This window comes from Microbacterium sp. MMO-56 (assembly GCF_037146215.1).
In the GTDB taxonomy this organism is placed as follows: Bacteria; Actinomycetota; Actinomycetes; order Actinomycetales; family Microbacteriaceae; genus Microbacterium.
This window is the reverse complement of sequence record NZ_JBBCVW010000007.1, coordinates 113562-169545: the sequence shown is the minus strand read 5'-3', so window position 1 is coordinate 169545 and position 55984 is coordinate 113562. Positions and strand designations below refer to the sequence as shown.

The 55984-nt window shown below is 72.2% G+C and carries 55 protein-coding genes and 1 tRNA gene (2 of these 56 only partly in view); 23 read left to right on the top strand and 33 right to left on the bottom strand.

From position 1 onward, the window contains the following. The 5 genes from WFI00_RS08765 to WFI00_RS08745 form a co-directional block, all read right to left on the bottom strand. Positions 1-674 carry the beginning of a DNA polymerase Y family protein gene (locus WFI00_RS08765; RefSeq protein ID WP_336631633.1) on the bottom strand. 946 nt of this gene lie to the left of the window's left edge, so 674 of the gene's 1620 nt are visible here — the first part of the coding sequence; its start codon is at positions 672-674; the stop codon falls past the left edge of the window. Between the two features lie 2 nt (positions 675-676). Then, the gene (locus WFI00_RS08760) at positions 677-1387 is read right to left on the bottom strand and encodes a hypothetical protein (RefSeq protein WP_336631634.1); all 711 of its coding nucleotides are present in this window, start codon (positions 1385-1387) and stop codon (positions 677-679) included. A gap of 178 nt (positions 1388-1565) precedes the next feature. Then, positions 1566-2063, bottom strand: a complete 498-nt coding sequence (locus WFI00_RS08755; protein WP_336631635.1) for an HNH endonuclease — start codon at positions 2061-2063, stop codon at positions 1566-1568. A 361-nt stretch (positions 2064-2424) separates the two neighbouring features. After that, a complete protein-coding gene (locus tag WFI00_RS08750) occupies positions 2425-3315 on the bottom strand; it encodes a M23 family metallopeptidase (protein WP_336631636.1) in 891 nt (296 codons plus the stop codon). 258 nt (positions 3316-3573) lie between these two features. Continuing rightward, positions 3574-4281: a metal-dependent transcriptional regulator gene (locus tag WFI00_RS08745; RefSeq protein WP_336631637.1), complete on the bottom strand. Its 708-nt coding sequence runs from the start codon at positions 4279-4281 to the stop codon at positions 3574-3576. 128 nt (positions 4282-4409) lie between these two features. On the opposite strand from WFI00_RS08745, the gene serC reads away from it, so the two are divergent. Next, complete coding sequence (gene serC, locus WFI00_RS08740) at positions 4410-5528, top strand: phosphoserine transaminase (protein WP_336631638.1); 1119 nt, start codon at positions 4410-4412, stop codon at positions 5526-5528. Positions 5529-5601: 73 nt separating this feature from the next. On the opposite strand, the gene WFI00_RS08735 is transcribed toward serC, so the two are convergent. Both WFI00_RS08735 and WFI00_RS08730 read right to left on the bottom strand, forming a co-directional pair. Next, a complete protein-coding gene (locus tag WFI00_RS08735; protein WP_336631639.1) occupies positions 5602-6312 on the bottom strand; it encodes a DUF3027 domain-containing protein in 711 nt (236 codons plus the stop codon). Further along, positions 6296-6676 (bottom strand): cold-shock protein, encoded by a 381-nt coding sequence (locus tag WFI00_RS08730; protein ID WP_336631640.1) that lies wholly within the window; start codon positions 6674-6676, stop codon positions 6296-6298. Before WFI00_RS08730 ends, WFI00_RS08735 begins: the two co-directional genes overlap by 17 nt. Positions 6677-6872: 196 nt before the next feature. Here WFI00_RS08730 and WFI00_RS08725 point away from each other — a divergent pair, with 196 nt between their 5' ends. From WFI00_RS08725 to WFI00_RS08715, 3 genes are all read left to right on the top strand, one after another. Then, positions 6873-7163, top strand: a complete 291-nt coding sequence (locus tag WFI00_RS08725) for a multidrug ABC transporter ATPase (RefSeq protein WP_336631641.1) — start codon at positions 6873-6875, stop codon at positions 7161-7163. Positions 7164-7165: 2 nt separating this feature from the next. Further along, positions 7166-8959, top strand: a complete 1794-nt coding sequence (locus tag WFI00_RS08720) for a helicase-associated domain-containing protein (RefSeq protein WP_336631642.1) — start codon at positions 7166-7168, stop codon at positions 8957-8959. A gap of 76 nt (positions 8960-9035) precedes the next feature. Beyond that, a complete protein-coding gene (locus WFI00_RS08715) occupies positions 9036-10688 on the top strand; it encodes a DNA repair helicase XPB (RefSeq protein WP_336631643.1) in 1653 nt (550 codons plus the stop codon). A 515-nt stretch (positions 10689-11203) separates the two neighbouring features. Here WFI00_RS08715 and WFI00_RS08710 read toward each other — a convergent pair. Next, positions 11204-12244, bottom strand: coding sequence for a CPBP family intramembrane glutamic endopeptidase (locus tag WFI00_RS08710; RefSeq protein WP_336631644.1), 1041 nt, complete (start codon positions 12242-12244; stop codon positions 11204-11206). A 127-nt stretch (positions 12245-12371) separates the two neighbouring features. Here WFI00_RS08710 and WFI00_RS08705 point away from each other — a divergent pair, with 127 nt between their 5' ends. From WFI00_RS08705 to WFI00_RS08695, 3 genes are all read left to right on the top strand, one after another. Continuing rightward, positions 12372-13064, top strand: a complete 693-nt coding sequence (locus WFI00_RS08705) for a response regulator transcription factor (RefSeq protein WP_336631645.1) — start codon at positions 12372-12374, stop codon at positions 13062-13064. A 7-nt stretch (positions 13065-13071) separates the two neighbouring features. Further along, positions 13072-14784, top strand: a complete 1713-nt coding sequence (locus tag WFI00_RS08700; protein ID WP_336631646.1) for a sensor histidine kinase — start codon at positions 13072-13074, stop codon at positions 14782-14784. Between the two features lie 119 nt (positions 14785-14903). Continuing rightward, positions 14904-15191, top strand: a complete 288-nt coding sequence (locus WFI00_RS08695; RefSeq protein ID WP_336631647.1) for a WXG100 family type VII secretion target — start codon at positions 14904-14906, stop codon at positions 15189-15191. Between the two features lie 132 nt (positions 15192-15323). On the opposite strand, the gene groL is transcribed toward WFI00_RS08695, so the two are convergent. From groL to WFI00_RS08675, 4 genes are all read right to left on the bottom strand, one after another. Further along, a complete protein-coding gene (gene groL, locus WFI00_RS08690) occupies positions 15324-16943 on the bottom strand; it encodes a chaperonin GroEL (RefSeq protein WP_336631648.1) in 1620 nt (539 codons plus the stop codon). Between the two features lie 147 nt (positions 16944-17090). Beyond that, positions 17091-17303 (bottom strand): cold-shock protein, encoded by a 213-nt coding sequence (locus tag WFI00_RS08685; RefSeq protein ID WP_336631649.1) that lies wholly within the window; start codon positions 17301-17303, stop codon positions 17091-17093. A gap of 135 nt (positions 17304-17438) precedes the next feature. Further along, complete coding sequence (locus WFI00_RS08680; protein WP_336631650.1) at positions 17439-18035, bottom strand: LytR C-terminal domain-containing protein; 597 nt, start codon at positions 18033-18035, stop codon at positions 17439-17441. Between the two features lie 9 nt (positions 18036-18044). Then, positions 18045-18317 (bottom strand): DUF3263 domain-containing protein, encoded by a 273-nt coding sequence (locus WFI00_RS08675; protein WP_336631651.1) that lies wholly within the window; start codon positions 18315-18317, stop codon positions 18045-18047. 157 nt (positions 18318-18474) lie between these two features. Here WFI00_RS08675 and msrB point away from each other — a divergent pair, with 157 nt between their 5' ends. Next, positions 18475-18876 (top strand): peptide-methionine (R)-S-oxide reductase MsrB, encoded by a 402-nt coding sequence (gene msrB, locus WFI00_RS08670; protein WP_336631652.1) that lies wholly within the window; start codon positions 18475-18477, stop codon positions 18874-18876. Beyond that, the gene (locus WFI00_RS08665; RefSeq protein ID WP_336631653.1) at positions 18873-19517 is read left to right on the top strand and encodes a nitroreductase family protein; all 645 of its coding nucleotides are present in this window, start codon (positions 18873-18875) and stop codon (positions 19515-19517) included. Before msrB ends, WFI00_RS08665 begins: the two co-directional genes overlap by 4 nt. Before the next feature lie 3 nt (positions 19518-19520). Here the strand turns inward: WFI00_RS08665 and WFI00_RS08660 are convergent, their stop codons facing one another. The 4 genes from WFI00_RS08660 to WFI00_RS08645 form a co-directional block, all read right to left on the bottom strand. Then, a complete protein-coding gene (locus WFI00_RS08660; RefSeq protein ID WP_336631783.1) occupies positions 19521-20450 on the bottom strand; it encodes a DMT family transporter in 930 nt (309 codons plus the stop codon). 257 nt (positions 20451-20707) lie between these two features. After that, complete coding sequence (locus WFI00_RS08655; protein WP_336631654.1) at positions 20708-21592, bottom strand: SDR family oxidoreductase; 885 nt, start codon at positions 21590-21592, stop codon at positions 20708-20710. A 5-nt stretch (positions 21593-21597) separates the two neighbouring features. Beyond that, on the bottom strand, positions 21598-22149 hold the full coding sequence (locus WFI00_RS08650; protein WP_336631655.1) for a Dps family protein: 552 nt from the start codon (positions 22147-22149) through the stop codon (positions 21598-21600). 84 nt (positions 22150-22233) lie between these two features. Then, positions 22234-22875 carry a hypothetical protein gene (locus WFI00_RS08645; RefSeq protein WP_336631656.1) on the bottom strand — a complete coding sequence of 214 codons (642 nt, stop codon included), beginning with the start codon at positions 22873-22875 and terminating at the stop codon, positions 22234-22236. 100 nt (positions 22876-22975) lie between these two features. Between WFI00_RS08645 and WFI00_RS08640 the strand changes: the two genes are divergently transcribed. Then, positions 22976-23048 (top strand) — tRNA-Thr (locus WFI00_RS08640). 4 nt (positions 23049-23052) lie between these two features. Here the strand turns inward: WFI00_RS08640 and WFI00_RS08635 are convergent. Next, entirely contained in the window at positions 23053-24825 is a 1773-nt protein-coding gene (locus WFI00_RS08635) for a 2-isopropylmalate synthase (protein WP_336631657.1), read from the bottom strand. Positions 24826-25001: 176 nt separating this feature from the next. On the opposite strand from WFI00_RS08635, the gene WFI00_RS08630 reads away from it, so the two are divergent. Then, positions 25002-25670: a FadR/GntR family transcriptional regulator gene (locus WFI00_RS08630; RefSeq protein ID WP_336631658.1), complete on the top strand. Its 669-nt coding sequence runs from the start codon at positions 25002-25004 to the stop codon at positions 25668-25670. Between the two features lie 43 nt (positions 25671-25713). On the opposite strand, the gene WFI00_RS08625 is transcribed toward WFI00_RS08630, so the two are convergent. Beyond that, entirely contained in the window at positions 25714-26796 is a 1083-nt protein-coding gene (locus WFI00_RS08625) for a DsbA family protein (RefSeq protein WP_336631659.1), read from the bottom strand. 296 nt (positions 26797-27092) lie between these two features. Between WFI00_RS08625 and WFI00_RS08620 the strand changes: the two genes are divergently transcribed. Then, a complete protein-coding gene (locus WFI00_RS08620; RefSeq protein WP_336631660.1) occupies positions 27093-28193 on the top strand; it encodes an ABC transporter ATP-binding protein in 1101 nt (366 codons plus the stop codon). A gap of 83 nt (positions 28194-28276) precedes the next feature. Beyond that, positions 28277-29581 (top strand): DUF4032 domain-containing protein, encoded by a 1305-nt coding sequence (locus WFI00_RS08615; RefSeq protein WP_336631661.1) that lies wholly within the window; start codon positions 28277-28279, stop codon positions 29579-29581. A 45-nt stretch (positions 29582-29626) separates the two neighbouring features. Here the strand turns inward: WFI00_RS08615 and WFI00_RS08610 are convergent, their stop codons facing one another. From WFI00_RS08610 to cysS, 3 genes are all read right to left on the bottom strand, one after another. Further along, positions 29627-30265, bottom strand: a complete 639-nt coding sequence (locus tag WFI00_RS08610; protein WP_336631662.1) for an NAD(P)-dependent oxidoreductase — start codon at positions 30263-30265, stop codon at positions 29627-29629. Positions 30266-30353: 88 nt separating this feature from the next. Then, positions 30354-31346: a 23S rRNA (guanosine(2251)-2'-O)-methyltransferase RlmB gene (gene rlmB, locus WFI00_RS08605; protein ID WP_336631663.1), complete on the bottom strand. Its 993-nt coding sequence runs from the start codon at positions 31344-31346 to the stop codon at positions 30354-30356. Then, a complete protein-coding gene (gene cysS, locus WFI00_RS08600; protein ID WP_336631664.1) occupies positions 31339-32739 on the bottom strand; it encodes a cysteine--tRNA ligase in 1401 nt (466 codons plus the stop codon). Before cysS ends, rlmB begins: the two co-directional genes overlap by 8 nt. Positions 32740-32821: 82 nt before the next feature. Here cysS and WFI00_RS08595 point away from each other — a divergent pair, with 82 nt between their 5' ends. Together WFI00_RS08595 and WFI00_RS08590 are read left to right on the top strand one after the other, a co-directional pair. Next, positions 32822-33745 (top strand): DMT family transporter, encoded by a 924-nt coding sequence (locus tag WFI00_RS08595; RefSeq protein ID WP_336631665.1) that lies wholly within the window; start codon positions 32822-32824, stop codon positions 33743-33745. Between the two features lie 53 nt (positions 33746-33798). Next, a complete protein-coding gene (locus WFI00_RS08590; RefSeq protein WP_336631666.1) occupies positions 33799-34260 on the top strand; it encodes a GNAT family N-acetyltransferase in 462 nt (153 codons plus the stop codon). A 21-nt stretch (positions 34261-34281) separates the two neighbouring features. On the opposite strand, the gene ispD is transcribed toward WFI00_RS08590, so the two are convergent. Then, entirely contained in the window at positions 34282-35475 is a 1194-nt protein-coding gene (ispD, locus tag WFI00_RS08585; protein ID WP_336631667.1) for a 2-C-methyl-D-erythritol 4-phosphate cytidylyltransferase, read from the bottom strand. 61 nt (positions 35476-35536) lie between these two features. Beyond that, positions 35537-36019, bottom strand: a complete 483-nt coding sequence (locus WFI00_RS08580; protein ID WP_336625283.1) for a CarD family transcriptional regulator — start codon at positions 36017-36019, stop codon at positions 35537-35539. Positions 36020-36200: 181 nt separating this feature from the next. Between WFI00_RS08580 and WFI00_RS08575 the strand changes: the two genes are divergently transcribed. Further along, complete coding sequence (locus tag WFI00_RS08575) at positions 36201-36668, top strand: DNA modification methylase (protein WP_336631668.1); 468 nt, start codon at positions 36201-36203, stop codon at positions 36666-36668. Between the two features lie 68 nt (positions 36669-36736). Here the strand turns inward: WFI00_RS08575 and WFI00_RS08570 are convergent, their stop codons facing one another. Both WFI00_RS08570 and WFI00_RS08565 read right to left on the bottom strand, forming a co-directional pair. Then, entirely contained in the window at positions 36737-37420 is a 684-nt protein-coding gene (locus WFI00_RS08570) for a response regulator transcription factor (protein ID WP_336631669.1), read from the bottom strand. Continuing rightward, positions 37417-38628 carry a sensor histidine kinase gene (locus WFI00_RS08565; protein ID WP_336631670.1) on the bottom strand — a complete coding sequence of 404 codons (1212 nt, stop codon included), beginning with the start codon at positions 38626-38628 and terminating at the stop codon, positions 37417-37419. The genes WFI00_RS08570 and WFI00_RS08565 overlap by 4 nt, the downstream gene beginning before the upstream one ends. Before the next feature lie 193 nt (positions 38629-38821). Here WFI00_RS08565 and phoU point away from each other — a divergent pair, with 193 nt between their 5' ends. Next, positions 38822-39541 (top strand): phosphate signaling complex protein PhoU, encoded by a 720-nt coding sequence (gene phoU / locus WFI00_RS08560; protein ID WP_336631671.1) that lies wholly within the window; start codon positions 38822-38824, stop codon positions 39539-39541. A 58-nt stretch (positions 39542-39599) separates the two neighbouring features. On the opposite strand, the gene WFI00_RS08555 is transcribed toward phoU, so the two are convergent. Continuing rightward, entirely contained in the window at positions 39600-40349 is a 750-nt protein-coding gene (locus WFI00_RS08555) for a phosphoglyceromutase (protein WP_336631672.1), read from the bottom strand. A gap of 40 nt (positions 40350-40389) precedes the next feature. Between WFI00_RS08555 and WFI00_RS08550 the strand changes: the two genes are divergently transcribed. Further along, the gene (locus tag WFI00_RS08550; RefSeq protein WP_336631673.1) at positions 40390-41283 is read left to right on the top strand and encodes a class I SAM-dependent methyltransferase; all 894 of its coding nucleotides are present in this window, start codon (positions 40390-40392) and stop codon (positions 41281-41283) included. A 9-nt stretch (positions 41284-41292) separates the two neighbouring features. Here the strand turns inward: WFI00_RS08550 and WFI00_RS08545 are convergent, their stop codons facing one another. From WFI00_RS08545 to WFI00_RS08530, 4 genes are all read right to left on the bottom strand, one after another. Next, on the bottom strand, positions 41293-42402 hold the full coding sequence (locus WFI00_RS08545) for an FUSC family protein (protein WP_336631674.1): 1110 nt from the start codon (positions 42400-42402) through the stop codon (positions 41293-41295). Between the two features lie 11 nt (positions 42403-42413). Next, complete coding sequence (ygfZ, locus tag WFI00_RS08540) at positions 42414-43505, bottom strand: CAF17-like 4Fe-4S cluster assembly/insertion protein YgfZ (RefSeq protein ID WP_336631675.1); 1092 nt, start codon at positions 43503-43505, stop codon at positions 42414-42416. Between the two features lie 8 nt (positions 43506-43513). After that, the gene (locus WFI00_RS08535; RefSeq protein ID WP_336631676.1) at positions 43514-44119 is read right to left on the bottom strand and encodes an FABP family protein; all 606 of its coding nucleotides are present in this window, start codon (positions 44117-44119) and stop codon (positions 43514-43516) included. A 185-nt stretch (positions 44120-44304) separates the two neighbouring features. After that, entirely contained in the window at positions 44305-44595 is a 291-nt protein-coding gene (locus WFI00_RS08530) for a hypothetical protein (RefSeq protein ID WP_336631677.1), read from the bottom strand. A gap of 110 nt (positions 44596-44705) precedes the next feature. On the opposite strand from WFI00_RS08530, the gene WFI00_RS08525 reads away from it, so the two are divergent. The 4 genes from WFI00_RS08525 to WFI00_RS08510 are packed head-to-tail and all read left to right on the top strand — an operon-like array spanning position 44706 to position 49266. Beyond that, positions 44706-45404, top strand: a complete 699-nt coding sequence (locus WFI00_RS08525) for a response regulator transcription factor (protein WP_336631678.1) — start codon at positions 44706-44708, stop codon at positions 45402-45404. A 51-nt stretch (positions 45405-45455) separates the two neighbouring features. Beyond that, entirely contained in the window at positions 45456-47627 is a 2172-nt protein-coding gene (locus WFI00_RS08520) for an RNA degradosome polyphosphate kinase (protein ID WP_336631679.1), read from the top strand. Beyond that, a complete protein-coding gene (locus WFI00_RS08515; protein WP_336631680.1) occupies positions 47624-48562 on the top strand; it encodes an NUDIX hydrolase in 939 nt (312 codons plus the stop codon). The genes WFI00_RS08520 and WFI00_RS08515 overlap by 4 nt, the downstream gene beginning before the upstream one ends. A 2-nt stretch (positions 48563-48564) precedes the next feature. Beyond that, positions 48565-49266, top strand: a complete 702-nt coding sequence (locus WFI00_RS08510) for a chemotaxis protein CheY (RefSeq protein WP_336631681.1) — start codon at positions 48565-48567, stop codon at positions 49264-49266. On the opposite strand, the gene WFI00_RS08505 is transcribed toward WFI00_RS08510, so the two are convergent. From WFI00_RS08505 to WFI00_RS08495, 3 genes are read right to left on the bottom strand one after another with little or no spacing between them, the layout of a single operon-like run. Further along, positions 49205-50503: a M1 family metallopeptidase gene (locus WFI00_RS08505; RefSeq protein WP_336631682.1), complete on the bottom strand. Its 1299-nt coding sequence runs from the start codon at positions 50501-50503 to the stop codon at positions 49205-49207. The two genes, WFI00_RS08510 and WFI00_RS08505, sit on opposite strands and share 62 nt — an antisense overlap. After that, positions 50500-54477 (bottom strand): Pls/PosA family non-ribosomal peptide synthetase, encoded by a 3978-nt coding sequence (locus WFI00_RS08500; RefSeq protein WP_336631683.1) that lies wholly within the window; start codon positions 54475-54477, stop codon positions 50500-50502. The genes WFI00_RS08505 and WFI00_RS08500 overlap by 4 nt, the downstream gene beginning before the upstream one ends. A 1-nt stretch (position 54478) precedes the next feature. Next, positions 54479-55099, bottom strand: coding sequence for a hypothetical protein (locus WFI00_RS08495; protein WP_336631684.1), 621 nt, complete (start codon positions 55097-55099; stop codon positions 54479-54481). Between the two features lie 194 nt (positions 55100-55293). On the opposite strand from WFI00_RS08495, the gene WFI00_RS08490 reads away from it, so the two are divergent. Beyond that, positions 55294-55984, top strand: partial view of a phosphate ABC transporter substrate-binding protein PstS gene (locus WFI00_RS08490; protein WP_336631685.1) — the 5' portion only. 431 nt of this gene lie beyond the right edge of the window; the window shows 691 of its 1122 coding nt (coding positions 1-691); the start codon lies at positions 55294-55296; the stop codon falls past the right edge of the window.

Here is a 55984-nt window from a genome sequence, read left to right as displayed (position 1 = left end):
AAGCGCTCCGTCAGCCGGTCGACGCCGAGCTCGGCGACCTCGCCCAGTCGTTGGACCCCGAGCCGGGCGAACAGGCCCGAGATCCCCGGGGTCTCGCCGTCCAGCACCGCGACCGACAGCGGTGCCAGGAAAGACGCCGCGGACCCCTCGGGGACGATGCGCACCGGGTCGGCGGCGGTCGTCCCGACGCGCGCCGCCTGCTCCGCGGTGAACGCTCCGTCGCCGACGCCCACCCGCACGTCGTCCACGCCGAGCGCCGCCACGACCCCGGAGAGCACGGTGGCCGCGGCCGCCTCCCCGCCGTAGTAGCGCGCCGGGCCCTTGGCCTGCAGGGCGCACAGCCCCGGGTGGATCAGCTGCACTCCGGGGGCCGTCTCTTCGACGGCCGCGATCAGAGGGGCGAACGCCCGGTGGTCGCGCACCGGGTCGTCCGCCACCACGACGAGGTGCGGACAGCGCGCCTGGGCGTCCCGGCGGCGCTGGCCGCGCCGGACCCCCTCGGCCCGGGCGGCCGGGGAGCAGGCGACGACCGCGCCCTTCGCGAAGACGGCGATCGCCTCGGCGGGGTCGAGCGGGTCATCGCCGTCGCGCGCGAGCGCCACGATGGGCCAGTCCGGCACCCACAGGACGAGGCTCCGAGGCGGCGCGTCGGACGCCGAGGGTCGGGGATCCATGCTCACACCGCCCGGGCCAGGGGAACCGGGCCGCCCGCGGGGATGCGGCGGGGCGAGGCATCCGCGACGGAGCCGCCGGCATCGGGCAGCAGCACCCGTGCGGTCCGCGGCGACGGGAAGCGACGACTGGTCACGGTGACGGTGAGCTCGCGCTCCGCGAGGAGGCCCCATCCGTCGCCGAGGCCCGTCCAGGACGGATCGCCGACGTCGATCATGGCCTCGGTCTGCGGCCAGGTGCCCTGCACGAGCAGCACCGTGTCGCGCTCGCGCATGCGGGCGGCGAGCCGGGCGATGTCGCCGTCCTTGGCGCGGGCGGGCGGGCGCACCGCCACGACGGGCAGCACGTCGGCGATGGTGGAGGTCACGGCGAGCCAGCGCTCCCCCGGATCGGGCACCAGGACCAGCCGCGACAGGTCGACCCCGGCGGCGCGGGCGGCCTCGGCGCCCAGGTGCGGCATACCGACGGCGGCGCACCACGAGCCCTCTTGCGAGGGGCGGGCGAACAGGGAGAACAGGAGCGACGACGATCGCCCGAGCGCGTACGCGGCCCCCGGGCGCAGGCCGCCGCCGGGCAGGAGCGCGGCGAGGGCGGGCGGAACGGGCAGCACGGGTGCATCGACGCGACGCCCCTGCATCTGCGCGAGCTGCGCGCGCAGGGAGCTCACGGTGCCTGCGACATCCGCAACGGCGACGTTCCCCACGATCGACCTCACTTCAACAGATTAGGACTTTCGTTCTAATGTCTCAATCCGTTGAGATCGAAGATAACCTCGCCCTCCGACACGCACCCCGACCCGCGAGACCGCCCGGATGTCACGCTTCACGCCCGAAAAGCGCGCGTTCGTGCGGTCTCGCACCCGAGGCGTCACGCCCCGGGACGTCAGCGGCGGGTCAGGCGGCGAGGGAGAGGTAGGGCTCCCAGGCGGGGTCGGAGCGCTCCGTGCCGCGCACGGTCCACTGGGTGCCCCGCGGAGGCTGCGGCACCCACCGCAGCTCCCAGTTCATCTCCTGCGGCGTGCGGTCGCCCTTCACGTTGTTACAGCGCAGGCACGCGGCGACGAGGTTCTCCCACGAATCCGCCCCGCCGCGCGAGCGCGGCAGCACGTGGTCGATCGTGGTCGCCCCCTTGCCGCAGTAGGCGCAGCGGTGCCCGTCCCGGCGCAGCACCCCCCGACGGGTGACCGGCACCCGACGGCCACCGGGGACCCGCACATAGCGGGTCAGCACGATGACGGCCGGACGATCGACCTGACCGCGGACGCCCCAGACGGGGCTCTCATCGATCCGTTCGATGACGGTGGCCTTCTCGTTCATGACGAGCACGAGCGCTCGCTTGAACGACACGACGGCCAGGGGTTCGTATCCGGCATTGAGTACCAGGGTGCGCATGCGATTGTCCTCTCGAACGGCCGTGACGGCTTCAGCGGCCTCTTCGGTGCGACATCGCAGGGGTCGAGCAGGATCCGGGCACGAAAAAAGGCGCTGTCATGAAGACAGCGCCTTGATCTCACCGCGGACACCGCGGCAGTCGTGCACCCGATGCCGAAGGACGTAGCGACCGGAGGTGTTCCGGCAGAGGGCATCCATGGTGCGGATGCGGTCTCCTGCTGTGTCCATCGACTCCCCCTCGGCTTCTGCGAGCGTCGGGTTCAGAGTAATACAGCAGGGAGAAGCCGAGGCGAAAACCCGGTGAACGGATGCCGCGTGTCGCCGGGCCCACAGCGGGCGGGCACCGGCGACGCGAGACGCGTCAGCGGACGTTCGCCGCCAGGAAGTCCTCGGCGTAGATCCACGAGCCGTTGACGTAGATCTCCAGGTGCAGGTGCGTGCCGAAAGCCCGACCGGTGTCGCTGACCTGGCCGATGAGCTGGCCGGCCCGGACGGTCTCGCCCACGGTCACGCGGCGCGAGCCGTAGAGCATGTGCGCGTACAGGGAGGTGACGCTCTGGCCGCCGATGTTGTGCGCGATCTTGATGTAGACGCCCCAGCCCGGGCCGTCCTCGTCGGAGGAGACGACGACGCCGTCGGCGATCGCATAGATCGGGGTGCCCCGGCCGACCATGTAGTCGGTGCCCTTGTGGCCGGCGTACGGCTCTCCGAAGTGGTCGAAGTACGGGAGCGGACGGACCACGGACCCGGCGGGGGCGATCGCGTCGGCGAGCGAGCCCGAGTAGGACGACCCGGACCCGGAGCTCGAGGCGGCGGCGGCGATGCGGGCGGCCGCGGCGGCCTTCGCGGCCTCCTCGTCCTTCTTGGCCTGGATCTCCTCCGGCGTCGTCGCCGAGTAGGAGCCGCGCGCGAGGGCCGCGGGGCTCGCCTCCGAGGCGACGACCAGCGACTGTGCGTTGTCGGCCGCCACCTGCTGCATCGTGGTCACCGCAGCCTCGGCGGGCACGGTGCCGGCGGCGGTGACCGCCGCGGGCACGGCCACGGTCGCGACCAGACCGGCCACGGCGGCGACGGTGAGGAAGCTGCGCATCGGGTGCGGCTTGCCGGCGGCGCGGCGCTGAGCGCGCGTCTGACGGGTGGGGGCCATCGCCGCGGAGCGGGGCGTCACGAGGCGTCGTGCACGGCTCCGCAGAGCGATCTTCGTCGGCTCGGACTCGGGTGTCTCGGGCGACGGGTCGAACGTTTCAGCCAATTGTCCTCCGGCGCCTCCGCGCAGGTCCCCTCGGGAGGGAGATGCACTGGCTCGTCGGCACTCGGTGTCGGGCACAGATGTACGGGCTTCACCACGCGAACGACGAACCGGTGAGGCAATCCGAGCGGCGGTCCGTGGCGGGCTTCTCGCCACTGGGACTTTTCGAGGCTACCGGAAGGTAACGAATATGTCACGCACAGCTCGACGCACCCAGGCGTCTCTCACCGGACGTCCAGGAACGGGATGCCGCACGCGGCGTCAGACGCGCGGCGCCGCGTCCACGAGGAAGATGTGCGAGGCGACCTCGACGGGCAGCTCGAGCCCCTCGTCGGCGCCGTCCATCTGCACCAGGACGTAGCCCTCGTTGAACCGGAAGTCGCCGGCGGCGCCGGGGACGACGCCCGCGTCGCGCAGCTGCGTCAGCAGCTCCGGGTCGACCTGGACCGGCTCGGCGAGGCGGCGCACGGTCGCCGTCAGCGGTCCGCCCGTCTCGTTCAGCTGTCGGACGAGCCCGACGACGCCGTCGTCGAACGTGTGCGCGGGGGCATCCCCCAGCTGGTCGAGCCCCGGGATCGGGTTGCCGTAGGGCGACTCGGTCGGATGCCCGAGCAGCTCGATCAGACGGCGCTCGACGAGCTCGCTCATGACGTGCTCCCAGCGGCAGGCCTCGTCGTGCACGTACGCCCAGTCGAGGCCGATGACATCGCTCAGCAGACGCTCGGCGAGACGGTGCTTGCGCATGACGTCGACCGCCTTCTGCCGCCCGGCCTCGGTCAAAGCCAGCGACCGGTCATCCGTCACGACGACCAGACCGTCGCGCTCCATCCGTCCGACCGTCTGCGACACCGTCGGACCGGAGTGGCCGAGGCGCTCGGAGATGCGCGCGCGCAGGGGCACGATGCCCTCTTCCTCGAGTTCGAGGACGGTGCGCAGGTACATCTCGGTGGTGTCGATCAGATCGGTCATGTCAGCCTCGGTGCGCCGGTGGGGGATGAGCGTCCAGCCTATCCGTTCGAGCCCCCTCGAGACGCGCCCGCGGGGTTTGACCCGGCCCCGGCACGGGACGCGCCGCCCCGCCGCCCTAGAATCAGGGCATGGCCCACGTGACCCTTCCCCGCGAGATCCTGCCCACCGACGGCCGTTTCGGCTGTGGACCGTCGAAGGTCCGTCCCGAGCAGCTGTCGGCGCTCGCCGGCCCCGGCTCGGTGCTGATGGGCACCTCGCACCGGCAGGCCCCGATCAAGAACCTGGTCGGACAGGTCCGCATGGGCCTCAGCGACCTGCTGCGCCTGCCTGACGGCTACGAGATCATCACCGGCAACGGCGGCGCGTCGGCGTTCTGGGACGCCGCCGCCTTCGGTCTGATCGAGCGTCGCGCGCAGAACCTCGTGTTCGGCGAGTTCGGCGGCAAGTTCGCGGCCGCGGCCGCCGCCCCCTGGCTCGAGGCGCCCGATGTGCGCACGTCCGCTCCGGGCACGAGCACCGTCGCCGAGGTCGTCGAGGGCGTGGACGTCTACGCATGGCCCCACAACGAGACCTCGACCGGCGTCGCGGCACCGGTCACCCGCGTCCGCGGCGACGAGGGCGCCCTGACCGTCATCGACGCGACGAGCGCCGCGGGCGGCATCAACCTGCGCATCTCCGAGGCGGACGTCTACTACTTCTCGCCGCAGAAGAACCTCGGCTCCGACGGCGGTCTGTGGTTCGCCGCGGTCTCCCCCGCCGCGATCGAGCGGATCGAGCGGATCGCCGCCTCGGACCGCTACATCCCGGAGTTCCTGAGCCTGAAGAACGCGCTGGACAACTCGCGCCTCAACCAGACCCTGAACACCCCGGCGGTCGCGACGTTGTTCCTCCTCGACAAGCAGCTCGAGTGGATCAACCGGCACGGCGGACTCGGGTGGGCGTCCTCCCGCACGGCGGAGTCCTCCTCCGTGCTCTACGACTGGGCCGAGTCCGTGCCGTACGCGACGCCGTTCGTCGCCGACCCGGCCGACCGCTCGCCGGTCGTCGTCACGATCGACTTCGACGAGACGGTGGATGCCGCGGCCGTCGCCGCCAGCCTGCGCTCGAACGACATCGTCGACACCGAGCCGTACCGCAAGCTCGGCCGCAACCAGCTGCGCGTCGCGACGTTCGTGTCGATCGACCCCGACGACGTGCGTCAGCTCGTCAAGTGCATCGAGTACACGATCGACCACCAGCGCGGCTGATCACCCGCCGGATCGGGAGCGCCGGCCGTGCCGGGCGCTCCCGATCCAGGGCGTCGATCCGGGACGTCGGGGGTCAGTCCTCGGCGTTGCGGTCGGAGGCGTCTGCTGCGACGTCGCCGTCCGAACCGCGCTCGGGTGCGTCGTTGAGATCGTCGTCGTCGAGGCCCTCGTCGTCCTCGTCTTCGTCGTCGTCAGCGTCGTCGTCGTCAGCGTCGAGGTCGTCGCTCTCGTCCTCGAGACCCTCGGGAGCGTCGTCCTCGTCCTCGTCGTCCGCCGACTCGTCGAGCACGTCGATGTCGACGCCGTCGACGTCGCCCGCATGCAGGATCGGCGATCCGTCCTCGTCGAAGTCCGCCGCATCCAGATCGTCGAGGTCGTCGATCTCGTCCCGGTCATCCTCGTCCGCGTCGTCGAGATCCTCGCCGTCCTCGTCCAAGGCGTCGGCCTCGTCGGCCGCGAGGGCGGCCTGCGCCGCCTGATAGTCGGCCAGACGCACCGCCCACGGCACCCACTCGGGGGCCAGCAGAGCGCCCTCGCCCGGCAGCAGTTCGGCCTCGAGCACGGTCGGTTCGGCGCCCTCGACGGCGGCGAGGCTCACCGTCCAGAACCAGCCCGGGTAGCCCTCCATCGTCGTGGCGAAGCGTAGCGAGACGACGCCGTCGTCCTCGAGCGTGTAGCCGGCGGGTGCGCCGACCGTGGCGGCCGGCGTGATCTCGTGCAGCGCCGCGAGGGCGAGGTCGTGGGCCTCGAGCAGACGCGCGTCGGCGTCAGGCGTCGAGGTCATCGGCCACCTTGCGCAGGATCGCCGCGACCTTGGAGGCCTGGCCACCGTTCGGGTAGTGGCCGCGACGGAGGTCGCCGCCCACCTTGTCGAGGAGCTTCACGACGTCCTCGACGATGATCGCCATGTCGTCCGGCTTCGGGCGGTTGCGCTTGGCGAGACTGACGGGAGCGTCGAGCACCCGCACGGCGAGCGCCTGCAGCCCGCGCTTGCCGTCGGCGACGCCGAACTCCAGACGCGTCCCGGTCTTCACGACCGTCCCCGCCGGAAGGGCCGTGGCGTGCAGGAAGACGTCCTGGCCGTCATCGGTGGTGATGAAGCCGAAACCCTTCTCGTCGTCGTAGAACCTGACCTTGCCGGTGGGCATCTGAACCTCGCTGATCGTGCCCGCGGGCGGGCGCCATGAAAGAAGGGCCGGATGGCCCGATACCAGCCTACGCCACGCCCCGCCGGGACCATCGGGCGCCACGCCTGGCCGCGGTGTCCGCCGTCCGACGGACGAGGCACATCCCCCGCCCGCCGTCGTCGGCACGTCTGCCGTCCGACGCAGTAGGCTGTCACCGATGTCGCCCACCACTCCTCGCACCCCGGATCGATCCGCCGACCTTCCGGTGCGCCGCATCGACCGGATCCTGGCGTTCATGTCCCTGGGTCTGCTCGTCCTGTCGGTGCTGTGCTTCGTGGCGATCATGATCGGCTCGGCCACGGGGATGAAGCACGACGACTTCGCGGCGGGAGTCTGGCCCGCGGTGGGGACAACGGTGTACATCGCACCGATCGTGGCGTTCCTGCTGCTCGTGACGGTCCTCATCATGACCTTCGTCCGGAAGGCGCAGGCCGGCAAGCGCCGCTGACCGTGGCCGCCTCGGACGCCCGCACGCTCGCGCACCGGCTCGCCGCCCGCGACGACGCGGAGCTGGCCGCCCTCTTCGCCGCGCGACGCATCCCGCCGTCCGCCCGCTGGGACGACGCGTTCGACGCTGCCGAGGACCTGCTCGACCCGGCGTCCGTCGCACGCGCACTGGTCGACCTGACCGCCCGCGAGGCGGAGACGCTCGCCGCGGCCGTCGACGCGGGCGCCGCGCCCGAGGGCTCCGAGCGCGATGCCCTCGTCGCGCTCGGACTGCTCGACGACGACGGACGCCCGTGGGAGGCGACCGCCGAGGCGCTGCGCGCCGCCGTGGAGGCCGCGGCGCAGGGCACCGCGGTCGAGGCTGCGGCGCACGGCACCGCGCAGTCCTCCACCGATGGGCTGCCCGACGCCGAGAACACCCTCGCCGCCGTCGACGGCTCGGCTCCCGGCGACCGGGACGCGGTCGAGGCGGAGCGCGCGTTCACGGCATCCGCCTCGCTCGCCGACATCCTGCAGGCCGCCCTCGTCGCACCCCTGGGCAGGATCGGCGCCGGCACGCTCGGCGCGGTCGACCGGCGGCGGCTCGTGGAGGGCGGGGCTGTTCCGGATGCCGATGCCGCCGAGGACCTCGTCGAGATCGCCGGAGTCGCGGGGCTCCTCGCCGCCGAGGAGCGCGCGTGGCTCGTCACCGAGAGCGGCATCGCCTGGCTGGGGACGAGCACCCGGGAGCGGTGGGTCGGCGTCGCCCGCCGCCTCATCGACACGCTGCCGCGCGCCCTGCGGGGCCCGTCGGGCGGATGGATCCCGCTCCGCGACTGGCCGACGGCGCATCCCTTCGATCCCGCCTGGCCCGCGCGCGCCGCGCGGATCGCGGAGCTCCTGCGCCGGTGGGCGATCCTGGACGCCGCGGGCGGCACCCCCTCATGGACTCTCGACGCGCAGACCGGCGGCGAGATCGACGCGGATGCCCTCGCCCGCCACCTGCCGCCGGAGGTCGACAAGGTCTTCCTGCAGAACGATCTCACCGCGATCGCCCCCGGTTCGCTCGCCCCGCACCTGGACATGCGGCTGCGCGGCATGGCGCGGCGGGAGTCGCGGGCGCAGGCCTCGTCGTACCGGTTCACCGCCGAGTCGCTGGCCGACGCGCTCACCGCGGGCGAGACGGCGGAGTCCCTGGGCGCGTTCCTCGCCGAGGTGTCGCTCACCGGCGTGCCCCAGCCCCTCGCGTACGAGATCGAGCGCACCGCGGCACGCCACGGCGCGCTGCGCGTCGGCCCCGACGGAGCGGGCCTCACGCGCATCACGAGCGAGGACGAGGCGCTCCTGCGCACGATCGCGGTCGACCAGGCGCTGCGGCCGCTCGGACTCGTGCCGGAGGGGGGCGCGCTGGTCACCCGGTCGAGCCCCGACACGGCGTTCTGGATGATCGCGGACGCCCGGTATCCGATCGTCGCCGTCGACGCCGACGGGAGACGTCGCGCCCTGGCCCGCCACCGCCTCGCCCGGGGCACCTCCTCGGACGCGCCGCCCACCGAGGTCTACGCAGAGCTCCTCTCGCGAGTGCGCGCGGGGCAGACCGGCGACGCCGACGCGGCGTGGCTCGAACGGGAGCTGGAGCAGGCCGTCAAGGCCCGCGCGACGATCGTGGTCGCCGTGCGGCTGCCCGACGGCGTGGAACGCGAGTTCACGATCGAGGCGACGGGCCTCGGCGGCGGACGGCTGCGGGGGCGCGATCGCCACGTCGACGTGGAGCGTACCCTCCCGGTCGCGAGCATCACGCGCGTGACCGCGCCCTGACCCGTCGTCACCCGGGACGGTCGCACCCGGCGCCCGCGGCGCCCCGCGCACCGTCCCACCGGTAGACTGGATCGCTATGGCTGACGGTCCCCTCACCGGTCCCCTGATCGTGCAGAGCGATCGGACGGTGCTGCTCGAAGTGGCGCATCCCGACGCCGAGAGCGCCCGGCACGAGCTGGCGGTCTTCGCCGAACTCGAGCGCGCCCCCGAGCACATCCACACCTATCGGATCACGCGCCTCGGCCTGTGGAACGCCCGCGCGGCGGGTCATACCGCCGACGACATGCTCTCGACGCTCGACCGGTGGTCGCGCTTCCCCGTGCCGGCATCCGTCTCGATCGACATCCGCGAGACGGTGAACCGCTACGGGCGGCTCGTCATCGAGCGCGACGAGGAGGGCACGCTGATCCTCCGGGCCACCGACACGGCCGTGCTCGCCGAGGTCGCCAAGAACAAGCGCATCCAGCCGCTGCTGACCGGGCATCCCTCGCCCGGCGTCTTCACGGTGGATGCCTGGGCGCGCGGCCACATCAAGCAGGAGCTCCTCAAGGTCGGCTGGCCCGCCGAGGACCACGCCGGCTACACCCCCGGCACTCCGCACGAGATCGAGCTCGCGGAGGACGGCTGGACGCTCCGGCCGTACCAGCGCAAGGCCGTCGACACCTTCAGCGAGGGCGGCTCGGGGGTCGTCGTGCTCCCCTGCGGCGCGGGGAAGACCCTCGTCGGCGCCGCGGCGATGGCCGACACGAAGACGACGACGCTCATCCTCGTGACGAACACCGTGAGCGCCCGGCAGTGGCGCGACGAGCTGCTCAAGCGCACCTCGCTCACGCCGGAGGAGATCGGCGAGTACTCCGGCCAGGCCAAGGAGGTCAAGCCGGTCACGATCGCGACGTACCAGATCCTGACCGCGAAGCGGAAGGGCGAGTACGCGCACCTGGCGCTGCTGGATGCCCTCGACTGGGGCCTCGTCGTGTACGACGAGGTGCACCTGCTGCCCGCGCCGGTCTTCAAGCTCACCGCCGACCTGCAGGCGCGCCGCCGGCTCGGGCTCACCGCGACCCTCGTGCGCGAGGACGGTCGCGAGGGCGACGTCTTCAGCCTCATCGGGCCCAAGCGCTTCGACGCGCCGTGGAAGGAGATCGAGGCGCAGGGCTTCATCTCCCCCGCCGTCTGCTACGAGGTCCGCATCGACCTGCCGCCGGATGACCGCATGGAGTACGCCGCCGCGGCCGACGACGAGCGGTACCGCCTCGCCGCCACCGCGCACGCGAAGATCGACGTCGTCCGCGGGCTCGTCGCCCGGCATGCCGGCGAGCAGATCCTCGTCATCGGCCAGTACCTCGACCAGATCGACGTGATCGCCGAGGCACTGGACGCCCCGCAGATCACCGGGGCGACCCCCGTCGACGAGCGCGAGGAGCTCTACGGCGCGTTCCGCGAGGGCCGCATCCCCGTGCTCGTGGTCTCGAAGGTCGCCAACTTCTCGATCGACCTGCCCGAGGCATCCGTCGCGATCCAGGTGTCCGGATCGTTCGGTTCGCGCCAGGAGGAGGCCCAGCGCCTCGGACGCCTCCTGCGCCCGAAGACGAGCGGCCACACGGCGAGCTTCTACACCCTGATCGCCCGCGACACGGTCGATCAGGACTTCGCGCAGAACCGCCAGCGGTTCCTCGCCGAGCAGGGCTACAGCTACACGATCCTCGACGCCGACGGCATCGCCGCCTGACCCGCCGCCGGTGGCCTCACCGTCGGCGGTCGCCCGCCCCGGCGAGACCCCGCCCGCGCGTCACCGTCGCGTCGAGACCCACCCCGCACGTCGAAACCCACGGCGACGCCGGCGGTCTCGACGCGCACACGCGGTCTCGCCACAACCCGACGCGCACACGCGGTCTCGCCACCCCGGCGCACCCGCCGCGTACCCGCCGCGTACCGCGCACCCCGTCGAGACCCACCCCACACGTCGAAACCCGCCCCACGCGTCGAAACCCACGCCGACGCCGGCGGTCTCGACGCGCACACGCGGTCTCGCCACAACCCGACGCGCACACGCGGTCTCGCCACAACCCGACGCGCACACGCGGTCTCGCCACCCCGGCCGCCCGCCGCGTACCGTCGCGCCCGCCGAGGCCGACGTCACCCCGTCGAGACCCACCCCGCGCGTCGAAACCCACGCCGACGCCGGCGGTCTCGATGCGCACACGCGGTCTCGCCACCACCCGACGCGCGGACGCGGTCTCGCCGTCAGCCGACCGCCGGAGCCGGCGCCGGGGCGGGGGGCCAGACCGGCGGGGGCAGCGGGACGGGCGCGGGCGGCGGGGTGAGGATCAGGGTGCGGGGCAGCGGGCGACGCCGCATCAGCCACTCGACGAGGGCGGTGTACCCGCCGATCAGCAGGAACGACCAGACGAAGCTCACCCAGTCCGTCGAGCTCGCGACCGGGTTCGCCCCCGTGACGATCCCGAGCAGGAACGCGCTCAGGTTGTTGACCACGTGCAGCGCGATCGCGGCTTCCAGGCCCCCGGTGCGCCAGGTCAGCCACCCGGCGGCGACGGCGAACAGGCCCACGCCGAGCTGCCCCATCAGGTCGTACATGTGCCCGAGCACGAACAGCGGCACGGGGAGGAGGATCGCCCAGGCGGGATGCCGCAGCCACCGCCCGATGGCCTGCATGAGGTATCCGCGGAAGACGTACTCCTCCGCCGCGGACTGCACCGGCACCAGCAGCAGGACCAGCACGAGAGAGACCGCCCAGAGCGGATCCGGGCCGGCGGCGGGCGCTCCCCCGTCCTGCGGGATGAGCATCGATACGGCGCTGAGCACGATCGACAGCCCGGCCGCGGCGGCGCCGCAGCGCAGCATCCACCCCCACCGCAGGCGCCCGGCGGCGGAGGATGCGAGACCGAGGCGGGGCCCGTTGACGATGCGCGAGGCCAGGAGGTAGCACGGCAGCATGACCGCCACGGTGCCCAGCAGCAGCGTGAGCATGATCGGGTCCGAGGGGTCGATGACCATGTCCTCGCCGAACTCCATCAGCCGCTGCGTGACCGTGTCGCCGCCGAGCGCCGAGGCGACGATGACCACGATGATCACGGCCACCAGGATCACGGTGTAGAAGGCGACGCCGAGAGCGCCCACCGCCAGCGGCGTCCACCATCCGCGCCGGCGCCGGGCGAACAGCAGCCGGTGGAAGGCGAGGCCGCCCGAGGTGGCGTCGGGGGGCAGCGCGGCCGCGCGCGGCGGCACCGGGAGCGGTGTCGGAGGAAGCGGTGCGGGATGCGTCATGCCTCCATCTTGACCGATCGGTGCGGCGGACCCGGCCGCCGTGCCGCCGGATCGGATGCTCCGGCGCACCGACCTCGCCGCCGCGGATATCCAGCCAACGGATCGATTCGGGTGCCAGTATGGGGGTATGACGGCACCGCGCATCCTCGTAGTGGACGATGAACCCAACATCCGCGACCTGCTGGTGACGAGCCTGCGCTTCGCCGGCTACCAGGTCCGCGCCGTCGCCAACGGCGCCCAGACGATCTCCGCGGTGCTCGAGGAAGAGCCCGATCTGATCATCCTCGACGTGATGCTGCCGGACATGAACGGCTTCAGCGTCACCAAGCGACTCCGGGGCGCGGGCTACACGGCTCCGATCCTGTTCCTCACCGCGAAGGACGAGACCGAAGACAAGATCGAGGGCCTCAACGCCGGCGGCGACGACTACGTGACCAAGCCCTTCTCCCTCGACGAGATCGTCGCGCGACTGCAGGCGATCCTCCGCCGCACGATGCAGGCTGACGAGGAGTCCACGATCCGCGCGGGAGAGCTCACGATGGATCAGGACACGCACGACGTGCTCGTCGGCGACGTCTCCATCGACCTCTCGCCCACCGAGTTCAAGCTCCTGCGCTACCTGATGCTCAACCCGAACCGGGTGCTCAGCAAGGCGCAGATCCTCGACCACGTGTGGGAGTACGACTTCAACGGCGACGCCGGCATCGTCGAGAGCTACATCTCCTACCTGCGTCGCAAGATCGATCCGTACTCGTCCGAGCCGCTGATCCAGACCAAGCGCGGCTTCGGCTACATGCTGAAGGCCGGCAAGACCACCTGAGCCCGCCATGCCAGCCGTCCGGGCCGCGCACGCGAAGAAGAACGACCGCATCACGGCGTGGTGGCGCGGGCTGAGCCTGCGCACCAAGGTGACCGGCGTCACCGTCGCGGTCCTCGCCGTCGGGCTCGTCGCCGCGGGGTTCGGCACCGGGGTGTTCCTCCGCAACGCGCAGGTCACCGCGCTCGACCAGTCGCTGCAGCAGATGGTCACCACCGACATGACGAGCCTGCTCATGGACGTCGACGTCGAGGACGACCGGCTCATCCTCACCCCGAGCGAGAAGAACCCGCCGACGCAGTTCCTCGTCGCCGTGTACGCCCCCGACGGCACGCTCGTCGGCTCGGCGAGCAGCATCTCCGGCGCGCAGCCGGACTTCCCCGCGACGCACTCGCTCGAAGAGACCGTCATGACCGGCATCGAGCCGTTCGGGCTGACCTCCGCCGACGGCACGCGCACCTTCCACGCGAGCGTGGACATCCTCGCCCTGCCGGGACTGCGCGACAACTACACGCAGCTCGTCGCGGTGCCGCTGTCGGGGGTGAACCAGACGGTCGCCAACTACGTCGGCATCTACTCGTTCCTGGCCCTACTCACGATCATCGCGGGCGCCCTGGCCACCCGGTGGCTGGTCACGCTCGCCTTCCGCAGCCTCGGGCAGGTCGAGCAGACGGCGATGTCGATCGCGGCCGGTGACTTCAGCCAGCGGATGGACGACATCTCGCCGCGCACCGAGGTCGGCCGGCTGACGACGGCCATCAACGCCATGCTCGACCGCATCGACCAGGCGCTCGGGCAGCGCGACGCGACCGTGCAGCAGATGCGGCGCTTCATCGGCGACGCGAGCCACGAGCTGCGCACTCCCCTCGTGACCGTGCGCGGCTATGCCGAGCTCTACCGCATGGGCGCCATCTCCGGTGACGAGCAGACCGCGCAGTCGATGGAGCGGATCGAGAAGGAGGCCATCCGCATGGGCGGCCTGGTCGAAGACCTGCTCGCCCTCGCCCGGCTCGACGAGCGGCGCGACATCGTCGTCGCCGCCGTGGACCTGCGCCCCATCGCCCGCGACGCCGCGCTCGACGCGCGGGCGGCGTCACCCGAGCGGGACGTGACGGTGCGGGATGCCACGCCGACGCCGACCGCGTCGCTGCCGCTGCCCGGATCGACCGCGGCCACCGCCACGGTCGCCCGGCGCGGCGGGATCGCCCGTTCGCTGCTGCGACGCCGGCCCAAGACCGGCGAGGCGACCGCCGAGGCCGATGCGACACCCGCACCCGTCGAGCGGACGATCGCCCCGGTCGTCCTGGGCGACGACAACCGCATCCGGCAGGTCGTCGCGAATCTTCTGGGCAATGCGCGCCGCTACTCCCCCGCGGGGTCCCCCATCGAGCTGGCGACCGGCGTCGACGAGGTGGCCGGTATGGGATGGATCGCCGTGATCGACCACGGCGAGGGCATCCCCGAGCAGCTGCGCGAGAAGATCTTCCAGCGATTCTGGCGTGCGGACACCTCTCGTACACGCGAGACGGGCGGGTCGGGACTCGGGCTGTCGATCGTGGCGTCCGTCGTGGACGCCCTGCACGGGTCCATCGAGGTCACCGAGACGCCGGGCGGCGGCGCGACCTTCCGGGTGTCGTTCCCCCTCGCGCAGGAGCGGGATGCCGCGGAGCACCTGCTCATCGAGACGCAGCCGCTGCGGCGGATCCCCTCCGCCGAGCTCTGAGCGCCGGCCCCTCCCCACACGCCCGATCCGGCGCTCCTTCCCCGGAACGGGGTCACGGGCCCCGGGCGACACGGCCCCGGCCCGTACCGTGGCGGCATCCGATCCGAAGGGAGCCCGCCATGGCCCAGTTCTCCGTCGACTCCGACCAGGTGATGAGCGCCACCGCGTCCATCCGCGCCACCGCCGACCGTCTGCAGGGCGAGACCGCCGCGATGATGGGGCAGCTCACCCAGCTGCAGGGATCGTGGACCGGCTCCGCCGCCGTCGCCTTCCAGTCCGTCGTCGATCGATGGCGCGGAGCGCAGCGCGAGCTGGAGGCGGCCCTCGGCGACATCGGCACGGCGCTCGCCCACGTCGGCACCCAGTACGCCCAGACCGAGATCGCCGCCGCCGGACTGTTCCGCTGAGACGCGGAAGGGTCGGCCCCGCACCGGCTGCGCCGCATGCAAAAGGACCCCTCCCGGAGGAGGGGCCGCATGCAGAAGGGCCCCTCCCGGAGGAGGGGCCCTTCTGTCAGAGGTTTCCGGGTCGGGATCGACTCAGAAGTCCATGCCACCGGTCGGGTCGCCGGCCGGAGCCGCGACCTTCTCCGGCTTGTCGGCGACGACGGCCTCGGTGGTGAGGAACAGGCCCGCGATCGACGCGGCGTTCTGCAGCGCCGAACGGGTGACCTTGGCCGGGTCGATGATGCCGGCGGCGAACATGTCGACGTACTCGCCGGTGGCCGCGTTCAGGCCCTGACCGACGGGGAGCTCCGACACCTTGTTCGCCACGACGCCCGGCTCGAGACCGGCGTTGAGGGCGATCTGCTTCAGGGGCGCCTCGATGGCGACCTTGACGATGTTCGCACCCGTGGCCTCGTCACCGACGAGCTCGAGCTTCTCGAACGCGTTCTTGCCGGCCTGGATGAGCGCGACGCCACCACCGGGGACGATGCCCTCCTCGACGGCGGCCTTCGCGTTGCGCACGGCGTCCTCGATGCGGTGCTTGCGCTCCTTCAGCTCGACCTCGGTGGCCGCGCCCGCCTTGATGACGGCGACGCCGCCGGCGAGCTTGGCGAGACGCTCCTGCAGCTTCTCGCGGTCGTAGTCGCTGTCGGTGTTCTCGATCTCGCGCTTGATCTGGGTCACGCGACCCTCGATCTGCGCGGAGTCGCCCGCACCCTCGACGATCGTGGTCTCGTCCTTGGTGACGATGACCTTGCGCGCCTTGCCCAGGAGGTCCGTGGTGGCGTTCTCGAGCTTGAGACCGACCTCCTCGGTGATGACCTGGCCGCCGGTGAGGATCGCGATGTCCTGCAGCTGCGCCTTGCGGCGGTCGCCGAAGCCGGGAGCCTTGACGGCGACCGACTTGAAGATGCCGCGGATCTTGTTGAGCACGAGCGTCGCGAGAGCCTCGCCCTCGACGTCCTCGGCGATGATGACGAGCTCCTTGCCCTCCTGGATCACCTTGTCGACGATCGGCAGCAGGTCCTTGATGTTGGAGATCTTCTGGTTCGCGATGAGGATGTACGGGTCCTCGAAGACGGCCTCCTGGCGCTCCGGGTCCGTGACGAAGTAGGGGTTGATGTAGCCCTTGTCGAAGCGCATGCCCTCGGTGAGCTCGAGCTCGGTGCCGAAGGTGTTGGACTCCTCGACGGTGACCACGCCCTCCTTGCCGACCTTGTCGATCGCCTCAGCGATGAGCTCGCCGATCTCGGGGTCGGCGGCGGAGATGGATGCCGTGGCGGCGATCTCCTCCTTGGTCTCGACCTCCTTGGCCGACGCGAGCAGCTCGTCGGAGAGAGCCTTGACGGCCTTCTCGATGCCCTTCTTCAGGGAGATGGGGTCGGCGCCGGCCGCGACGTTGCGCAGGCCCTCGCGGACGAGCGCCTGAGCGAGGACCGTGGCGGTCGTCGTGCCGTCACCGGCGACGTCGTCCGTCTTCTTGGCGACCTCCTTGACGAGCTCCGCACCGATCTTCTCGTACGGGTCGTCGAGCTCGATCTCCTTGGCGATGGAGACACCGTCGTTCGTGATCGTGGGGGCGCCCCACTTCTTCTCGAGCACGACGTTGCGGCCACGCGGGCCGAGCGTCACCTTGACGGCGTCGGCGAGGATGTTCAGGCCGCGCTCGAGGCCGCGGCGGGCCTCCTCGTCGAAAGCGATGATCTTTGCCATAAGTGTGTCGTCCCTCCCGGACGTGAGGATGAGTCTTTAGCACTCGCCATGATGGAGTGCTAACTCATTCTGGCACTCGGGCATGACGAGTGCAAGCCGCCGCGGCGGGCGCGTCGCACCGCGCGGACGGCGGGAGGGAGGACCGACTCAGGCGACGACTCGGACGGCCTCGGCCTGCGGGCCCTTCTGCCCGGCGCCGACGGTGAACTCGACCGCCTGGCCCTCCTCGAGCACGCGGAAGCCGCTCATGTCGATGTTCGAGTAGTGCACGAAGACGTCGTCACCGCCGTCGACGGTGATGAAGCCGAAGCCCTTCTCTGCGTTGAACCATTTGACGGTGCCACGGGTCGTTCCGGCCATGCGAATCTCCTGATGTTGCGGTGGGACCTGGCCATGCTAACCACGGCGGATGCCGCGGATTCGCCGATCCCTGCACTGTTGACACGCGTGCATCGAAGTGTTCACACGCACGAAACAACCGCCCGCGAGAGGGGGTCAGGGGGTCGCACCGGGACTCGCGCCGTCCGTCCTGTCGAGGCCGACGACGATCACGAGCTGACGCGTCGTGCTCTCGTCCTCATCGGTCGTGGACGGATCGTCGCTCGGCTGGTAGCTCGTGTCCAGCCGCACCTGCGCACCGCCGATGGCGTCCGCCAGGCCGCGGGCCGCCGGCTCGTCCTCCGCCCGCGCGTAGTAGACGGTCGTCGTGGGGAAGTCCTCGGATCCTGCGTCGCCGTCGAGCACGGAGTCGGGCGACCATCCCGCGGCGATCACGGTGTCGCGGACGCTTCCGGCCAGGCCCCGCTGCGGCGTCGCGTTGAGGACGATCACCGAGAAGGTGGTGTCGAGGACCGGCTCGACGGTCGGCGCGACCGACACGGTCGGCTCGGGCGACGAGAACAGCGTGATGCGGCCGGTCGCGACCATCGATCCGAAGATGCCGAGCGTCACGAGGACGATCGTGGCGATCGCCGACCAGAGCAGGATGACACCGCCGCGGATGCGCGGATTCTCGGCACGGTGGGCGCCGACACGCCCGCTGTCGGCGGGGAGGTCGTCGAAACGATCCTTCGGCGGGGGGGTCTTGGGCACCACAGAATGCTACCGGGCCGCGCCCGAGCGCACCTCAGCGGCCATTCCCGCACGCACCGCGCGCTCGGCGAGCCGGCCCTCGCGCAGACGACGGAGGCGGTGGACGAGCAGCGCGTCGTAGGCGGCCGCATCCGGAGCGTCGATGACGCGTTCGAGCAGCTGGTAGTAGCGCGCCGGGGCCATCGAGAGCTCGCCGCGGATGGCCTCCTCCTTCGCGGCGCCGTGCCCGTTCCACCGGGACTCGAAGTCCAGGAGCACACGGTCACGGTCGGAGAGGGGCACGCGGCCAGGCTACGCGCGCACCTCCCTGCGCGCCCGGCGCCGCGCGGGGAGCGCGCCCGATTGCTCGGGCATCTGTCAGCGGGGAGCGGAACAGCGCGACCCGGCATCCGGTTGAATAGGACGGACGGAGCGATCCGCCACGACGGAAAGGCCGAGAATGACGTACAACGTGCACAAGAGCGACGAGCAGTGGCGCGAGGAGCTGAGCCCCGAGCAGTACGCGGTCCTGCGACAGGCGGGCACCGAGCGCGCGTGGACCGGGGAGCTCCTCGACGAGCACCGGGCCGGCCTGTACACCTGCGCCGCGTGTGGGGCGGAGCTGTTCCGCTCCGGGACCAAGTTCGACTCGCACTGCGGGTGGCCGAGCTTCTACGAGTCCGTGCGCCCCGAGGCCGTCGAGCTGATCGAGGACCGCAGCCACGGCATGGAGCGCACCGAGGTGCGCTGCGCGAACTGCGGCTCGCACCTGGGACATGTCTTCCCCGACGGGTTCGGCACGCCGACGGGCGACCGCTACTGCATGAACTCCCTGTCGCTGTCCTTCTCCCCCGAGTCATGACCGACGACGCCACGGTGCTCCCCGCCCTGGAGGCCGTCCGCTCGCGGCGGTCCTGGTCGAAGGTCACGGATGCCGCGCCGAGCCACGCCGAACTGCTCACGCTGGTCTCTGCGGCGGGTCGTGTCGCCGATCACTCGTCGCTGCGCCCCTGGCGGATCATCGAGCTGCGCGGCGACGATCGCCGCACGCTGGGCGCCGCCATCGCCGCGGCGGAGAAGGACGACAAGCCCTCCACCAAGCCGCTGCGCGCTCCCCTGCTGCTCGCCGTCGTGGCCAGCTATCGCAAGAGCGACAAGGTGCCCCGGTGGGAGCAGGAGGCGGTCGCGTCCGGCGTCGCGCACGTTCTGAGCCTGCTCCTGGACGAGGCGGGCTGGGGCGTCCTGTGGCGCACCGGTCACTACACGCGCAGCAAGGCGGTCGCGAAGGCCCACGGGCTCGGCGCGGACGAGGAGCTGCTGGGCTGGCTCTACGTCGGCGGCAAGCCGGAGCGCTCGCGGCCGGGTCGACGCAAGCCCGTGGACGCCCGCGCGCACCTCGGCCGGATGCCCGGTGCGAGCACCGCGCCCGACGAGATCACCGCCTGGCGCGGCTCGAAGGACGCGAAGAAGAAGAAGAAGAAGAAAAAGAAGTCGAAGAAGTAGGGCCTAGCGTCGCCGCGCCCGCCACGGGGCCGCGGCGACGACGACACCCGCACCGGCGACGACGATCATCAGGAGCTGGAGCTGCCACCCCGATCCTGCGTCGGGTGGCCAGAGCATGTCGAGCACGAACGCCGTGACCAGCTGCCCCGTGACCGCCCCGAGCCCCAGCAGCAGGACACCGGTGTGCACGACGAGAGCGGCCGAGATCGCGATGTAGACCACGCCGATCACGCCGCCGAGATACAGCCACGGCTCCGCGGGCGGCGCGGCGGGGGCGCCGGCCAGGGCGACCTCGACGACGGCCGCGACCGCCAGGATCGCCGTACCGCCGACGAAGTTCACCAGCGTCGCCGTCAGGGGCGTCCCCACCCGCTGGCGCAGACGCCCGTTCGTCGCCTGCTGCCAGGCGATGCCGATGCCGGCGAGCACGGGCAGCACGAGCATCCACCACGGAACGCGCTCCAGCACGCCGCCCTGGAGCGAGATCGCGACCGCACCGAGGGCGAACGCCCCACCGACGACGCGCGGCATCGTGACGGCGACGACGCCGGCGGGTCCGTAGCCGATCCGGTCGAGGACGAGCCCCGACAGGGTCTGCCCCGCGACGACGCCGACCGTGAACAGCGAGACGCCGATCACCGCCACCGCGAGACCCTGCGTGGCGACCGTCAGCGCGCCGGCCGCTCCGCCGGCGAGCATCCACCAGGGGATGCTCCTCTGCCGCACGCCGTCGCGCAGCTGCGCGAGGCCCCGACGCCCGGAGGGCATCACGACGGAGAGCACCGCCAGGACGATCATGCCGGAGCCGAACGAGACGACCGCGGCGACGAATCCGTCCTCGAGCCGGAGACCCAGCTGACCGTTGACCCGGGCCTGCGCCGCCGTGAGCACGCCGACACTGACGGCTCCCCCGATCGCCAGCCACGCGGGCATACGCGGGTGCTCCTTCACGGAGAGTTAGCCTAGACCGTGCCGCCGGCAGGGCTGACGCGGACCACCTCCGTTCAGTCGTAGCCGAGGATGCAGATGGCCTCGGTGACGGCTTCGGGTTCGATCGGGGCGGTGGGGTGCGGGTCCTCCATGGCACCGAGGCTACGCGACCCCCGCCGCGGCGGGCGCACGCATCGCCGGGCAAAAGACGGCGCGGTGCCCGGGCCGTCGCGGATCAGCGGAACCCGGGCACCGACGGATCAGCGGAACCCCTTCCCTCCGGTCACGGGGAGCACGGCGCCGGTGACGTACGTCGCCTCGTCCGAGGCGAGGTAGACGTAGGCGGGGGCCAGCTCGGCCGGCTGTCCGGCGCGGCCGAGCGGGGTGTCCTGGCCGAAGGTCGCGAGCCGCTCGGCATCCCAGCCCGTCGCGGGGATGAGAGGAGTCCAGATCGGTCCGGGGGCGACGGCGTTGACACGGATGCCCCGCGGCCCGAGATCCTCGGCGAGCGCCGTCACGAACGCGACCTGCGCCGCCTTCGTCATCGCGTAGTCGATGAGGCCCGGCGAGGGCTCGGCCGCCTGGATGGACGAGGTCACGATGATGCTCGCCCCGGCGTTCAGCCGCGGGATGGCGGCCCGCGCCGTGAAGATCATCCCGTAGAGGTTGGTGCGGAAGACGCGATCGAGCTCCTCCGTCTCGAGGTTCTCCACTCCGTCGCGGTCCTTCTGGTACGCGGCGTTCAGGACGAGGATGTCCAGGCCGCCGATCCCCTCGACGGTGCGGGCGACGATCGAGGTCGCGAAGTCCTCGTCGCGGACGTCGCCCGGGAGGGACAGGGCGGTGCGCCCGGCGGCGCGGACCAGCGCGAGCGTGTCGTCCGCGTCGGCCTGCTCCTCGGGGAGGTGGGCGATCGCGACGTCCGCACCCTCTCGGGCGAACGCGATCGCCACGGCGCGGCCGATGCCGGAGTCGCCGCCGGTGATCAGCGCGTGCCGACCGGAGAGGCGGCCGGAGCCGACGTACGACGATTCGCCGTGGTCCGGCGTCGGCGTGGTCCGGTCGGTGTGGCCGGGCTGACTCTGCTCCTGGTCGGGGAAGCCTTCGTCGGGGTGGAGAGTCGTGGGGTCGACGGCGTCGCTCATCGCGCTCACACCTTCTTCGCGACGCGGTTCTCGGCGCTGATCATCCAGGCGAACTGCTCCAGTCGCTCCAGGATCTCGTGCAGGATGTCGGCGCTCGTCGGGTCCTCCTCGTCGACCTCGTCGTGCACGTCCCGGCACGTCGAGACCGTGTCCTCGAGGCGCACCGTGATGAGGTCGATGACCTCGGTCGTGGAGACCTCCCCCTGGGGGAACTCGGGGAGGGTCGTCGTCTCGGCCACGGTGTCGCTGCGACCGTCCGGCAGGGCGTGCAGCGCGCGCATGCGCTCGGCGACGGTGTCGCTGAACTCGCGCGCCGCATCGATCACCTCGTCGAGCTGGAGGTGGGTGTCGCGGAAGTTCGTACCGATGACGTTCCAGTGGGCCTGCTTGCCCTGGGAGGCCAGTTCGATGAGGTCGACGAGGACCCGCTGGAGGTTGTCGCTGAGCGTCTGCGAGGCGGTGAAGCCGCTCTCGGCGTTCTGCTCCTGGGTGAGCTGCGCACCGCGGGCGGGCTTGCGCTTGTTCTTGGCGGGGGTTGTCTTCTGGGTGGTGGCCATGCTCCGACGCTACGAGCGGACGCACAGGCCCTCGCGGGGATTGCGCGCCCTCCGACCGCGTGCTACGCGGACCCGCCGGGCCGCTCAGTCGAGGGTTGCACTCACCGCCTCCGCCGCGAGCGTCGCCGACGACGCGGCGTCGACGAGGGTCCCGTCGACGATCGCCCACACGGGCCCGTCGAACCCGTACGCGAGGTAGGCGCGATCCTCCCCCTCCTTCGGCGTGGTGTAGACGGTCACATCGCCGCTGCGAGAGCGTTCGAACTCGGGTGACGCGTCCAGCGCCGAGGTCAGCGTGTCACGGGCCTGCGCGTCGATCACGGCGACCGAGAGCATCACGGACATCGGCGAGGACGCGATCCCCCAGGCGCACGTGCGCGTGCGGCCGGACCCGTCGTAGGTCGCCCCGGCGACGGGCCCCGGAAGCGAATCGGTGGTGCGGGTGCGGTCCTCGCCGAAGCCCTCGAGACGAGCGTCGCCGGTCACCGTGCGCATCCGGTCGACGCTCACGAGCGCGCCGCACTCCGGGATGGCCGTGATCTCGTCGAGCGGAGCGGACGGGCTCGCCGACGGGGACGGGGGTGTCCGCGTCGGGTCTACGGAGGGTTCGACCGCGCTCGAGGTCGGGACCGGGGCCTGCGGCGAGGGCGAGGGCGCGCATCCACTCGTCACGGCCGTGACGACGAGAGCGACGAGGGCGAGGGCGGGAACGAGTGGCCGGGACATGCCCACGACCCTAGGCGGTGCGCCCGCCGATGTCGCCGGTGCGCGCTGCATCGCCGCCCGACGAGCATCTAGACTCTGTGGTGGCTCGGTTGCGGGCCCGGCCGGCTTGGCGCAATTGGTAGCGCACCTGTCTTGTAAACAGGGGGTTGCAGGTTCGAGTCCTGTAGCCGGCACTCCTCAGCGGCCGTCGGCGCGGTCGATCGCACGCACGACGGCCTCGAATGTGGCGGTGAGAACGGATCTGTCGCGTCCGGCCGCCCAGCCGGTCTCGCCGCCTCTGCGGTACTCGAGGAGGGTGAGCGCCTCTGCTCCGGAGCCCGCACGGACGGAGGTCTGGTGCAGGGAGAGGATCTCGACGTCGATCCCGAGGCGGGCGACCGCCGCGACGAACGCCTCCACGGGACCGACCCCGCGGTGTTGGGAGGTGTGCTCGGTGCCGCCCCGGCGGACGGTCAGGTGCGTGCGGTCTCCGGCGTCCGTGGTGCGATAGTCGACCAGCTCGACCTCACCCCGCGCGGCATCGAGATAGGTGCGCTCGAAGATATCCCAGAGATCGCTCGCGGTGACCTCCTCGCCGGTCGCGTCGGTGTGCTGCTGCACATGGCGGGAGAGGTCGATCTGGGCCCGTCGGGGCAGTTCGATGCCGTACTCGGTCTGCAGCAGGTAGGCGATGCCGCCCTTCCCCGACTGCGAGTTGACGCGGATGACGGCGTCGTAGTCGCGGCCGATGTCCGCCGGGTCGATGGGCAGATACGGCACGCGCCACTCGATCTCCTGCTCCGGGAGACCCTGGGATGCCGCCCGGGCCCGGTGTTCGGCGAAGCCCTTGTTGATCGCGTCCTGATGCGTGCCGCTGAAGGCGGTGTGGACGAGATCGCCGACGTAGGGGTGGCGCGGGTGCACCTCGATGCGGTTGCAGTACTCGACCGTGCGGCGGATCTCGTCGATGTCGGAGAAGTCGATCATGGGGTCGATGCCCTGAGCGTGCAGGTTCAGGGCGAGGGTGGCGATGTCGACGTTGCCGGTGCGCTCGCCGTTGCCGAAGATGCACCCTTCGACGCGCTGCGCTCCGGCGAGCAGGGCCAGTTCCGCGCAGGCGATCCCGGTGCCGCGGTCGTTGTGCGGGTGCACGGAGAGGATCACCGCGTCTCTGCGCGCGAGACTCCGGTGCATGTGCTCGATCTGATCGGCGTACACGTTGGGCGTGGCGATCTCGACGGTCGCCGGGAGGTTGAGGATCACCGGCCGCTCCGGCGTCGCCTCCCACGCCGCGGTCATCGCGTCGCAGATGTCGATGACGTAGTCGGGTTCGGTGAGGGTGAACACTTCCGGACTGAACTCGAACCGCACGTTCGGCAGATCCCCCGCGAGCGCCATGACGTCGCGGCCGCCGGCGAGGATCAGCGCCCGGAGCTCGTCTCGATCCTTCCCGAGGACGACATCGCGCCAGACCGGCGCGGTCGCGGTGTAGAGGTGGATCACGACCGGGTTCCGGATGCCGCGGATCGACTCCACCGTGCGCTCGATCAGATCCCTCCGCGCGGGGGTGAAGACGACGATCGTGACATCGTCGGGTGCGATGCCGGTCTCGGCGATGAGCCGCACGAAGTCGAAGTCCGTGCGCGACGCGGACGGGTAGCCGACCTCGATCTCCTTGTAGCCCATCCGCACCATGAGATCGAAGAAACGGCGCTTGCGGGCCGGATCCATGGGCTCGGCGAGCGCCTGGTTGCCGTCACGCAGATCCACCGGCACCCACAGCGGCGCGTCGACGAGTCGACGCGTGGGCCATACCCGTTCCACGAGCGGCACCTCGACGCGGGAGTACACGTCGCGGTAGCGGTGGAAGGGCATCTGCGAATGCCGCTGTCGGTTCCAGGCGGGTGCCGTCTCGGGCGTCGGGCCGGCAGGCGTCTGAATTCGCGAAAAGCGGGCAGTGGTCGTGTTCATGTCGTCGGCTCTTCTTCCGGGTGGTGCGAGGGCAGCGGACCGGCGCACATCTCGGCTCCACGACGGGGAGCCGGTCCGGCTATACCCCGTCGTGGCGGAGAAGAAGAGCGAGCGAGAACGAGATCACGGGTAGACTGTACCAGACTCCTCAGACAAGTAGACGAATAGGAGACGGCATGACACAGGCGAGGCGAGCACCGCTCGCGGATCAGGCCGCGGAGATCCTCCTCGACCGAGTCCGTTCCGGCGAGTGGGAGCTGGGCGAGAAGCTGCCCGGGGAGACTACCCTCGCCCCCCAGCTCGGCGTCGGGCGCTCCACCGTCCGCGAGGCCATCCGGCAGCTCGCGGGCCGTGGGGTCCTGACCACCCGCCAGGGCTCAGGGGTGTTCGTCGCCGCTCTCGACGCCCCGGAGGAGTGGGACGCGATCCTCACCCGCTCCGGCATCGTCGCCGTCATCGAGGCACGCATCGCGATCGAGAGCGAAGCCGCCGCTCTCGCGGCCGAACGACGCACGCCCGCGGACCTCCGCGCCATCAGACGCGCGCTCGCGCTACGCGAGCAGCACCGGACCGAGCTCGACAGCCATGTCGACACGGACACCGCGTTCCACCGCGCCATCGTCGTCGCCGCACACAACCCGATCCTGCTCGAGCTCTTCGACACCTTCACGCCCCGGCTGAGGGCGGCCATGATCGATATGCTCCGCCTCCGCGGCGACCACGGCGCCAACCCTGATCACGTCAGCCACGAGGCGCTCGCGGGCGCCGTCGCCGACCGCGATGCCGCGGCCGCACGCGCCCTCAGCCGCGCCCACCTGTCCTCGCTCGCCGCCGCGCTCGTCTGACGGACGACCGAGGAGCACCGCGGGGCCGGGCGGCCCGGACGACTCAGGGCGTGGTCGTCGGAGCCGGCGTCTGCGTCGGGGACGCGGTCGGAGTCGGCGACGGGGTGGCGTTCTTCGAGGACTTGCCGCTCGCCGTGGTCAGGACGAACTGCGAGAACTCGGCGGGGTCGTCCATCGCCCCCATGTAGGCCTGACCGTTGACGGTGACCATCGAGTTGCTGGTGAGCGCCAGACCGGGCGATCCCTCGATGCCCGACACCGCGCGCTCGGTGGCCGCCTTGACCCACGAGGCGTAGCGCTCGGACTCGATGCAGTCGCGCAGCAGGCCCGGGTCGCCGCCGTTGGCCTGGGCGATGTCGGCGAGGTCCTTGTCGGAGAAGCCGTCGGAGTCGACGGACGGCTGGCGCGTGAGCAGGTCGTCGTTGAACGTGAAGAACGACTCGGGGGCGTACGACGCGACGCACGCGGCCGCGCTCGCCGCGCGCAGGGAGTACTTGGTGCCGTTGGACTTCGCCGTCAGCATCGCCACGGGGTGGTAGGTGAGCGTCGCCGCTCCGTCCGCGACCCACGACGAGAGGTTGTCGGCGTTCGCGAGCTGCCACTGACGCGCCGCCGGCGATAGGTAGTCGACGTAGACGTGGATGTCCACCGGCGTGGAGGTCGTCGCGGTCGGCGAGGGGGCGGGAGCCGTCTGATCGCCCTCGGGGCTCGCCGCGGCGGTGGCGTCGTCGGGCGAGGTGAGGGCGGCGGCGGCCGAGGAGATGGAGGACACGACGAAGCCGTCGCGATCGGTGCCGTCGGGCGAGAGCTGTGGCTTGCTCGCGGCGCCGCCGACGGTCCAGGCGACGACGGTCCCCACCGCGGCGACGACGGCGACGACACCGAAGGTGATCGCCGAGCGACGGATGAGTCGCCGACGCGACTGCTGGACGCGCACCTGCTGGGCCTTCTCCCGCACGGCGTCGCGACGCCCGAGCGGAGCGGCCTCGTCGACGCTCGAGTCCGCGCCGTCGACCCGCTGCACGACACCGGTGTCGCCGGCGGTCTCGGACGCCTCGGCGGACGGCGCCGACGAGGGCGTGGAGTCGTCGTCGGCCGGCGCGTTCGGGATGTCGTCGCGGGACATGGGACCTCTCGGAAGAAACGATGCGTGGCGTCGCGCCGTGGGCGGCGCGGTGCGGGGCCGCCCCGGGAACGGCGACCCCCACGATGGTAGATCGCGAGCCTGGGAAATGCCCAGACGCGCGGGCCCTTCACGACCGCGTCCGGACGCGGCGCGTCCGCCCGGGTCGGTGCATCGGGCACGGGCTGTTCGTGCGATACTGAGAGGTGCACCCGATGACGGGTGCGCGGGCCAAGCCCCCGCTCATTCCATCACTACGGATCGTCCGGCACGTACCTGCCGGTGAAGGAGAAGAAAACATGGCGACTGTCACTTTCGACAACGCAACCCGCCTCTACCCGGGCGGCACCCGCCCGGCCGTCGACAAGCTCAACCTCGAGGTGGGCGACGGAGAGTTCCTGGTCCTCGTCGGACCCTCCGGCTGTGGCAAGTCCACGTCGCTGCGCATGCTGGCCGGCCTCGAAGAGGTCAACTCGGGCCGCATCCTCATCGGCGACCGCGACGTCACGGACATCCCGCCGAAGGACCGCGACATCGCGATGGTCTTCCAGAACTACGCGCTGTACCCGCACATGACGGTCGCCGAGAACATGGGCTTCGCCCTGAAGATCGCCGGCGTGGGCAAGGAGGAGCGCGCACAGCGCGTCCTCGAGGCCGCCAAGCTCCTCGACCTCGAGGACTACCTGACCCGCAAGCCGAAGGCGCTCTCCGGTGGTCAGCGTCAGCGTGTCGCGATGGGCCGCGCGATCGTCCGCAAGCCGCAGGTCTTCCTCATGGACGAGCCGCTGTCGAACCTCGACGCCAAGCTCCGCGTCCAGACCCGCACCCAGATCGCGTCGCTGCAGCGCAACCTCGGCGTCACGACCGTGTACGTCACGCACGACCAGACCGAGGCCCTCACGATGGGCGACCGCATCGCGGTGCTCAAGGACGGCCTGCTGCAGCAGGTGGGAACGCCCCGCGACCTGTACGAGAAGCCGAACAACGTGTTCGTGGCCGGCTTCATCGGCTCGCCCGCGATGAACCTGTTCCCCGTCGACCTCGCCAGCGCGGGCGGCATCCAGTTCGGCACCGCCGTCGTCGACGCCGACATCGACCGCCCCACGAGCGGCACACAGGTCACCGCCGGCGTGCGCCCCGAGGACATCGTGGTCAACCCCGCCGACGGCCAGGGCCTGTCGGTGACGGTCGACCTCGTCGAGGAGCTCGGCGCGGACGGCTACCTCTACGGGCACACCGAGATCGCGGGCAAGCGCACCGACATCGTCGCGCGCGTCGACGGCCGCAACCACCCGAACGCCGGCGAGACCGTCGTCCTCGCCCCCGTGCCGCACCACGTGCACGCGTTCGACCTCGAGTCGGGCGAGCGCCTCACCAAGAAGGCGATCGCCTCGGCCTGATCGATCCTGACGCGGCGCGGGTGGCTCACACGAGCCCCCCGCGCCGCGTCGCATCCGACCCGCACGAAAGCAGAGCGTCCGAGGTGGACACCCTCAGCATCACCGCCAGCAGCATCGACGCGGGTCTGCTCGCCCTCCCCTGGTCGACGCCGCTCGACGAATGGAAGAGCGACCACATCGTGTCGCTGCCGAAGGGTCTCTCACGTCATCTCGTGAGGTTCGCGAACCTCTCCGGACGCGTCATCGCCGTCAAGGAGACCACGGCCGAGATGGCGCGGCGCGAGTACGACATGCTGGGCATGCTCGCCCGGCTCGACGTACCGTGCGTCGAACGGGTCGCCGTCATCGACGGGCGACGCACCGCGCGGGGCGAGGCCCTCCCCGCCGCGCTGGTGACCGCGCACCTGAAGTTCTCGCTGCCCTACCGGGCCCTCTTCACGCAGACCCTGCGCCCCGACACGGCCGGACGTCTCGTCGACGCCCTCGCCGCCCTCCTCGTGCGCCTGCACACGGTCGGCTTCTTCTGGGGCGACGTGTCGCTGTCGAACACGCTGTTCCGCCGGGACGCCGGCGCCTTCGCCGCCTACCTCGTGGACGCGGAGACCGGAGAGCTGCACGAGACAGGACTGACCCGCGGGCAGCGCGAGCACGACCTCGACGTCGCGCGCACCAACATCGCCGGAGAGATCATGGATCTGGAAGCGGGCGGCCGGCTCGAGGGCGGGGTCGACGCCGTCGCGATCGCGGACGGCATCGTCTCGTCCTACCACGCGCTGTGGGCCGCGCTGACGGATCTCGAGACGTTCGCGGCGAACGAGGCGTGGCACATCACCGAGCGCGTGCAGCGCCTCAACGATCTCGGGTTCGACATCGGCGAGATGACCATCGAGCAGGCCGCCGACGGCACCCGCGTCGCGATCCAGCCGAAGGTCGTGGATGCCGGACACCACCAGCGACGCCTGCTGCGGCTCACCGGACTCGACGTCGAGGAGAACCAGGCCCGGCGCCTGCTCAACGACATGGACGAGTTCCGCGCCCGCGTCTCGCGGCTGGGCTCGGACGAGGACATGGTCGCCCACGAATGGCTCACCCGCGTGTTCGAGCCGGTCGTCAAGGCGATCCCGTGGGACCTGCGCAGCAAGCTCGAGCCCGCCGAGGTCTTCCATCAGGTGCTCGAGCACCGGTGGTACATGTCGCAGGAGCGCGGACAGTCCGTGCCGATAGCCGAGGTCCTGTCGTCCTACGTCGACACGGTGCTGCGCCACCGCAGGGATGAGGCGACCCTGATGGGCCCGCCCACCGAGACGCTCTCGATCCCGGTCATCACCGCCGCGATCGGCACGCTGGACGACGATGACGAAGACGTCGACTGGCGCGACCTCGTCTGAGGCCGCGCCGGTCGGCGTCGGTCGATGCGGGATGCGCTCCGGCGGTCAGTAGCCGACGGTGAAGCGACCCCGCGAGTGCTTCGGCTGCTCGATCTCGTCGACGACGGCGATCGCGAAGTCCTCGCCGGAGATGTTCGACTGACCGTCCGCGTCCGTGACGAGCACGTCGCCGCCGTCGCGGTACGCGCCCGTGCGCGTGCCCGGGTTGAACGCGCCGAAGCCGCCGGCGGGGTGGATGAAGAACCAGTCGCGGTCGCCCTGCTCGCTCTGCAGGTCCTCGAGGACGCCGATCATCTCGAGCGCCTCGGCCTTGAACTCCTCCGGGAACCCGGCGTCGATCAGCCGCGGCCCGCCGGGTGCGACGAGGCTGCCGCCGGCGCCGCCGACGACGCCCAGACGCACGCTGTCCGGGAGGACCGAGGCGAGCGCCTCGAGGTTCGGACGCACGAGCCCCTCCATCTCGCCGCGGGGGGCGACGGCGCTCACGACGACGTCGGCGCCCGCGAGCTGCTCGACGAGGCCGGGGACGTCCAGGAGCGTGCCCTCGATGTACGTCGCCCCGGCGACGCGCTCGGCGGGCACGGAGCGGGCGATCGACAGCACGGTGTGCCCGCGGTCGACCGCTTCCGAGACGATGTGGCGGCCGGCGTAACCGGTGCCGCCGAGGACTGCGATGATGGCCATGAATGGTCCTTCCGTCAGGAGTGTCGCAGGGGGAAGCGACGACCCGTGCAGAAGTATTCCCGCACGGAGATATGAGTCCGCCGAGGGCTCACTCGGAGGCGGCTCGGATCGTCGAGACCTGGTAGAGCGCCACGGATGCGGCGATCCCCGCATTGAGGGACTCGGTGGCCGAGGAGATCGGGATCGACACGATCTGGTCGCACGTCTCGGTGACGAGGCGCGACAGGCCCTTCCCCTCCGAACCGACGACGATGACGACGGGCCGGTCGGCGAGCTCGAGGTCGGGCAGGGCGACGTCTCCCCCGCCGTCCAGACCCAGGACGAACACGCCCTGCTTCTTGAACTCCTTGAGGGTCGTCGTCAGGTTCGGCGCCATGGCGACGGGGACGCGTGCCGCAGCGCCGGCGCTGGTCTTCCAGGCGGCCGAGTTGACCCCCGCCGACCGGCGCTGCGGGATGATGAGGCCCTGGCCGCCGAACGCCGCCGTGGAGCGGAGGATCGCGCCGAGGTTGCGCGGATCCGTCACGCCGTCGAGGGCCACCAGCAGCGGCGTCCGGCCCGTCTCGACGATCTCCTCCAGGAGATCCTGCGGGTGGGCGTACTCGTACGGGGGCACCTTCAGCGCGACGCCCTGGTGCACGCCGTCGAAGCCGGCCATCCGGTCGAGCTCGGGCCGCGTGACCTCCATGACCGGGATGCCCCGATGCGTGGCGATCGAGAGCATCTCCTTGACGCGGTCGTCCATCTCGACGCGCTGGGCGATGTAGAACGCCGTCGCGGGGATCTTGGCACGCAGCGCCTCGAGCACCGAGTTGCGGCCCGTGACGTTCTCGGTGTCGTCTCCGGCCTTCGCCTTGGGGGCACGCGCGGGTGCCGGGCGCTGCCCGGGCCGCCCCTTGCCGCCGGCCGCCGCGTAGCGCTCTGCGGCCGCCTTGCGCTTGCCGGCGACGTGCCAGCTGCGGTCCTCCGCCTTCGGGGTGGGGCCCTTGCCCTCGAGCGACTTGCGGCCGTGGCCGCCCGTCCCCTTGGTGGGTCCCTTCTTCTTGCCCTTGCCCGCTGAGGGGTTGCCCGGCTTAGCCACGGTTCACACTCCAATGGGTCCCGTCGGGACCGTCTTCGAGGACGATGCCGGCCGCCGCGATCGCGTCGCGGATGCGGTCGGCTGCCGCCCAGTCCTTGTCGCCGCGCGCCCGTGCGCGCTGCGTGATCATCTCCTGCACCAGGGCATCCAGCACCGGCGCGGCCTCGCCGTCGGCGACCTGCCACTGCGGGTCGCGCGGGTTGAGCCCGAGGATGCCCGTCATCCGGCCGACCTCGACGAGGGCCCGCGCCGCGCCCTCCCGGTCGCCGTCGTCCAGGGCGGCGTTTCCCGCCCGCACCGTCTCGTGCACGACGGCGAGCGCCTGCGGCACGCCGAGGTCGTCGTCCAGCGCCGCCGCGAACGGGGCCGGCAGGTCCGCCGCCACGAGCGGGGTGGCGGTGCCGAGCGCGCGGGCGGCGCGCTGCTGGAACGTCCGGATCCGCTCCACGGCGGACTCGGCCTCCGCGAAGGTCGTGGGCGAGATCTCGAGCGACGATCGGTAGTGGGCGGCGGCGAGCGCGTACCGCACGACGAGCGGATCGACCTCGGCGAGCACATCGTGGGCGAGCAGGAAGTTCCCGAGCGACTTGGACATCTTCTGATCGCCCACCGTGACGAGGCCGTTGTGCACCCAGTACCGCGCGAACCGGTCCCCCGCGGCGGTCGACTGCGCCAGCTCGTTCTCGTGATGCGGGAAGCGCAGGTCGAGACCGCCGCCGTGGATGTCGAACTCCGCGCCGAGGTAGCGCCGGCTCATCGCCGAGCACTCGATGTGCCAGCCCGGGCGTCCGGGGCCCCACGGCGACTCCCAGGAGGCGTCGGCCGGCTCGTCGGGCTTGGCCGCCTTCCAGAGCGCGAAGTCGTGCGGATCGCGCTTGCCCCGCTCGAGGGCGCCGTCGCCGGCCTCCATGGCGTCGACGCTCTGGTGCGTCAGAGCCCCGTACGACGGCCACGACCGCACGTCGAAGTAGACGTCGCCGCCGGACGCGTAGGCGTGGCCCGCGGCGATGAGTCGAGCGATGAGCTCCTGCATCTGCGGGATCGACGCCGTCGCGCGGGGCTCGTACGTGGGGGGCAGGATGCCGATCGCGGCATACGCGGCGGAGAACTCCGCCTCGACACGGTACGCGAGCGCCCACCACGGCTCGCTCGGGGTCGCGTTCGCGAGGACCTTGTCGTCGATGTCCGTGACGTTGCGGATGAACGTGACGCACCCGAAGCGACGCTGCAGCCATCGCCTCATCAGATCGAAGGCGAGTGCGGCCCGCAGGTGGTGGATGCCCGGGCCCGACTGCACCGTCGGTCCGCAGACGTACATCGTGACGTTGGCGGGGTCCATCGGCGTGAACTCGCGCAGCGCCTGCGCCTGGGTGTCGTAGAACCGGACCGTCACCCACCCAGCCTACCGGCGACGCCGCCCTCCGACGGGGCGGTGCGCGATCACACGTGCGACGGATGTGCGGTAGAAGAGAGGGGTGCTGCACGTGATCGCGATCCTCGCCGCGGCGGTGCTGTTCGGCACGACGGGCACCTCGCAGGCGCTCGGCCCCGACGGCACCACACCGCTGTCGGTGGGCGCGTTGCGCATGGTCATCGGCGGTACGGGCCTCGCGGTGCTGGCCTTCGCCCTCGCCCGCGCTCAGGCCCGGCGCCGGCCCGGTCTCATCCGGCCCCGCGCGGGCGTCCGGCCGGTGCTGCTGATGATCCTGACCGGCGTGTGCCTGGCGGTGTATCAGCCGCTGTTCTTCCTCGGCACGGCGCGCAACGGCGTCGCGGTGAGCACGGTCATCGCACTCGGGTCCGCACCCGTCCTGGCCGGGCTGCTGGAGTGGGCGCTCACGCGGCGTCTGCCCTCCGGCGCATGGATGGGGGCGACGGCGCTCGCGACGACGGGCGTCCTGCTCCTCGGGATCGGCGGCGGAGGCGCGGGCGGCACCGATCCGGTCGGGGTCCTGGGCGCCGTCGGCGCCGGCGCCTCCTTCGCCGTGATCGCGAACGCACAACGCCGCCTCCTCGACGGCGGGTGGGATGCGTTCACGATCGTGGGGGCGATGGGGGCGAGCTCCGCCGTGGTCAGCGCCCTGGCCCTCCCGTTCGTCGACGTCACCTGGCTGCTCGCTCCTCGCGGCCTCACAATGGCGCTGTGGCTGGGGCTCGGAACCATCTCGGTGGCGTACGTCCTGTTCACCTGGGGGCTGCAGGGCGTCTCGGCGGCCACGGCGGCCACGCTCACCCTGGGTGAGCCCCTCACCGCGGCCGTCCTCGGACTCGCCGTGCTCGGCGAGCATCTCTCGCCGCTCGCGACCGTCGGCATCGTCGTGCTCGCCGCCGGGCTCGCCCTTCTGGCGTGGGGCTCCCGTCGGCCGCGCGACCCCGCACCGTTCGCCGTCGAGGCCTGACGGCTCCCGTCGCCCGAAACGGGGGCGAAACCCGAGGACGGCACACTGATCGGGTGAGCCTCCGCATCGTCGTCGACGACCTCTCCGCCCCCGAGACCCGCCGCCTCATCGCCGCCCACCTCGACGGCATGCACGCGCAGAGCCCGCCGGAGAGCGTGCACGCGTTGGATCTGACGGGGTTGAGCGGAGCGGACGTCACCGTGTGGTCGGCCTGGCGCGAGGACGAGCTCGTGGGGGTCGGCGCGCTCCGACGGCTCGATCCCGAGAACGCCGAGCTGAAGTCCATGCGCGTCGACGACAGGTTCCTGGGCACGGGCGCGGGACGCGCGATCCTCCGCCACGTCGTCGCCGAAGCCGCCGCACGGGGCGTGCGCACCCTGTGGCTGGAGACCGGCGTGGAGGAGGGGTTCCTCCCGGCGCGCCGCCTCTACGAGAGCGAGGGGTTCGCCCCGTGCGCGCCGTTCGGCGACTACGACGCGGATCCGCTGTCGGTGTTCATGACCAGGACGCTCTGACGACGCGCCGACGGGGCGAGCTCAGGTCGTCGGGATCACCGTGGCCACGGCGAACGCGGCGACGCCCTCGCCCGCGCCGGTGAACCCCAGGCCGTCGGTCGTGGTCGCCGTCACCGACACGGGCGCACCCAGGGCCGCCGAGAGCGCCCGCTCGGCCTCCGCGCGTCGTGCCGCGAATCTCGGGCGGTTGGCCTGCACCTGGACCGACACGTTGCCGACGGAGAACCCGGCCTCCTCGACGAGTCGGCGCGTCCGCGCGAGGAACGCGTCGGCGTGCGCGCCCGCGTACTCGGCCTGGGCGGTGCCGAAGTGGGTGCCGATGTCGCCGAGCCCCGCCGCGGCGAGCACGGCGTCGACGATGGCGTGCGCGACCGCGTCGCCGTCGGAGTGTCCGTGCAGGGCGGTCTCGCCGGGCCAGGCGATGCCCGCGAGCCACAGGTCGCCCTCGCCGCCGTACGCGTGGACGTCGGTGCCGACGCCGACCCGGGGGGCCGTGGCGCGAGCCCGGTCCGCCGCCGATCCCTCGGCGAGGATCGCGCGCGCCCGGTCGAGGTCGGTCGGCGTCGTGATCTTGAACGCCCGCTCGTCGCCGACGACCGTGCGTACGGGCGTGCCCGCGGCCTGGACGAGCGCCGCGTCGTCGGTGTGGTCGGCGGATGCCGTCGCGTAGGCCGCATCCAGGAGCGGACGGCGGAAGCCCTGCGGCGTCTGCGCGGCCGCGAGGCTCGACCTGTCGACGGCCTCGACGACCGTCTCCCCGTCGACGCGTTTGATCGTGTCGACGACGGGGAGGACCGGAAGGACGGCGTCTGCCGCGTCGAGGGCGTCGATCACGCGCGTGAACACGGCGGCGGGGGTGAGGGCGCGGGCCGCATCGTGGACGAGGACGACCTCGACGTCCGGCCACACCGCGTGAAGCCCCGCCGCCACCGACTCCTGACGCGTGGCGCCGCCGGCGACGACGGAGGCGAGGTCGTGGCGTGCGCCGGCCTCCGCGCGGACGTCCGTCAGCGCGTCGCCGACGCGGGAGGCCGGGGCGACGACGACGACCTGGGCGAGCGGGGCCGAGAACACCCCGCGCAGCGCGTGCCGCAGAACCGTGTGCTCGTCGATCCCGACGAAGGCCTTGGGCACCCCGGCGCCCAGGCGCTGACCGGAGCCGGCGGCGACGAGGATGACGGCGACCCGCGGGACGGGGATGAGTTCGGAAGCCATGCCCCGACCCTAACCACCCGCGCGGGGAAAGACGCGTGCGACCGCCTCGCGGCGGGGGACGTCAGGAGGCGAGGACCTCGTCGAGGACGCCGGAGGCGTGCTCCTCGTCGGCCTTCAGGGCGAGGGCGATCTCGGAGACGAGGATCTGACGAGCCTTCGCGAGCATGCGCTTCTCACCCGCCGACAGTCCGCGATCCTGATCGCGGCGCCACAGGTCGCGGACGACCTCGGACACCTTGATGACGTCGCCGGACGCGAGCTTCTCGAGGTTCGCCTTGTACCGGCGCGACCAGTTGGTCGGCTCCTCGGTGAACGCCGCGCGCAGCACGTCGAACACCCGCTCGAGACCGTCCTTGCCGATGACGTCGCGCACGCCGACCAGGTCGACGTTGTCCGCAGGGACCTCGATGATGAGGTCTCCCTGGGTGACGTTCAGCTTCAGGTACTTCTTGGTCTCGCCCTTGATGATCCGGTCCTTGACCTCGATGATCGTCGCGGCGCCGTGGTGCGGATAGACGACCGTCTCGCCAACCTCAAAAAGCATGCAGTTATGTCCTTTCGGCAACCTCAAGGATACCACAGGCGACATACGCTAAGGTTTGCCGGCTCACCCCCCTCCACGCGGGGGGAACGGGTCCGACGGAGCCGATCGCCCACCCCCTAGAATGGGGACGCGCCGTACCGGGATCCCGGGGCGGCGCCCCGCACCGTCACCAGGAGGACCCGTGAACACGCGCCGTCTCGCGCCCGTCGCCCTCGCCGCCGCCCTCCTGCTGGGCATGACCGGCTGCAGCATGATCTCGCCGCAGGCGACCACGATCCCGTACTCCCCCGCGGACGGGGTGAACGTCCCCGACTCGGGCCCGCTCAAGGTGCGCAACGCCCTGTTCGTCGCCGACAAGGCGGGGACGAACGCGAACTTCCTCGCGGCGATCGTCAACGACACCGACGAGGCGGCGACCCTCCTCGTCGGCGTCGACGGCGCCAACAAGAGCGTCCGGGTCCCGGCCCGTTCCACGGTGAGCCTCGGGTTCGACGACGCGGAGCCGCTGCTGTTCACGAAGCTGTCGACCCAGGCCGGCGCCGACCTGGACGTCACCTTCCAGTCCGGCGACGGCGAGGGCGTGATGGTCTCCATCCCGGTCCTGGACGGCAAGCTCCACTACCTCGCGGACTTCGTCCCCGCCTCCTGACGGACGCGGGCGGGTCGGGCCTCGCAGCGAGGGCCGAGCCCGCCCGACCGACCCCGGCTCGCCCGCGGTCAGGCCTCGAAGCGATAGCCCAGCCCGCGCACCGTCAGCAGCATCACAGGCTCCGACGGGTTCGTCTCGATGCGCGAGCGGATCCGCTTGATGTGCACGTCGAGCGTCTTCGTGTCGCCGAAGTAGTCGCTCCCCCACACGCGGTCGATCAGCTGACCCCGCGTGAGCACGCGGCCGGCGTTGCGCATGAGGACCTCGAGCAGCTCGAACTCCTTCAGCGGCATCGGGATGACGGTGCCGTCGACGGCCACCGTGTGCCGGTCGATGTCGATGACGACACGGCCGCCCTCGACGATCCGGTCGTCGAGGTCGGCCTCCGGCGCCGAGGCACGACGCAGCACGGCGCGCATGCGGGCGAGGAGCTCGCGCGACGAGTACGGCTTGGTGACGTAGTCGTCCGCACCGAGCTCGAGGCCGACGACGATGTCGACCTCGGAGTCCTTCGCGGTCAGCATGATGATCGGCGTCTTCGAGGTCGTCCGGATGACCCGGCACACCTCGGTCCCGGGCATGCCCGGGAGCATGAGGTCGAGCAGCACGATGTCGGCGCCGCGCGCGGCGAAGGCATCGAGCGCGGAGGGACCGTCTTCGACGATCTCGACCTCGAAGCCCTCACGACGCAGCAGGTACGCGAGCGGGTCGGCGAGATCCGGCTCGTCCTCCACGATCAGGACACGGGTCATACGGACTCTCCCTCCGTCCGCACGACGGCGCGGACTTCCTTCTTGGACTTCTTCGCCTTCTTGCGGCGCTTGGGCTTGTCGTCGATGGCGTCGGGCGCGTCGATGGCGGCCAGGCGGACGGTGAACGTGGAGCCCCGGCCGGGCCGCGACCACAGCTCCACCTCGCCGCCGTGGCGCTGCACGGCGTGTTTGACGATCGACAGCCCGAGACCGGTTCCGCCGGTGCGGCGCGAGCGCGCCTGGTCCGCGCGGTAGAACCGCTCGAAGACGCGCTCCTGCTCCTCCTCGGGGATGCCGATGCCCCGGTCGGTGACGGCGATCTCCACGACGCCGTCGTCGAGGCGGACGCCGACCCCGACGGACGAGCCCTCGGGCGAGTACGCCACGGCGTTGGCGATGAGATTCGCGATCGCCTCGGTCAGCACCTGCACGTCGCCGCGCACGTGCGCGCCGCGCGCGCCGCCGCGGACGATGCCGATCCCGGCCGCGCCGGCGGCGATGGACTGCGACTCGATGGCGGCGGCGACGACCTCGTCGACCGCGACGTTGCGCAGCTCGGTGAGGTCGTCGGCGGACTGCAGCCGGGACAGGCTCATGATGCGCGACGTGAGCTGGCCGAGGCGCGTCGCCTCCGCGCTCAGCCGGGTGGCGAAATGGCGCACCTGATCCGGATCGTCGGCGGCCGAGTGCACCGCTTCGGCGAGGAGGGTCACGGCGCCGACGGGCGTCTTCAGTTCGTGGCTGGTGTTCGACACGAAGTCCCGGCGCATCTGCTCGACCCGCTCGTGTTCCGTGATGTCCCGGATGACGATGAGGGTGAGCCGGACGGTGATCGCGCTCGCCCGCGCCGACACGAGGCGCAGCTCGACCCCGCGGCGCAGCCGCATCGTCGAGGTCTCCGGATGCTCGGCGCGGCGGGTCTCGCGGACGAGCTCGCGCAGATCCTCGCCCGGCAGCATCGATTCCTCGACCATGCCGAACAGCTCCGCGGGCGCCGATGCGGCCACCACGCGCAGCGATCCGTCCACGACGACCGCCACCTCGTCCATGCCCTGGAGGACCGCACGCGTGCCGTCGGGCAGCTCCAGGGAGGCGGCGACCCGCGCCCGGTCGCGCGCACGCAGGGCGATGAGCACGAGCGTCGCCACGCCGCCGCCGATGAGAACACCGACGGTCAGCGCGACGATCGCGATGTTCGTCGAGTCCATGACCACCAGCGTAAGGTGGGCGCGAGCCCCGACCTCACCGCCTCGACCGAGCCGCCGCGCGCAGGTCGGCAGTGTTCACCGTGTCAGCACCGTTCGTTAACCTTCGGACGGCAGGATCGGCGCGGTCGCGTGACCTTTCCGGTGCGCACCGTGTCCGGCTCCGCCGTCCCGAACCGCTCGAGGAGAGTCCATCATGCGCGAAGTGTTCCACCAGTCGCTGGAAGAGGTGCAGACGCGCCTGGTCGAGATCGGCGAGCTGGTCACCGTGGCCATCGAGAAGGCGACCCGCGCGTTCAGCACGAGCGACGTCGCCCTGGCCGAAGAGGTCATCGAGGCGGACGAAGTCATCGACGAGCGCGCCGTGGCCATCGACGAGCTCGCGATCCAGATCCTGGCGCGCCAGCAGCCGGTCGCGCGCGACCTGCGCATCGTCGTGGCCGCCCTGCGCGTGAGCACGTCCCTGGAGCGCATGGGCGACATCGCCGAGCACATCGCCCAGCTCACCCGGATGCGCTTCCCGGAGCGGGCCATCCCGAAGGGCCTGAAGAACACGTTCACCCGCATGGGCGAGGTCGACGTCGAGGTGGCGCGCACGCTCACCGACCTGCTGCGCACCGAGGACCTCGCGCTCGTCGAGACCCTCCGCACGCTCGACGACCGCGTCGACGCCTACCACCTGTCGGTGTTCGAGAAGGTGCTCAGCGAGAACTGGCAGGGCGAGGCGGGCGCCACCGTGGATGCGACGCTGGCCAGCCGATACCTCGAGCGCTTCGCCGACCACGCACTGTCGGTCGCCAAGAAGGTCGCCTACCTCGCGACCGGCGACTGGACGCCCGACACCGACGCGATCGCCGTCATCATCGCGGGCGAGGACGCCGTGCTCCCGGACGAGTCCGCCGAGCAGGTCGACTGAGACACCCGCCGACGACGAAGGGGGATGCCCGCGGGCATCCCCCTTCGTCGTGTCTGTCCTACTTCTTGCCCTGGTTGGCCACGGCCGCGGCCCCCGCGGCGGCGGCCTCGGGGTCGAGGTACTCGGCCGTGCCGATCGGCTCGAAGTTCTCGTCGAGGCGGTAGACGAGCGGGATGCCGGTCGGGATGTTCAGCTCGGCGATGTCGGCGTCGCTGATCTTGTCGAGGTGCTTCACGAGCCCGCGCAGCGAGTTGCCGTGCGCCGTGACGAGGACCGTCTTGCCGGCGGCGAGGTCGGGCTTGATCGCGGACTCCCAGTACGGCAGCATCCGGTCGATCACGATCTTCAGCGACTCGGTGCGGGGCACCTCGCCGTCGATGCCGACGTAGCGCGGGTCGTCCACCTGGCTGTACTGGTCGTCGTCTGCGAGGGGCGGCGGCGGCACGTCGAAGGAGCGGCGCCACAGCATGAACTGCTCGTTGCCGAACTCCTCGAGCGTCTGCGCCTTGTCCTTGCCCTGCAGCGCACCGTAGTGCCGCTCGTTGAGGCGCCAGGAGCGCTTCACCGGGATCCAGAGGCGGTCGGCGGCGTCCAGCGCGATGTTCGCGGTCTGGATCGCACGGCTGAGGACGGAGGTGTGCAGGACGTCGGGCAGGATGCCGGACTCCTTGAGCAGCTCACCGCCGCGCGCGGCCTCGCCACGGCCCTGTTCGGTGAGGCGGACGTCCACCCATCCGGTGAACTGGTTGGTCTTGTTCCACTCGCTCTGCCCGTGGCGGAGGAGGATCAGCGTGTAGGGCGCGGTCATGCCGCAATCCTATCGAAGGCGGCCCTGGCATCATGGGGTGATGCCGCCGGAGAAACCGCCCCGTCCCGCGGCCTCCCACTCGGGCTCCGCCGGACGCCGGCCCGTGCGCGCGACGCGGGGCGCGGTCGGCCGGATCACCCGCGGGACGACCGGCACGAACCGGCTCCGCCGCGTCGATCGGTGGCTCGCCCGGCACCCCGCACTGCTGCGCACGCACGACCCCCTGGTCGTGGATCTCGGCTACGGCGCGAGCGGCGTGACCGCCTTCGAGCTGGAGGCGCGCCTCCGCCGCGCCCGCCCGGACGTCGAGGTGCGAGGGCTGGAGATCGAGCCCGGGCGCGTCGCGCGCGCCCAGGAGCAGCTCGCCGAGGTCCGCGCCGGCCGCACCCCCTTCGCCGCGGACGCGCGCGTCTCGTTCGCCCGGGGCGGCTTCGAGGTGCCCGTAGCCGCGGACAGGCGCCCCGCCGTGGTCCGCGCCTTCAACGTCCTCCGGCAGTACGACGAGAGCGCGGTGGCGGATGCCTGGGGGCTCATGTGCGCGCGGCTGCAGCCGACCGGCATCCTCGTCGAGGGCACCTGCGACGAGCTGGGCCGGGTCTGCACGTGGATCGAGGTGGGCGCCGACGCGGCGCCGCGGACGCTCACGCTGTCGCTGCGCCTCGAGGGCCTCGACTCCCCCGCCGTCGCCGCCGAACGCCTTCCGAAGGCGCTCATCCACCGCAACGTCCCCGGCGAGGGCGTCCACGCCTTCCTCTCCGCCCTGGAGGACGAGTGGGTCCGGGCGGCGGCGGCCGCCCCCTTCGGCCCCGTGCACCGCTGGCGGACGGCGCTGCAGGCGCTGGACGCGGCGGGATGGCCGCTGCTCGGCCGCGGACGGCGCCGGCTGGGCGAGGTCACCGTGCCGTGGGAGGTCGTCGCCCCGGGCGACCGGTGAGCGCCGGCCTCAGACCCGCGGCAGGGCGGCGCTGGCCTCGGCCGGGGGCATCCCCGCCGCCGTCATGAGGTCCACCGCGAGGGGGCGCAGCGCGCCGATGAGCGTCTGGTCGACGCTCGTGCTCCCGGCGGCGAGGACACCGGGATCGAGCCGCGCCGCGACGACGCGCACGGCCTCGCGCGCCGCAGGTTCGTAGGAGATGTCCGCGAGCGAGTCGGCGACCAGCCGCGCGCCGGCGCCGAGCTCGGCGAGCAGCTCGGCGGCGATCGGCCGGGGCGTGCCGTCCTCGCAGACGTAGACGACGCGACGGCCGATGACGCGCAGGTTGCGGCTGGCGAGGTCCAGGTGCAGGCAGATGCGCCGCTGCCGGTCGAACTCGGTGCGCTGGCGCCGCAGCAGCGGGGAGATGCGGGCGATCGCCGCGCCCGAGTCGATGCCGCCGTGCCAGGCGTCGATCCGCGCCTGCAGGAGGCGCGCCTTCGCGAGGCCCCGGTCGGCGCGGGTCCGGCTCCCCCCGCGGAGCGCCTGCACCAGGGTGCCGAGTGCTCCGTCGAAGGCGGCGAACGCGTCCGAGCCCTGCGCCGCCACCGACCGCAGGGGGCTGCGCGGCACGAGGGCGGTCACCAGGAGCGCCGCCACGCCGCCGATCGCGCCGTCCAGGAGACGCGCGAACGGCACGCTGGCCGGGACGACCATGACGATCGCGGACTGGATCGCCGCGGCGAGCGCGAACCCGGGCTGATCGGAGAGGAACCTCGCGACGGTGAGGCTGAGGGCCAGCGTGAGGGCGAGCTGCCACCATCCGATGCCTGCCGCCAGGACCATGAGCTCGGCGACCAGGATGCCGACGATCATGCCGACGACCGTCTCCAGGACGCGGCGCGGACGGGCGTCCCGGACGAGCCCGAGGCTCGAGATGGTCACGGTCGCCGCCAGCAGCGGCGCCGAGTGGCCGAGCGCGTAGTGCGCGACGGCGAAGGCGGCGGTCGCCGCGACGACGATCTGAACGATCGCCGGGAGCGACGCCCGCACCCGCTCGAGGCCGGGCCGGGGCGACAGGCGGGCGCGCCAGCCGACGGGAACGGCGACCGTCTGCGTGGCGGGGTCGGGCTCGAGCATCGTGCAGCGCGTCAGCGGCGCCGCGACAGGCGCGGCAGGCGAGGGGGCGCCGCGGTGCGGCCCGCGTCCGGAGGGACGATGGTCTCGGCGGCGGCGGCGATCTCGCCGTCGTCGGTGCGCACGCGCAGGGGCGCGTCGACGGGGACGGTCCGGCGGATGAGCGCGAGCGCGATCGGCCCCTCCTCGTGGTGGCGCGCGACGGAGGTCACCGACCCCACCGCCTCCTCTCCCAGGAGCACGTCGGCTCCCGGCGCGGGAAGAGCGGCGTCGCTGCCGTCGAGCTGCAGCAGGACGAGGCGTCGGGGAGGATGCCCGAGGTTGTGCACCTTCGCGACGGTCTCCTGGCCCCGGTAGCAGCCCTTGTCGAGGTGGACGGCCGTGCGGAGCCAGTCGACCTCGTGCGGCAGGGTGCGACCGTCCGACTCCGCGCCGGCGCGCGGCCGCCACGCCGCCACCCGCAGCGCTTCGGCGGCCAGGTGGCCCGCGACCGGCTGGGCGCCCGCGAGGGCCGCCTGCGCGATCCGGGCGTACTCGTCGGTCGACACGATGGCCTCGGCCCAGTCGCGCTCCGCGCCGGGATGGGGATCCACGCCCGCGTACCCCCATCCGCCCGGGCCGACGACCGGCCACGGGTCGCGCCAGAGCGCGTCGGCGTCGAGACCCGCGACCGCCGCCGTCGTCCCGGCGACGACGCGGTGGGTCGCGGAGGCGTCCTGGGGGTCGACGCGCAGGCGGAAGCGCATCCGCGTCAGCCACGCGAGCAGCGCTGCGGCCCGCGGGCGATCGACGATGAGCCAGGTGCGCTCGCCGTCGTCGACGACCGCCGCCGCGTGCTCGACGTGGCCCTGCGGGTCGAGCACGAGCAGCTCCGTGCTCTCCCCCGGCGCGAGCGCGGCGAGGGCCTGCGACGTGATCGAGTCGAGCCAGGTGAGACGGTCGGGGCCGGAGACGGTCAGCACCGTCCGGTGGGCGAGCGGGGCGAGGGCCCGGCCAGACGCCAGGTCGCGCTGCTCGCGCACCGGCGAGCCGAGGTGCGCGATCCCGTCGTCGTCGACGACGGCGCCCGGCAGCGCCGCGAAGGGATCGTCGGACGCGCCGGACACGGCCGCGCTCACTCCGCCCGCGCGAGCCGCGCGGAGGCGTGCGAGGCGAGCGCGCCGCCGAGCGCCGCGACGTCCCACGCCCACAGCAGATGACCGTCCACGTAGCCGTACATGCGCGTGGCCGAGGCGTAGTGCTTGGCTCCGGCGGGACGCACGACGGCGTCCGTCGCCAGATCGATGCGCGGTCCGCGCACCTGCCCCAGGTAGAGCTCGCTGATGCCGTCCGAGTGCACGATCGCGACCTCGAGGTCGAATCCGCCCTCGGCGGTGCGCAGCGCCTCGACGTCGTCCGCAGTACGTGGGGCGGGACGTGCGGACACGGGCGGAAGCAGGGCCGGTCCCGGGTCGGCGTCGCCCGCCGGTCGAGCCAGGCGCCAGTAGCCCGTCTCGGCCACGAGCGGGGTCCGGGCGTCGTCCTCGCCGAGAAGCCACGCACTCGCGGCGTAGTTGACGTAGTCGCCGCCGTCGTGGCTGAAGCTCACGCGGTGCGCGAACTCGCCGGTGAAGCGGGTGCCGTCCGCGTCGTAGTCGATGACGCCCGTGCCCTCCCAGACGCCCAGCAGCCACGACAGCGGGACGATGTCCGCCGGAAGGTCGGTCGGAAGGTCGAACACGGCGCTCAGCGCTGGCCGCGATAGAGGTTCTTGATCACGACACCCGACACGAAGACGATCGCGAGCGAGGCGAGAGCGAGCAACCCGACGAAGAAGAGTTCGAGTGCGACGAGGTCCATGCCCCTACTCTACCGGTCCGAGGCCGCACACCGGCCCGCATCTCGGTCGGCAGGAGCGAGGGATCCTCAGACGGCGAAGAGACTCGCGAGGCCGAGGCCCAGGCCGATCAGCCCCATCACGAGCATCGCGCCGAGCGCGCTCGCCGCGACCCGGCGGATGAAGCCCTCCGGATGCCCCTGCCACAGCTGCACGGAGAAGGAGATCAGGATGCAGGCGGCGAGCCCCACCGCCATCCAGGCGGCGCGCCACTCCGGCGGCACGGCGAGCCCGACGGTCACCGCGATCGCCGCCCCGGCGCCCCACACCCCGACGATGGCGCCGAAGCCGCCGCGCGGCGCGAGTCCCGGAACCGTCATGCATCCATCATGGCCGACCGGCGCGTCGCCCGCACCTGCGCGCGCCGTCGAGCGCGCGTCGAGGTCCTAAGATGGGCTCACGGTCCGCCGGTCGGACCGGAAGGGACCGCATGGCTCAGCTGCTCGTCTTGAGTTCCGCCCTCGGCGGAGGCGCCGTCCTGCCCGCGCTCGAGCTGCTCAGCCATCGCGTGCGGCAGATCCCCGCGGAGCCCGCGCAACTGGTCAACGCCCCGAGCGCCGACGTGATCTTCGTCGATGCGCGCGGCGACCTCGTCAGCGCGAAGTCGCTGTGCAAGATCCTCAACACCACGGGGCTGGACGCACCGCTGCTGCTCGTGGTCACCGAGGGGGGTCTCACGGCGGTGTCGACCGACTGGGGCGTGGACGACGTCATCCTCGTCGGCGCCGGACCCGCCGAGGTCGACGCCCGCATCCGGCTCGCGATGGGGCGCCAGAGCGCGGAGCAGGTCTCCACGCGCATCCAGACCTCGGGCATCACGATCGACGAGTCCTCGTATTCCGCTAAGGTCCACGGCAAGCCGCTCGATCTCACCTACAAGGAGTTCCAGCTCCTGCACTTCTTCGCCACGCACCCCTCCCGGGTGTTCACGCGCGAGCAGCTGCTGAGCGAGGTGTGGGGCTACGACTACTTCGGCGGCACCCGCACGGTCGACGTGCACGTGCGGCGCCTGCGCGCCAAGCTGGGCGATCTGGAACAGCTCATCGGCACCGTCCGCAACGTCGGCTACCGCTTCAACGTCTACGACGACGACCAGGTCCCGGCGCCCCGCGAACGCTCCGGCGCCTGAGGTCGACGCGCGGTTAACGCGCCGGTCACCTGGCCCTGCAATGATGAGGGAATGATCGACACCGAGGTGCTGGACACCGGACTGGGCGACTCCGACGACGACGACTTCGACGAGATGATCGAGGACGCGGACGCGCAGCTGCCCGACCACCGCTACATGGACCGCGAGCTCAGCTGGCTCGCCTTCAACCAGCGCGTCCTGGAGCTCGCGGAGGACCCGAACCTGCCGGTGCTGGAGCGCGCGAACTTCCTCGCGATCTTCGCCAGCAACCTCGACGAGTTCTTCATGGTCCGCGTCGCAGGGCTCAAGCGCCGCATCGTGACCGGCCTCGCCGTGCCGACCAACGTCGGGCGCGCCCCGCAGGAGGTGCTCGCCGACATCTCCGAGGGCGCCCACGCCCTCCAGCTCCGCCACGCGCGCGTCTGGATCGACCAGGTGCGCCCCGCCCTCGCCGAGGCCCGCATCGAGGTCGTGACCTGGGACGAGCTGTCCGACGACGAGCGGGCGTCGCTGTACGACTACTTCCAGTCGCAGGTGTTCCCGGTGCTCATGCCGCTCGCCGTCGACCCCGCGCACCCGTTCCCCTACATCTCGGGGCTGTCGCTCAACCTCGCGATCCGCATCCGCAACGCGAAGACCGGACGCCAGGAGTTCGCGCGCCTCAAGGTGCCGCCGATGCTCCCCCGCTTCGTGGCCGTCCCCGGCGCGGCCGGTGCGCCGGCGCGCTACCTTCCCCTGGAGCAGCTGATCGCCCACCACCTGGGCGACCTCTTCCCCGGCATGGAGATCCTCGAGCACCACACCTTCCGCCTCACCCGCAACGAGGACGTCGTCATCGAGGAGGACGAGACCGAGAACCTCATCCAGGCACTGGAGGCGGAGCTGCTCCGTCGCCGCTTCGGCCCGCCGATCCGCCTGGAGGTCACCGAGGAGATGGACGACGTCACCCTCGACCTCCTGATCCAGGAGCTGGAGGTGTCCGACCAGGAGGTGTACCGGCTGCCGGGGCCGCTCGACCTGCGCGGACTGTTCGACCTCGCGCGCATCGACCGGCCCGAGCTGCACTACCCCGCGCACGTGCCCGTCACGGCGACGGCCTTCCAGCCCGCGGAGCAGAACGGCCGCGCCGACCTGTTCGCCGCGATCCGCAAGGGCGACGTGCTGGTGCACCACCCGTACGAGTCGTTCACCACGAGCGTCGTGGCCTTCCTGGAGCAGGCCGCCCGCGACCCGCACGTCCTGGCCATCAAGCAGACCCTCTACCGCACCTCGGGCGACAGCCCCATCGTGCAGGCGCTCATCGACGCCGCCGAGCGCGGCAAGCAGGTGCTCGCGCTGGTGGAGGTCAAGGCGCGCTTCGACGAGGCCGCCAACATCGTGTGGGCCCGCAAGCTCGAGAAGGCCGGCGTCCACGTCGTGTACGGCCTCGTGGGGCTGAAGACGCACTGCAAGCTCCTGCACGTCATCCGCGAGGAGGACGGCGCACTGCGCAGCTACAGCCACATCGGCACGGGCAACTACAACCCCAAGACGAGCCGCCTCTATGAGGACTTCGGCCTGTTCACCACCGACGAGCAGGTCGGTCGCGACCTCACGCGTCTGTTCAACGAGCTCAGCGGGTACGCGATCGAGAAGAAGTTCAAGCGCCTGCTCGTGGCGCCCCTGCACCTGCGCAAGGGGCTGCTGCGCCTCATCGAGACCGAGCGCCGTCATGCGCTGGACGGCAAGCCGGCGCACATCCGCATCAAGGTCAACTCGATGGTCGACGAGCAGATCATCGACGCCCTCTACCGCGCGAGCCAGGCGGGGGTCCGGGTGGATGTCTGGGTGCGCGGGATCTGCTCCCTCAAGGTCGGCCTCGAGGGCGTCAGCGAGAACATCACGGTGCGGTCGATCCTCGGCCGCTACCTCGAGCACTCCCGGATCTTCGCGTTCCTGGGCGACGGCGACCCCCAGGTGTACATCGGCAGCGCCGACATGATGCACCGGAACCTGGATCGGCGCGTCGAGGCGCTCGTGCGCGTCGTCGCGCCGGCGCACGTGAAGGAGCTCGTCGACCTGTTCGACCTCGCCATGGGCGACGAGACCAGCTCCTGGCATCTGGAGCCGAGCGGCGAGTGGGTCCGGCACAGCGAGGACGCGGACGGCAAGCCGCTGATCGACCTGCAGGAGCGGACGATGACGCAGGTCCAGCGCCGTCGGCGCGGACGGGCGGTGCGATGACGAGCACGGCCGTGTACGCCGCCGGCGGCGTGGTGTGGCGCGTGGTCGACGGCAAGCTCCACATCCTCGTCATCCACCGGACCGCGTACGCGGACGTCACCCTGCCCAAGGGCAAGGTCGACCCCGGCGAATCGCTCGCCGAGACGGCGGTGCGGGAGATCTTCGAGGAGACCGGCATCCGCGTCGCGCTCGGCATCCCCGTCGGCGTCTCGCGGTACCACATGCCGCGCGGTCGCGAGAAGATCGTCCACTACTGGGCCGCCGAGGCGACGGAGGACGCGATCCGCGCCTCCTCGTTCGTCCCGAACAAGGAGGTCGCGGCGCTGGAGTGGGTCTCCGTGCGCAAGGCGCGGGGCTACCTGTCGTACCCGGTCGACGTGGAGATCCTGGAGCAGTTCCAGCGCTACGTCGACGACGGCGTGCTGGGGACCTTCCCGATCATCGTGCTGCGCCACGCGAAGGCCCAGCCGCGCGAGGGCTGGTCGGGGCCCGACGCCGCCCGCCCGCTCACCGCGCGCGGCGCGCGGCAGGCGAAGGCCCTCGTCGGCCCGCTCCGCGCCTTCGGCGTGCGCCGGATCGTCTCCAGCGACGCCGTGCGCTGCGTCACGACGGTGACGCCGCTCGCGGCGGAGCTCGGCCGGACGATAACCCGGACGCCACTGGTCGGCCAGGACGCGTGGGAGGACGGCACCTCCGACCTGCGCGCCATCGTCGGCAAGCGCGTCCGGTCGCGCAAGGCCGCCGTGCTGTGCAGTCACGGACCGGTGCTGCCGGGCATCCTCGCCGAGCTCGCCCTCGCGACCGGGACGCTCCGCGGGTCGTACCTGGGCAGCGCCTCGTCGCTGGAGCCCGCCGCGTTCTCCGTCGTCCACCTCTCGCGAGAGCACCCGGGGTCGGGCATCGTGTCGATCGAGACGCACGAACCGAAGGACTGAGCGTGGACGGCGTGCGGCTCGCCTGGGCGGCCGCCCCGCGGGAGCGCGCGGCCCGGCGCGCCGTCGCCTGGGGACTGCTGCGGGAGCTGCTGAGCGAGGCCGGGCACCCCGACGCGTCGCTGTCGCACCCGTGCCCGCACTGCGGCGGCCCGCACGGCCCCGTCCGCGTGGAGGGAACCGTGCCGTGGCAGGCATCCGTGGCGTACGCCGGCGGCTTCGCCCTGGCCGCGATCCGCCCCCGCCCCTCCCCCCTCTCCCCCTCCCCCCTCTCGTCCCCCCGCCCCTCCCCCCGCCTCGACGGCGAGAAACCACCTGCAGCGCGAGAAACACGCGCAGCGGAGGTTTCTCGCGCTGGAGGTGGTTTCTCGAGCCCGCACGGCGAGGGCTTCGCGATCGACGCCGAGCCGTTCGACGACGCCGTCCGTGAGGCGGCAGGGGGTGCGCCCGGCGGCCTGCTGCGCTGGGTGCGCACCGAGGCGGTCCTCAAGGCCGACGGGCGGGGACTGCGCGTCGACCCCGCGGCGGTCGAGTTCGTATCGGACGCCGGCAGCGGGACGGCGTGGACGGCGCGGCTCGCCGACACCGGCGTCCGCTACCGGGGCGGGGAGCCCACGGGCGCGGACGTGCCGCCCGGGGTGCTCGTCAGCGTCGCGTGGGCGTGTGCGGCAGCGGCGGCAGCTCCGGGGCGTCCAGCCACGCGCTGAGCAGATCGTCGACGTCGCCCTCCTGCGCGGCGAGCGCGCGGAAGTCCGCCGTCGTCGCGAGGGCGTGCCGGTGCGCCTCCGTCCAGCGTGCGACGAGCCGCCCGAACGCCGCATCCCCGAGCGCGACCCGGAGGGCGTAGAGCGTGAGCGCGCCGCGCTTGTACACGCGGTCGTCGAACATGAGGTCCGGGCCGGGATCGCCCAGGACGAGGTCCTGCGGGAGCTCCCGGAGGCGCGCGTGGTGCTTGGCGGCCTTCTGCGCGACGGTCGCCCGGCCGGCACGCTCGGACCACATCCATTCGGAGTAGCAGGCGAAGCCCTCGTTGAGCCAGATATCGCTCCACTGGCCGATCCCGACGCTGTTGCCGAACCACTGGTGCGACAGCTCGTGGGCGATGAGCCGCTGCTCCGCGGGGTCGAGATGGTTGACGCCGAACACCGCCATACCCTGCGCCTCGAGCGGGATCTCCAGCTCGTCGGGGGTGACCACGAGCGTGCAGTCCTCCTGGGGGTAGGTGCCGAACGCCCCCTCGAACAGGGCGAGCATGTCGGGCACATCGGCGAACGCGCGATCGACCTGGGCGCGCAGAGCGGGCGGCGCGACCAGGCGCACACGGGCGTCGCCGGCGAGCGGGCGGGCCTCGTACCGGCCGACGTGCGCGGCGGCGAGGTAGGTCGCGACGGGCACGGAGGATTCGGATACGGCGGTCACGCGTCCGCCCGCACGGGTGAGGCTCACGGGCCTCCCGGTGGCCACGGGGAGGTATCCGGAGTCGCTCGTGAGCGACAGCCGCATCCGCGCTCGATCGTCGGGCCGGTCGTTGCAGGGGAACCAGGTGGGTGCCCCGGTGGGCTGCGACGCGACCAGAGCGCCGTCGTCGAGCTCCTCCCAGCCGATCGTCCCCCACCGCGACCTGCGCGGGGCGGGCGCACCCGCGTAGACGATCTCGACCGAGAAGCGCTCCCCCGCCTGGAGCCGGCGCGGGAGCTTCACCCGGAGCTTGCGCGGACCCTGCGTGAACGACGTGCGCCGATCTCCGTCCACACGCACGCGCGCGGCCCGCAGACCGACGAGGTCGATGCTCACGGCACTCACGGCGACCGCGGCGACCGCGTTGACCACCGCCGTCCCCTCGAGACGGTTCGTGCGCACCCGGTAGTCGAGCGTCAGGTCGTAGGACTCGACGTCATAGCTCGCGTCGCCGCTCTCCGGCGCGTACGGGTCATGGCCGGTCACGACGTCGACTGGTAGGCGCGGACCTTCACGGCACGCCACGGGCCGATGGGATTGCCGCTCCAGCGTGAGCCGACGGGGACGCTCTCGCCGCGCATGACGAGCGAGGCGGGGCCCACGGTCGCGTGCGCACCGATGGAGGCGGCCGGCAGGATGACACTGTGCGGGCCCAGGGTCGCCCCGGCTTCGAGTTCGACGGTGTCCATACTCATGATTCGATCATGGAACAGGTGCGTCTGCACAACGCAGCCCCGGTTGACCGTCGCCCCGTCGCCGAGGGTCACGAGATCGGGTTCGGGCAGCCAGTAGCTGTCGCACCACACTCCGCGGCCGATCGTCGATCCGAGGGAGCGCAGCCAGACCGCGAGGGCGGGCGTGCCCGCCGCGGAGCGGGCGAACCAGGGGGCGGCCACCATCTCGGTGAAGGTGTCGGACACCTCGGTGCGCCACACGAAGCTCGACCACAGCGGCTGCTCGCCCGCGCGGATCGGACCCACGATGAGCCACTTCGCCGCGGTCGAGATCCCCGCCGCGACCGCCCCTGCTCCCAGGAGCACGATGCCCGAGAGGAGCACGGCGACCCCGAGGCCCCAGACCTCGATCATGCCCGCGAGGGCGAACACCACGGCCAGACCGATGCCGCACGTGACGACGACCGGCACGAACCGGCAGAGCTCCCACAGGGCGCGCGCGATGCGCAGCCCCGCGGGCGGCCGGTACGTGCGCGACTCGTCTCCTTCCGCCGACTGGCGGCGCAGGCGCACGGCCGGCGACCCCAGCCACGAGGAGCCGGGCTTCGCCTTCGCCGGGGCGGCGGACAGGACGGCGACGAGGCCGTCGCGCGGCACCCGGTGACCTGGAGCGGCCATCCCCGAGTTGCCGAGGAAGGCGCGCTTGCCGATGTGCACCCGGCCCAGGCGCATCCAGCCGCCGCGCAGCTCGTACGAGGCGACCATCGTGTCGTCGGCGAGGAAGGCGCCGTCCTCGATGCGGGTCATCGAGGGCAGCAGCAGCACCGTCGACGCCTCGACGTCCCGGCCCACCGTCGCGCCCAGCATCCGCAGCCACACGGGCGTGAACAGGCTGGAGTACAGCGGGAAGAGGATCGTGCGCGCCGAGTCCAGCAGGCGCTCGATCGTCCACGCCTGCCATCCCACGCGACTGCGGACGGGATGGATGCCCTCCGTCAGCCCGATCGACAGCAGACGCACCGCCACGACGACGGCGCCGGCGACGACGACCCCGGCGACGAGGACGCCCGGAAAGAGCCAGGCGAGCGCGCCGAGGAAGGCGGCGCCCAGAGACTCGGCGCCGGCGATCCCGCGCGCGACGACCAGTCCGCCGGCGGCGAACGCGACGAGCGGCAGGAGGGCGAGACCCACCGCGGAGGCCGCGTAGGCCCAGAGCCAGCGTGTCGGCGCGGGCGCGCGCTCGGTCGGCCACGGGTCCCCACCCGGACGCGCGCCCGCCCCGCCGATGCGCTCGGCGGGAGAGCCCGCCCAGGTCTGGTCGGCGCGGACACGGCCGAAGACCGCGGAGCCGGGGGCGATGTCGGCGCGGCGGCCGATGCGGGTGCCGGGGGCGAGGGTGCTGCGCGAGCCGACCGTCGCCTCCGCGCCGATGCGGATGCCGCCGATGCGCACGACGTCGCCGTCGATCCAGTAGCCCGACAGGTCGACCTCCGGCTCGATCGCGGCGCCGTCGCCGATCTCCAGCATCCCTGTGATCGGCGGCAGGGCGTGCAGGTCGACCCCGCGCCCGATCCGCGCGCCGAGAGCGCGCGCGTAGTAGCTGATCCACGGTGCGCCGGACAGCCCCACCGCGTCCACCTGGTCGGCGATCTGCTCGGCGAGCCACAGCCGGACGTGCACGCCGCCGCCGCGCGGATAGTCGCCGGGCCGCAGACCCGCGAGGAGTGCACGGGCGGCGAGCACCGCGATCGCCATGCGTCCGAACGGGGTGGCGAACAGCAGGAGGCCGACCACGAGCACGCCCACGGGCGCCGCGGGCAGCACCTCGAAGCCGGGGACCAGCCGCAGCACCGCGGACGCGGTCAGCAGGTACAGCATCCAGCGGAACCCGCTGATGATGAACAGCGGCGCCCCCAGGAGCGTCTGCAGCCACTGCATGCGGCGAGGCGTCGGCTCGGGACGGTGGAACGCGACGTCCTCGTCCTGCAGCGCGTGCCCGACCGCTTTGGCCATGGCGCTCAGCCGCGGCACGTCGTAGATGTCGGCGACCGAGAACTCCGGCACGCGCGCCCGGATGCGCGAGACGAGCTGGGCCGCGGCGAGGGAGCCGCCGCCCAGATCGAAGAAGTCCGCCTTGCGCTCGGTCACGGGAAGCCCCAGCACCGCCTGCCATTGCGCGGCGAGCCACGCCTCGGCGGGCGACATGTCGGACGCGGGCAGTTCGACGTTCGGCAGCGGCCACGGCAGGGCGGCCCGGTCGACCTTCCCGGAGGTGCGCACGGGGAGGTCCTCCACGACCGCGAGGAGCGGGACCATCGGCGCGGGGAGCCGTTCGGCGAGCGCCGCACGCGCGGCCAGGCGGTCGAAGTCCGGCGGTGCGGCGAGGTAGCCCACCAGCACGGGCACCCCGGCCTCGGTCGTGCGGACGGCCGCGGCCGCCCCCGTGACGCCGGGCAGGTCCTGCAGGGCGTTCTCGACCTCCCCGAGCTCGATCCGCCGGCCGCCGACCTTGACCTGTTCGTCCGCCCGCCCTTGGAAGACGAGACCCTCCGACTCGAAGCGCACGAGGTCTCCGGAACGGTAGGCGCGATCCCAGCCCAGCGTGGGCATGGGGGCGTACTTCTCTGCGTCCTTCTGCGGATCCAGATAGCGGGCGAGCCCGACTCCCCCGATGATGAGCTCCCCGACGTCGCCCTCCGCGACCGGCCGGCCCTCGGCATCCACGACCGCGAGCGCCCAGCCGTCGAGCGGCAGGCCGATCCGGACGGGCCCCGGGCCGCCGAGCAGGGCCGCGCACGCGACGACCGTCGCCTCGGTGGGACCGTAGGTGTTCCACACCTCGCGTCCGTCGGATGCCAGGCGCGCCGCCAGCTCGGGCGGGCAGGCCTCGCCGCCGAAGATGAGGAGGCGCACGTTCTCGATCGCGGCCGTCGCCCACATCGCCGCGAGGGTGGGCACCGTGGAGACGACGGTGATCCCCTGGCGCAGCAGCCAGGGTCCCAGGTCCTCCCCCGAGCGCACGAGCGCCCGCGGGGCGGGCACGAGGCAGGCCCCGTGCCGCCAGGCCAGCCACATCTCCTCGCACGAGGCGTCGAAGGCCACCGACAGGCCCGCGAGCACCCGATCGGCGGGCCCGAGGGGCGCATCCCGGAGGAACAGGCGCGCTTCGGCGTCGACGAAGGCGGCGGCCGAGCGATGGGTCACGGCGACGCCCTTGGGGACGCCGGTGGATCCCGACGTGAAGATGATCCACGCGTCGTCCTCGACGTCCGGCGGCGGGACGGCGACGATCGCGTGCGTCGACGGGTGGGGCGCGGCCCCGACGAACAGGCCGACCGCGGCGCCGTCCTCGTCCGCGGCCCGGTCGGGGGCGGGATCGTCGACGGAGAGCGGGGACGCGGTGAACTCGCCCGTCCCCGTGATGACGCCCCGCACCCGGGCCTCGCCGAAGACGAGGCGGGCCCGCTCATCGGGATCGTCGGCGTCGACCGGGACGTAGGCGGCCCCCGCGGCCAGGATCGCGAGGATGCCGACGTAGAGCTCTTTGGAGCCGGAAGGCATCCGCACTCCGACGCGGTCGCCCCGGCGCACCCCGGCGTCGTGCAGCCGCGCGGCCGTCGCCCCGACCCGCGCCATGAGCTCGCGATAGCTCAGCGCCCCGGATCCGTCGTCGATCGCCGAGGCTTCGGGGTGACGCGCGGTCGTCTCGCGCAGGATGTCGACGAGTGTGCGCGCGGCCGGCGCCTCGGCGCTGCGGTCCAGCGCCGACTGAACTGTCGCGGCCACGTCAGGAGAGCAGGTCGATCAACGCGGCCTTCGTCAGGCGCGAGTAGCCGTGGTGCCCGTGCGCGCGAGCGCGGGCGCGCAGCTGCACGACGGTCAGGTCCTCGAGTCCGGGGGCGTCCTCCGGGGCGGGAGGGGCCTCCGCGGGCAGCGTGGCCTCCGGGTCGGGCGTCGACAGCTCGGCGGCGAGGGCATCGCCGGCGGCCGCGGCGGCGAGCTCGGCCCGGGCCGCAGCCTTCTCCGACCGGCGGGCTGCCTTGCGCGCGGCCTTCGCCTCGGCGGCGCGCTCCGCGGCGATCCGCTCCGCCGCGGCGGCCGCATCGGCGGCGCTGCGGGCCTCGGCGCGCAGGCGCTCCTTGCGCTCCGCCGCGCCGACCGCCTTCGCGACGGCACGCTCGAGGCGGCGGGCGGCCCGCTCGGCCTCGCGCGCGACCTTCTTCGGCGCACGGTGGATCCGCTTCTTCGACACGTCGGCGGCGTCACGCGCCTCCTCGATCGCGTCGTCGAGCCTGCGCGCCTGCTTTTTCGGGAGAGCGCGCCGCGTCTTCTTCGCGCGAGACACCGCGGCCGATGCCGCCTCGACCGCGTCTCGCGCCGCCCGCTCGTCCTTCTTCGTGTTCGCCATGGCGCTCAGGATAGTCAGCCCACGTGAACGATCCGGGAACGGGGAACCGCGCCGTGACGCGGGGCGTCACAGCACCGGCCGCGCCGTTCACCTTCCGTTCACCGCCACAGCGCAGTCTCGTAAGAGTCGCCGTCTACGGTCACCACCGTGCCCTGCACCGGGCCGCACCTCCCTGACTATGTGAAGGATCCACAGTGAAGCTCACCCGCATCGCCCAGCTGGGCGCTGTCGCCGCCGTCGCGGCGCTCACCCTCGCCGGCTGCTCGTCGACCCCCGCGGCGTCGCCGTCGGAGAGCGCGAGCCCGACCGCCTCCTCGGTCGCCTTCGAGATCGACCCCAGCCTGTCCGGCACGATCACGGCCGGCGGTTCGAGCGCCCAGTCCAACGCGCAGGCCGCCTGGACGAGCGCGTACAACGCCACCGCCAAGAACGTCACGATCAACTACGACAAGTCGCAGGGCTCCGGCGGCGGCGTCACCAACTTCCTCTCCGGCGCGTACGACTTCGCCGGCTCCGACTCGCCGCTGAACGCCGACCAGACGGCCCAGTCCAAGGACCTCTGCACCGAGGGCGGGGTCAACATCCCGATCTACCTCGACGGCGTCGCCATCATCTTCAACATCCCGGGCGTCACCGACCTCAAGCTGAGCGGCGAGACGATCGCGAAGATCTTCGCCCTGCAGATCACCGACTGGTCCGACCCGGCCATCACGAAGGACAACGGCACCGAGCTGCCCGCCGGCGCCATCACCACGGTCGCGCGCTCGGACGGCTCGGGCACGACGCAGAACTTCACCAACTACCTCGCCGCGACGCAGTCGTCGGTGTGGACCTTCCCCGCGGGCAAGGACTGGCCGGTCGAGGGCAACGTCTCCAAGCAGAAGG

What these genes read in the sequence shown, in the direction of transcription:
- WFI00_RS08755 (WP_336631635.1), bottom strand. Translation starts at nt 2,063, where the DNA reads ATGCGCACCCTGGTACTCAATGCCGGATACGAACCCCTGGCCGTCGTG.
- WFI00_RS08745 (WP_336631637.1), bottom strand. Translation starts at nt 4,281, where the DNA reads ATGACCGATCTGATCGACACCACCGAGATGTACCTGCGCACCGTCCTC.
- serC (WP_336631638.1), top strand. Translation starts at nt 4,410, where the DNA reads ATGGCCCACGTGACCCTTCCCCGCGAGATCCTGCCCACCGACGGCCGT.
- WFI00_RS08735 (WP_336631639.1), bottom strand. Translation starts at nt 6,312, where the DNA reads ATGACCTCGACGCCTGACGCCGACGCGCGTCTGCTCGAGGCCCACGAC.
- WFI00_RS08730 (WP_336631640.1), bottom strand. Translation starts at nt 6,676, where the DNA reads ATGCCCACCGGCAAGGTCAGGTTCTACGACGACGAGAAGGGTTTCGGC.
- WFI00_RS08725 (WP_336631641.1), top strand. Translation starts at nt 6,873, where the DNA reads ATGTCGCCCACCACTCCTCGCACCCCGGATCGATCCGCCGACCTTCCG.
- WFI00_RS08715 (WP_336631643.1), top strand. Translation starts at nt 9,036, where the DNA reads ATGGCTGACGGTCCCCTCACCGGTCCCCTGATCGTGCAGAGCGATCGG.
- WFI00_RS08710 (WP_336631644.1), bottom strand. Translation starts at nt 12,244, where the DNA reads ATGACGCATCCCGCACCGCTTCCTCCGACACCGCTCCCGGTGCCGCCG.
- WFI00_RS08705 (WP_336631645.1), top strand. Translation starts at nt 12,372, where the DNA reads ATGACGGCACCGCGCATCCTCGTAGTGGACGATGAACCCAACATCCGC.
- WFI00_RS08700 (WP_336631646.1), top strand. Translation starts at nt 13,072, where the DNA reads ATGCCAGCCGTCCGGGCCGCGCACGCGAAGAAGAACGACCGCATCACG.
- WFI00_RS08695 (WP_336631647.1), top strand. Translation starts at nt 14,904, where the DNA reads ATGGCCCAGTTCTCCGTCGACTCCGACCAGGTGATGAGCGCCACCGCG.
- groL (WP_336631648.1), bottom strand. Translation starts at nt 16,943, where the DNA reads ATGGCAAAGATCATCGCTTTCGACGAGGAGGCCCGCCGCGGCCTCGAG.
- WFI00_RS08685 (WP_336631649.1), bottom strand. Translation starts at nt 17,303, where the DNA reads ATGGCCGGAACGACCCGTGGCACCGTCAAATGGTTCAACGCAGAGAAG.
- msrB (WP_336631652.1), top strand. Translation starts at nt 18,475, where the DNA reads ATGACGTACAACGTGCACAAGAGCGACGAGCAGTGGCGCGAGGAGCTG.
- WFI00_RS08665 (WP_336631653.1), top strand. Translation starts at nt 18,873, where the DNA reads ATGACCGACGACGCCACGGTGCTCCCCGCCCTGGAGGCCGTCCGCTCG.
- WFI00_RS08660 (WP_336631783.1), bottom strand. Translation starts at nt 20,450, where the DNA reads ATGCCCGCGTGGCTGGCGATCGGGGGAGCCGTCAGTGTCGGCGTGCTC.
- WFI00_RS08655 (WP_336631654.1), bottom strand. Translation starts at nt 21,592, where the DNA reads ATGAGCGACGCCGTCGACCCCACGACTCTCCACCCCGACGAAGGCTTC.
- WFI00_RS08650 (WP_336631655.1), bottom strand. Translation starts at nt 22,149, where the DNA reads ATGGCCACCACCCAGAAGACAACCCCCGCCAAGAACAAGCGCAAGCCC.
- WFI00_RS08645 (WP_336631656.1), bottom strand. Translation starts at nt 22,875, where the DNA reads ATGTCCCGGCCACTCGTTCCCGCCCTCGCCCTCGTCGCTCTCGTCGTC.
- WFI00_RS08635 (WP_336631657.1), bottom strand. Translation starts at nt 24,825, where the DNA reads ATGAACACGACCACTGCCCGCTTTTCGCGAATTCAGACGCCTGCCGGC.
- WFI00_RS08630 (WP_336631658.1), top strand. Translation starts at nt 25,002, where the DNA reads ATGACACAGGCGAGGCGAGCACCGCTCGCGGATCAGGCCGCGGAGATC.
- WFI00_RS08625 (WP_336631659.1), bottom strand. Translation starts at nt 26,796, where the DNA reads ATGTCCCGCGACGACATCCCGAACGCGCCGGCCGACGACGACTCCACG.
- WFI00_RS08620 (WP_336631660.1), top strand. Translation starts at nt 27,093, where the DNA reads ATGGCGACTGTCACTTTCGACAACGCAACCCGCCTCTACCCGGGCGGC.
- WFI00_RS08610 (WP_336631662.1), bottom strand. Translation starts at nt 30,265, where the DNA reads ATGGCCATCATCGCAGTCCTCGGCGGCACCGGTTACGCCGGCCGCCAC.
- ispD (WP_336631667.1), bottom strand. Translation starts at nt 35,475, where the DNA reads ATGGCTTCCGAACTCATCCCCGTCCCGCGGGTCGCCGTCATCCTCGTC.
- WFI00_RS08580 (WP_336625283.1), bottom strand. Translation starts at nt 36,019, where the DNA reads ATGCTTTTTGAGGTTGGCGAGACGGTCGTCTATCCGCACCACGGCGCC.
- WFI00_RS08570 (WP_336631669.1), bottom strand. Translation starts at nt 37,420, where the DNA reads ATGACCCGTGTCCTGATCGTGGAGGACGAGCCGGATCTCGCCGACCCG.
- WFI00_RS08565 (WP_336631670.1), bottom strand. Translation starts at nt 38,628, where the DNA reads ATGGACTCGACGAACATCGCGATCGTCGCGCTGACCGTCGGTGTTCTC.
- phoU (WP_336631671.1), top strand. Translation starts at nt 38,822, where the DNA reads ATGCGCGAAGTGTTCCACCAGTCGCTGGAAGAGGTGCAGACGCGCCTG.
- WFI00_RS08555 (WP_336631672.1), bottom strand. Translation starts at nt 40,349, where the DNA reads ATGACCGCGCCCTACACGCTGATCCTCCTCCGCCACGGGCAGAGCGAG.
- WFI00_RS08550 (WP_336631673.1), top strand. Translation starts at nt 40,390, where the DNA reads ATGCCGCCGGAGAAACCGCCCCGTCCCGCGGCCTCCCACTCGGGCTCC.
- WFI00_RS08545 (WP_336631674.1), bottom strand. Translation starts at nt 42,402, where the DNA reads ATGCTCGAGCCCGACCCCGCCACGCAGACGGTCGCCGTTCCCGTCGGC.
- WFI00_RS08530 (WP_336631677.1), bottom strand. Translation starts at nt 44,595, where the DNA reads ATGACGGTTCCGGGACTCGCGCCGCGCGGCGGCTTCGGCGCCATCGTC.
- WFI00_RS08525 (WP_336631678.1), top strand. Translation starts at nt 44,706, where the DNA reads ATGGCTCAGCTGCTCGTCTTGAGTTCCGCCCTCGGCGGAGGCGCCGTC.
- WFI00_RS08520 (WP_336631679.1), top strand. Translation starts at nt 45,456, where the DNA reads ATGATCGACACCGAGGTGCTGGACACCGGACTGGGCGACTCCGACGAC.
- WFI00_RS08515 (WP_336631680.1), top strand. Translation starts at nt 47,624, where the DNA reads ATGACGAGCACGGCCGTGTACGCCGCCGGCGGCGTGGTGTGGCGCGTG.
- WFI00_RS08495 (WP_336631684.1), bottom strand. Translation starts at nt 55,099, where the DNA reads ATGGCGAACACGAAGAAGGACGAGCGGGCGGCGCGAGACGCGGTCGAG.